The sequence below is a fragment of the Spirulina subsalsa CS-330 genome (assembly GCF_028330765.1).
GTDB lineage: Bacteria > Cyanobacteriota > Cyanobacteriia > Cyanobacteriales > Spirulinaceae > Spirulina > Spirulina subsalsa_A.
The window spans coordinates 1-48,425 of sequence record NZ_JAQMTY010000027.1 but is presented as its reverse complement, the minus strand read 5'-3'; the positions used below and the strand labels follow the sequence as shown (position 1 = coordinate 48,425).

At 53.5% G+C, this 48,425-nt stretch carries 43 protein-coding genes, 1 tRNA gene, 1 pseudogene and 1 riboswitch; of the genes and pseudogenes, 23 read left to right on the top strand and 22 right to left on the bottom strand.

Features of this window, described 5'->3' with window-relative positions; all coding sequences use genetic code 11:
- Positions 1–458 precede the first annotated feature (458 nt).
- The 5 genes from PN477_RS02145 to PN477_RS02125 all read right to left on the bottom strand — a co-directional run bounded on the left by PN477_RS02145 (position 459) and on the right by PN477_RS02125 (position 2,852).
- Positions 459–530, bottom strand: a tRNA-Gly gene (locus PN477_RS02145).
- A 106-nt stretch (positions 531–636) separates the two neighbouring features.
- Positions 637–1,176 carry a 6,7-dimethyl-8-ribityllumazine synthase gene (gene ribH, locus PN477_RS02140; RefSeq protein WP_272119788.1) on the bottom strand — a complete coding sequence of 180 codons (540 nt, stop codon included), beginning with the start codon at positions 1,174–1,176 and terminating at the stop codon, positions 637–639.
- Between the two features lie 104 nt (positions 1,177–1,280).
- Complete coding sequence (gene psbZ / locus PN477_RS02135) at positions 1,281–1,469, bottom strand: photosystem II reaction center protein PsbZ (protein WP_272119789.1); 189 nt, start codon at positions 1,467–1,469, stop codon at positions 1,281–1,283.
- A 517-nt stretch (positions 1,470–1,986) separates the two neighbouring features.
- Entirely contained in the window at positions 1,987–2,670 is a 684-nt protein-coding gene (gene ispD / locus PN477_RS02130; protein ID WP_272119791.1) for a 2-C-methyl-D-erythritol 4-phosphate cytidylyltransferase, read from the bottom strand.
- 38 nt (positions 2,671–2,708) lie between these two features.
- The gene (locus PN477_RS02125; RefSeq protein ID WP_272119793.1) at positions 2,709–2,852 is read right to left on the bottom strand and encodes a hypothetical protein; all 144 of its coding nucleotides are present in this window, start codon (positions 2,850–2,852) and stop codon (positions 2,709–2,711) included.
- 18 nt (positions 2,853–2,870) lie between these two features.
- Here PN477_RS02125 and PN477_RS02120 point away from each other — a divergent pair, with 18 nt between their 5' ends.
- The 7 genes from PN477_RS02120 to thiC all read left to right on the top strand — a co-directional run bounded on the left by PN477_RS02120 (position 2,871) and on the right by thiC (position 11,440).
- Positions 2,871–3,830 carry a glycosyltransferase family 9 protein gene (locus PN477_RS02120; protein ID WP_272119795.1) on the top strand — a complete coding sequence of 320 codons (960 nt, stop codon included), beginning with the start codon at positions 2,871–2,873 and terminating at the stop codon, positions 3,828–3,830.
- Positions 3,823–4,434: a D-glycero-alpha-D-manno-heptose-1,7-bisphosphate 7-phosphatase gene (locus PN477_RS02115; RefSeq protein WP_272119797.1), complete on the top strand. Its 612-nt coding sequence runs from the start codon at positions 3,823–3,825 to the stop codon at positions 4,432–4,434. The genes PN477_RS02120 and PN477_RS02115 overlap by 8 nt, the downstream gene beginning before the upstream one ends.
- Before the next feature lie 110 nt (positions 4,435–4,544).
- Positions 4,545–6,557 (top strand): PAS domain-containing hybrid sensor histidine kinase/response regulator, encoded by a 2,013-nt coding sequence (locus PN477_RS02110; RefSeq protein ID WP_272119799.1) that lies wholly within the window; start codon positions 4,545–4,547, stop codon positions 6,555–6,557.
- 115 nt (positions 6,558–6,672) lie between these two features.
- The gene (locus tag PN477_RS02105) at positions 6,673–7,737 is read left to right on the top strand and encodes a hybrid sensor histidine kinase/response regulator (RefSeq protein ID WP_272119801.1); all 1,065 of its coding nucleotides are present in this window, start codon (positions 6,673–6,675) and stop codon (positions 7,735–7,737) included.
- 9 nt (positions 7,738–7,746) lie between these two features.
- Positions 7,747–9,711 carry a pectinesterase gene (locus PN477_RS02100; RefSeq protein ID WP_272119803.1) on the top strand — a complete coding sequence of 655 codons (1,965 nt, stop codon included), beginning with the start codon at positions 7,747–7,749 and terminating at the stop codon, positions 9,709–9,711.
- 107 nt (positions 9,712–9,818) lie between these two features.
- Entirely contained in the window at positions 9,819–9,941 is a 123-nt protein-coding gene (locus PN477_RS02095; protein WP_272146936.1) for a hypothetical protein, read from the top strand.
- Positions 9,942–9,950: 9 nt separating this feature from the next.
- Positions 9,951–10,047: riboswitch (TPP riboswitch) on the top strand.
- Between the two features lie 7 nt (positions 10,048–10,054).
- Positions 10,055–11,440: a phosphomethylpyrimidine synthase gene (gene thiC / locus PN477_RS02090; RefSeq protein WP_272119808.1), complete on the top strand. Its 1,386-nt coding sequence runs from the start codon at positions 10,055–10,057 to the stop codon at positions 11,438–11,440.
- 133 nt (positions 11,441–11,573) lie between these two features.
- Here the strand turns inward: thiC and PN477_RS02085 are convergent, their stop codons facing one another.
- Positions 11,574–12,281: an MBL fold metallo-hydrolase gene (locus PN477_RS02085; protein WP_272119810.1), complete on the bottom strand. Its 708-nt coding sequence runs from the start codon at positions 12,279–12,281 to the stop codon at positions 11,574–11,576.
- 30 nt (positions 12,282–12,311) lie between these two features.
- Here PN477_RS02085 and PN477_RS02080 point away from each other — a divergent pair, with 30 nt between their 5' ends.
- The 3 genes from PN477_RS02080 (at position 12,312) to PN477_RS02070 (ending at position 15,801) form a co-directional block, all read left to right on the top strand.
- Positions 12,312–13,799 carry a site-2 protease family protein gene (locus PN477_RS02080; RefSeq protein ID WP_272119811.1) on the top strand — a complete coding sequence of 496 codons (1,488 nt, stop codon included), beginning with the start codon at positions 12,312–12,314 and terminating at the stop codon, positions 13,797–13,799.
- Positions 13,800–13,983: 184 nt separating this feature from the next.
- Positions 13,984–14,244: a glutaredoxin family protein gene (locus tag PN477_RS02075; protein ID WP_417158732.1), complete on the top strand. Its 261-nt coding sequence runs from the start codon at positions 13,984–13,986 to the stop codon at positions 14,242–14,244.
- 75 nt (positions 14,245–14,319) lie between these two features.
- Positions 14,320–15,801, top strand: coding sequence for a UDP-N-acetylmuramoyl-L-alanyl-D-glutamate--2,6-diaminopimelate ligase (locus PN477_RS02070; RefSeq protein ID WP_272119815.1), 1,482 nt, complete (start codon positions 14,320–14,322; stop codon positions 15,799–15,801).
- Positions 15,802–15,860: 59 nt separating this feature from the next.
- Here PN477_RS02070 and PN477_RS02065 read toward each other — a convergent pair whose 3' ends face one another.
- The 4 genes from PN477_RS02065 to pruA all read right to left on the bottom strand — a co-directional run bounded on the left by PN477_RS02065 (position 15,861) and on the right by pruA (position 20,574).
- Positions 15,861–16,256 carry a type II toxin-antitoxin system VapC family toxin gene (locus PN477_RS02065; protein ID WP_272119817.1) on the bottom strand — a complete coding sequence of 132 codons (396 nt, stop codon included), beginning with the start codon at positions 16,254–16,256 and terminating at the stop codon, positions 15,861–15,863.
- 10 nt (positions 16,257–16,266) lie between these two features.
- A complete protein-coding gene (locus PN477_RS02060) occupies positions 16,267–16,560 on the bottom strand; it encodes a hypothetical protein (RefSeq protein WP_272119819.1) in 294 nt (97 codons plus the stop codon).
- 124 nt (positions 16,561–16,684) lie between these two features.
- Complete coding sequence (locus tag PN477_RS02055; protein ID WP_272119820.1) at positions 16,685–17,419, bottom strand: hypothetical protein; 735 nt, start codon at positions 17,417–17,419, stop codon at positions 16,685–16,687.
- Between the two features lie 185 nt (positions 17,420–17,604).
- The gene (gene pruA, locus PN477_RS02050; RefSeq protein ID WP_272119822.1) at positions 17,605–20,574 is read right to left on the bottom strand and encodes an L-glutamate gamma-semialdehyde dehydrogenase; all 2,970 of its coding nucleotides are present in this window, start codon (positions 20,572–20,574) and stop codon (positions 17,605–17,607) included.
- Positions 20,575–21,399: 825 nt separating this feature from the next.
- On the opposite strand from pruA, the gene PN477_RS02045 reads away from it, so the two are divergent.
- Positions 21,400–22,350 carry a diguanylate cyclase gene (locus PN477_RS02045; protein WP_272119824.1) on the top strand — a complete coding sequence of 317 codons (951 nt, stop codon included), beginning with the start codon at positions 21,400–21,402 and terminating at the stop codon, positions 22,348–22,350.
- 193 nt (positions 22,351–22,543) lie between these two features.
- Here the strand turns inward: PN477_RS02045 and PN477_RS02040 are convergent.
- The 3 genes and pseudogenes from PN477_RS02040 to codB form a co-directional block, all read right to left on the bottom strand.
- Positions 22,544–23,031, bottom strand: a pseudogene (locus PN477_RS02040) (helix-turn-helix domain-containing protein); the annotation flags it as partial.
- Positions 23,032–23,083: 52 nt separating this feature from the next.
- Positions 23,084–24,070, bottom strand: a complete 987-nt coding sequence (locus PN477_RS02035) for a diguanylate cyclase (protein WP_272119825.1) — start codon at positions 24,068–24,070, stop codon at positions 23,084–23,086.
- Between the two features lie 166 nt (positions 24,071–24,236).
- Positions 24,237–25,496 carry a cytosine permease gene (gene codB, locus PN477_RS02030; protein ID WP_272119827.1) on the bottom strand — a complete coding sequence of 420 codons (1,260 nt, stop codon included), beginning with the start codon at positions 25,494–25,496 and terminating at the stop codon, positions 24,237–24,239.
- A gap of 324 nt (positions 25,497–25,820) precedes the next feature.
- Between codB and PN477_RS02025 the strand changes: the two genes are divergently transcribed.
- From PN477_RS02025 to PN477_RS02015, 3 genes are all read left to right on the top strand, one after another.
- Complete coding sequence (locus PN477_RS02025) at positions 25,821–28,400, top strand: GumC family protein (RefSeq protein WP_272119829.1); 2,580 nt, start codon at positions 25,821–25,823, stop codon at positions 28,398–28,400.
- On the top strand, positions 28,400–28,822 hold the full coding sequence (locus tag PN477_RS02020; protein ID WP_272146933.1) for a hypothetical protein: 423 nt from the start codon (positions 28,400–28,402) through the stop codon (positions 28,820–28,822). The genes PN477_RS02025 and PN477_RS02020 overlap by 1 nt, the downstream gene beginning before the upstream one ends.
- Positions 28,823–28,888: 66 nt before the next feature.
- A complete protein-coding gene (locus tag PN477_RS02015; RefSeq protein ID WP_272119833.1) occupies positions 28,889–29,818 on the top strand; it encodes a Ycf66 family protein in 930 nt (309 codons plus the stop codon).
- A gap of 66 nt (positions 29,819–29,884) precedes the next feature.
- On the opposite strand, the gene PN477_RS02010 is transcribed toward PN477_RS02015, so the two are convergent.
- Together PN477_RS02010 and PN477_RS02005 are read right to left on the bottom strand one after the other, a co-directional pair.
- Positions 29,885–31,207, bottom strand: coding sequence for an MFS transporter (locus PN477_RS02010; protein ID WP_272119835.1), 1,323 nt, complete (start codon positions 31,205–31,207; stop codon positions 29,885–29,887).
- A 193-nt stretch (positions 31,208–31,400) separates the two neighbouring features.
- Positions 31,401–32,303 carry an SPFH domain-containing protein gene (locus PN477_RS02005; RefSeq protein WP_272119837.1) on the bottom strand — a complete coding sequence of 301 codons (903 nt, stop codon included), beginning with the start codon at positions 32,301–32,303 and terminating at the stop codon, positions 31,401–31,403.
- 164 nt (positions 32,304–32,467) lie between these two features.
- Between PN477_RS02005 and PN477_RS02000 the strand changes: the two genes are divergently transcribed.
- The 3 genes from PN477_RS02000 to PN477_RS01990 all read left to right on the top strand — a co-directional run bounded on the left by PN477_RS02000 (position 32,468) and on the right by PN477_RS01990 (position 35,822).
- Positions 32,468–33,826 carry an aminopeptidase P family protein gene (locus PN477_RS02000; protein WP_272119839.1) on the top strand — a complete coding sequence of 453 codons (1,359 nt, stop codon included), beginning with the start codon at positions 32,468–32,470 and terminating at the stop codon, positions 33,824–33,826.
- Between the two features lie 170 nt (positions 33,827–33,996).
- Positions 33,997–35,268 (top strand): RNA-guided endonuclease InsQ/TnpB family protein, encoded by a 1,272-nt coding sequence (locus PN477_RS01995; RefSeq protein ID WP_417158731.1) that lies wholly within the window; start codon positions 33,997–33,999, stop codon positions 35,266–35,268.
- Between the two features lie 101 nt (positions 35,269–35,369).
- Positions 35,370–35,822: a tellurite resistance TerB family protein gene (locus PN477_RS01990; protein WP_272119843.1), complete on the top strand. Its 453-nt coding sequence runs from the start codon at positions 35,370–35,372 to the stop codon at positions 35,820–35,822.
- A 109-nt stretch (positions 35,823–35,931) separates the two neighbouring features.
- On the opposite strand, the gene PN477_RS01985 is transcribed toward PN477_RS01990, so the two are convergent.
- The 3 genes from PN477_RS01985 to PN477_RS01975 form a co-directional block, all read right to left on the bottom strand.
- Entirely contained in the window at positions 35,932–36,402 is a 471-nt protein-coding gene (locus tag PN477_RS01985; protein WP_272119845.1) for a hypothetical protein, read from the bottom strand.
- 390 nt (positions 36,403–36,792) lie between these two features.
- Positions 36,793–37,167: a hypothetical protein gene (locus PN477_RS01980; RefSeq protein ID WP_272119847.1), complete on the bottom strand. Its 375-nt coding sequence runs from the start codon at positions 37,165–37,167 to the stop codon at positions 36,793–36,795.
- Between the two features lie 153 nt (positions 37,168–37,320).
- Positions 37,321–37,854 carry a hypothetical protein gene (locus tag PN477_RS01975; protein WP_272119849.1) on the bottom strand — a complete coding sequence of 178 codons (534 nt, stop codon included), beginning with the start codon at positions 37,852–37,854 and terminating at the stop codon, positions 37,321–37,323.
- 25 nt (positions 37,855–37,879) lie between these two features.
- Between PN477_RS01975 and PN477_RS01970 the strand changes: the two genes are divergently transcribed.
- Positions 37,880–39,043: a ferrochelatase gene (locus PN477_RS01970; RefSeq protein ID WP_272119851.1), complete on the top strand. Its 1,164-nt coding sequence runs from the start codon at positions 37,880–37,882 to the stop codon at positions 39,041–39,043.
- A gap of 519 nt (positions 39,044–39,562) precedes the next feature.
- On the opposite strand, the gene PN477_RS01965 is transcribed toward PN477_RS01970, so the two are convergent.
- Positions 39,563–40,087 (bottom strand): outer membrane beta-barrel protein, encoded by a 525-nt coding sequence (locus PN477_RS01965; RefSeq protein WP_272119853.1) that lies wholly within the window; start codon positions 40,085–40,087, stop codon positions 39,563–39,565.
- A 535-nt stretch (positions 40,088–40,622) separates the two neighbouring features.
- Between PN477_RS01965 and mutS the strand changes: the two genes are divergently transcribed.
- Positions 40,623–43,256 (top strand): DNA mismatch repair protein MutS, encoded by a 2,634-nt coding sequence (gene mutS / locus PN477_RS01960; protein ID WP_272119855.1) that lies wholly within the window; start codon positions 40,623–40,625, stop codon positions 43,254–43,256.
- Positions 43,257–43,922: 666 nt separating this feature from the next.
- Positions 43,923–44,306: a plastocyanin gene (gene petE / locus PN477_RS01955; protein WP_272119857.1), complete on the top strand. Its 384-nt coding sequence runs from the start codon at positions 43,923–43,925 to the stop codon at positions 44,304–44,306.
- A 91-nt stretch (positions 44,307–44,397) separates the two neighbouring features.
- Here petE and PN477_RS01950 read toward each other — a convergent pair whose 3' ends face one another.
- Entirely contained in the window at positions 44,398–45,006 is a 609-nt protein-coding gene (locus PN477_RS01950; protein WP_272119858.1) for a PAP/fibrillin family protein, read from the bottom strand.
- Positions 45,007–45,187: 181 nt separating this feature from the next.
- On the opposite strand from PN477_RS01950, the gene PN477_RS01945 reads away from it, so the two are divergent.
- The gene (locus PN477_RS01945) at positions 45,188–45,406 is read left to right on the top strand and encodes a DUF3134 domain-containing protein (RefSeq protein ID WP_272119860.1); all 219 of its coding nucleotides are present in this window, start codon (positions 45,188–45,190) and stop codon (positions 45,404–45,406) included.
- A 73-nt stretch (positions 45,407–45,479) separates the two neighbouring features.
- A complete protein-coding gene (gene mraY, locus PN477_RS01940) occupies positions 45,480–46,577 on the top strand; it encodes a phospho-N-acetylmuramoyl-pentapeptide-transferase (RefSeq protein ID WP_417158730.1) in 1,098 nt (365 codons plus the stop codon).
- A gap of 216 nt (positions 46,578–46,793) precedes the next feature.
- Here mraY and PN477_RS01935 read toward each other — a convergent pair whose 3' ends face one another.
- Positions 46,794–47,093: a hypothetical protein gene (locus PN477_RS01935; protein WP_272119863.1), complete on the bottom strand. Its 300-nt coding sequence runs from the start codon at positions 47,091–47,093 to the stop codon at positions 46,794–46,796.
- Positions 47,094–47,381: 288 nt separating this feature from the next.
- Here PN477_RS01935 and PN477_RS01930 point away from each other — a divergent pair, with 288 nt between their 5' ends.
- Complete coding sequence (locus PN477_RS01930; RefSeq protein WP_272119865.1) at positions 47,382–47,705, top strand: hypothetical protein; 324 nt, start codon at positions 47,382–47,384, stop codon at positions 47,703–47,705.
- 97 nt (positions 47,706–47,802) lie between these two features.
- Here PN477_RS01930 and PN477_RS01925 read toward each other — a convergent pair.
- Positions 47,803–48,425: S-layer homology domain-containing protein (locus tag PN477_RS01925; RefSeq protein WP_272146929.1), on the bottom strand; the 623-nt coding region annotated here is incomplete at its 5' end.

Genomic DNA, 48,425 nt, shown 5'->3' with positions numbered 1-48,425 from the left:
GGTATGCCCTACCCTATTCGCATTACTGCGAGTCCTTTTTTGAACTGAAACAATTTGTTTCAAAAACTGGTTGTCTAGCTCCCATGAATCTTTTACCCACTGCTGGGGAAAACTAGAACTGTGCAGCAGAACCGCATAGATTCAATTGTCAAGGTTCAGTGTTCTGCCGTTAGACAACTAGGTTTTTAGACAGGTTGTTTACCTTTTCCTGTTCCTGAAAACAGTAGCAGATGTAGGTATCAATAGACAACCCACCAAAAGCCGTCCTAGAAAAACGGGGTCTTAGACCCCGTTTTTCGATAACGATCTTGATTCATACGACCTAGCCAATTTCCCCCAGTTCCTTCACTGTACTGTCTTCCGTGGGAAATAACGTCCGCAGTCCCCCTGAACCTGAATGCGACTGCGATCGCATCATACTAAAAAAGAGAGCCTCGTTAGCTCTCCTTTTGATCTTAAGCGGGTAACGCGATTCGAACGCGCGACATTCACCTTGGCAAGGTGACGCTCTACCACTGAGCTATACCCGCAATTTATTTAATTCAGACTTTTACCAGTATGGAAAAAATCGGAGCGAATGTCAAGATAGAAACTCAAAAAAGTTGATAACCCTCAACCCATCAGCCCCCCACAGACCTAAACCACATCCGTCGCCGCCACTGGCAACGCCGTCGGCAACTCAAACCCCGCGCCATTCTGCTGAATTTGACGCATCAAACTTGCCATCTCCAGCGCACTCATCGCGTAGTTCCAGCCTAAATTACTCTTAATCCCAGCCCGTTCCAACGCTTGGGGCATCGTATCCGTCGTGAGAATGCCAAAAATAACCGGCACACCCGTTTGAAAACTAGCCGCCGCGATCCCCTTCGCCGCTTCCCCCGCCACATAGTCAAAATGCGGCGTATCGCCCCGAATCACCGCCCCCAGGCAAATCACCGCATGGTAACGCCGCGACGCTGCCACCTGACGCGCCACCATCGCAATCTCAAAACTCCCCGGCACCCAAAAATAATCCGTTTCTGAGCCGTGGGGATTCGCATCAACGCCGTGACGCTGAAGACAGTCTTGGCAACCGGCCAGCAGTTTACTGGTCACCATATCGTTAAAGCGACCAATCACGATCGCAATGCGGAGCGAACCCGGCTCCGTTGTAAAGTTGCCTTCAAATACAGCCATGAACTTTGAGTAAAGGAACAGTAAATAGAGATGACAGAGCAGGAAGAAATGAACGATCAGGCATCACCTCTTCCTGCTGCGGGGCAATCAATCGGGGGAATCAACTACACCACAAAAAAGTTAAGAACACCCACGACAACCACCAAGATCAGCCACAGACCGGAACTGAGATAGATCAACTGTTTGGATTGATCCCAGTTTTGGGGGGTGGCATAGGCGACGGGAACGCCGACAACCATCAGGAAAGACAGAGCGACTAAGGCGAGTAAGGCAAATTGGAACAGGATAGCCATGAGTTGAGATCTCCCAGTACAGCAATGGATTGAGGTTAAGAATGCCGGTGACGTTTTCCCTGTTGCATAACATGGAATTTTGGGTTTAAGCGGTGATGCCGGACGGGACTCGGCCAGGGTTCACCTCACCCAATGGGCTACGTCTTGCCCATGGATCGCGCTCCCACTTCAAAGATTGGAATCGATCAGGGGGTTAAGCCCCTTGTTGCTCAGGGTTGAGCGTTCCGCAAGGAAATGAGATTGCGATGTCCTGATGATCAAAAAATAATATCAGTCTTTTTTTTGTGACAGGTGCATTAAAAAAGTCCTGTTTAGTACGCTATCAAATCGTGACCATTCTGGGAAGGGGTTAAGGGGCGCAGGGGAGACGCGGGGCGGCCTTGGCTGGGCTTCCTTCTCTAGGCAAGGGGTGGTCGAAATCGTTAGGACAGGCAAGGGGCTTAAGCCCCTTGTTTCGAGACATACCCTTGTCCTAATCTCTTCGACTAGTGCGATCAGCGGCGGGGGAAATGGGGGGTTAGGACTGCCGGTGTTGGAGGATGAATTCGGCGATCGCTAAGTCCATCGGGGTAGTGATTTTGAGGTTACTTTCTTCCCCTGGCACGATTTGCACGGGTAGATCGCATTGTTCAAACAGAGCCGCATCATCGGTGACTTCCCAGCCGAGGGATTTGCCGCGATCGTGGCAGGCTTTGAGGGTGGCGACGGCGAAGCCTTGGGGGGTTTGGGCCGCCCAGAGGGTGCTGCGGTCGGGGGTGTGGGTGACCTGCTGGGTAGCGTTGACGATTTTGATCGTGTCTTTGACGGGGATGGCGGCGATCAGACCGGGGCAGGTGCGCAGGGCGATCGCACAGCGATCGAACAAGGCCGGCGTAGCCAAACACCGCGCCCCATCGTGAATCAAGACCCATTGCGCCGATGCTGGCAAGGCTTGGAGGCCGTTGTAGACCGAGGCTTGGCGGGTGTCGCCGCCTTCGATCAGGTGGACGGGCTTGGTGAGGTAGAGATCCGCGAGGATTTGCTCAAAGGCGGGGAAGTCGTGGGGCTGGCCAATCAAGCCGATCCAGGTGATTTGTTCAGATTGTTCGACGGCTTGGAGAGTCCAGGCGAGAAGGGGTTTTTGGGACAGGGTGAGGAGGAGTTTATTGCGATCGCCCCCCATTCGCTTACCCAAGCCAGCAGCCGGAATCAAAAGATGCATAGGGTGTTTCCACAGGTCTGAATGCGTCTAAGAGTCTATCATTTTGCGTTCAATTCCTGGCGATCGCGCCTCGCCAGGAAGTCAGGACGGCCAATGACACCGATATTAAGACTAATATCAATGAGGATGGGCGGTTCGCGTTGAATGGGGACATTTTTGGTTAAAATTGAACTCGATCCCATACGCGCGGTTTAGTGGAGATGCGAATATTAGCCCTCGTTCCTGGTGGAATTGGCGACCAAATCCTGTTTTTTCCCACCTTGGCGACCCTCAAGCAAGCCTACCCCAACGCGGAGATCGATGTGTTGGTAGAGCCTCGCTCCAAATCAGCCTATCGGGTCTGTCCCTCGGTGCATGATGTCTTGCTGTTTGACTACAAAGACCGGAATGGCCTAGCAGACTACCTCAATTTGCTCGGAATTATCCGCGATCGCGAATACGATGCCGCCCTAGCCCTCGGCCAACGGCTTGCGGTGGGCGTGTTGCTCTGGCTCAACGGCATCCCGAAACGGGTCGGCTACCACAGTGACAAATCGTGGTTTCTCACCGATACCGTTCCCCTCAAACCGGAGCAATACGCGGCCTTGATGTATCACGACCTCGTCCAAGGGTTCGGCCTCCAAAGCCCCTGTCCGCCCCTGAGCGTCGCTGTGCCCAAAACTGATATTGACTGGGCCGAAGCAGAGCAACAGCGCCTCGACCTTAAAGACAGTGGCTACATCATGATCCACGGTGGATCGAGCCAATTAGCCCTCACCAAAGGCATTAACAAAATTTATCCGGTGCAGCAGTGGCTCAACGTCGTCCAAGACATCCAAGCCAAACAGCCCAATGTGCCGATCGTCCTGCTCCAAGGCCCCGATGATGGGCAATGGGTTCAGGACATGATTCAAGGGACGGGGGATCTGCGGGTGACCACACCGCCGGACATCGGGAAACTCGCGGCGATGATTGCTGGGGCGAACCTGATGCTCTGTACCGATAGTGCGCCGATGCACCTTTCGGTGGCGGTGGGAACCTATACGATCGCCCTCTTTGGGCCCACGGACGCGGCGAAACTCCTGCCGCAAAGTGACCAAGCGATCGCGATTCAATCCCCCAGTGATGCGATCGCCGACATCGCCCCCGTCACCATTTTGGAGACCCTGTGGAGTGCCTAAGCCAGCGGTATTTCTCGATCGTGACGGCGTGCTCAACATCGAGCGGGGCTACCTCCATCGCGTCGAGGATCTAGACCTCATCCCCGGCGTGGCCCAAGCCGTGCGCCAACTCAACACCGCCGGGATCTTCTGCTGTCTCGTCTCCAACCAAGCCGGCCCCGCCCGCGACTACTACCCCATCGCCCACATCGAAGCCCTCCACGATCGCCTCGTTACCCTGCTCCAAACCGAAGCCAACGCCCACCTCGACGCGCTCTACTACTGCCCCTACCTCAGCCCCCCCGCCGGGGGAGTCAACCCAGAGTTTGCCTATTGGGGGACGTGGCGCAAACCCAACACCGGGATGCTCGTCGCGGCGGCGTGGGATCATGACCTGGATCTTGCCGGGAGTTTCATGGTGGGCGACAAAGCCACGGATATCGACTTGGCCCGGAATGCCGGCGTTCACGGTATTCTCGTGCAAACGGGTTACGGCACGCAGGTTTTGTCCGGAACCTATCAACACCACGCCCAACCGGACTATCTGGCCCAGGATTTACCCGACGCGGTGCAGTGGTTGCTGCCGCGCTTTAGCCATACCACGGCCGAAAGTATCTCTATCTAGAGAATGAGACGGGCGGAGCCTAACGACTTTCCCCAGAGAGATGTCATGGTTTGCCTAAAACCGCTAGGGTATGGGAACCAGATTTCACCCGAAACGCCTTGTCAACTCTTATGTCTCCGTCTCTCTGTTTGACCTCAGTGGAGCAACTGCTCCGCACTCTGCCTCATTTACTGTGGTTGGCCGATGCACAGGGAATGGTGACGGCCTGCAATCCGCAATGGACAGACTACACGGGCCAACATGAAGCGGATTTGCTCACAGAACCCTGGTGGCAGGGAGTGCATCCCCAAGACTGCGATCGCGCCCGCACCGCTTGGCATCACGCCCTCAACACCCAAACCCCCCACCAGAGCCAACTCCGGCTGCGCCACCACACCAGCCACCAGTACATCACCACCCTCTGGCACGCCGCCCCCCTCTACAACGATCAACAGATCCTCACCGGCTGGCTCAGTACCTTTACCCCTGTGCCTCGGATCACCCAACTGGAAACCCGGCTGCGAGCCGTCGAGGAACGCTACCAACTCCTCACCGATCGCTCCAGCGACCTGATCACCAGCTACACCCCCACAGGTCAATACCTCTACGCCTCCCCCGCCAGCCTCACCCTCCTCGGCTATGAACCCGCTGAACTCGTGGGCCAATCCATTTACGACTTCTTCCACCCCGAAGACCTCGACACCCTCCACACCACCTACAGCGACACCCTCCCCCAAACCTCCACCTACACCTACCGCATCCGCCGCAAAGACAACACCTACATCTGGTTTGAAACCACCAACCAGGTGATTCTGACCCCCGACGGGGCAACAATCCGCGAGGTGATCGCCATTTCGCGAGACATCACCGAACGGAAACAGACCGAACTCGAAATCCTGCGCGTCAACCAGGAACTAGAATCACGGGTCAATGAGCGCAATGTCCAACTCGACACGATTAACCGCCTGTATCATTCGGTGTTGACCAGTATTGAAGAGGTGATTTTCCAAACCGATACAACCGGGCGGTGGATTTTCCTCAGTTCGCCCTGGAAAGCAATCACCGGCTACACCGTCGAGGAAACCCTCAACAGTTCATTTCTCGACTATGTTTTTACCCAAGAGGATCGCGATCGCCTCACGGATTTATTTCAATCCCTCCTCGTGCGAGAGCGCGAATCCTTTGCATACGAGTTTCGTTTTCCGACGAAAAACCGAAATTTTCGCTGGCTGGAATTATATGCTCAACTGCACCAAGACAGTGCCGGGCATATCCTCGGAACCTGTGGCGCGATTAACGATGTCACGCCCCGAAAACAGGCCGAAGCGGTGCTCAAATCGAGGGCCGATCAGCTCAACCAGCAGCGGGAGCAGATCGAGCAACAAAACCAAGCACTCATGCAAGCCTCACAGTTAAAATCCCAATTTCTAGCCACGATGTCCCATGAATTGCGGACTCCGATGAACGCGATTATGGGCTTCTCTCAAATGCTGATGTTGCAGCAATACGGCCCTCTATCGCCGCGTCAGGTGGATATGGTGGAACGGATTTTCAACAATAGCCAAAACCTGTTAACCCTCCTCAATGAGGTGTTAGATTTCTCGAAAATTGAAGCGGGGTACTGGGATGTAAATTTCCAGGCCTTTGATAGTGAGCGATTACTCAAAGGGACGGTGGACGAGTTGCGATCGCTCGCCCAGAAAAAAAACCTCCCCCTTCACGTCAACATCACCACCCAAACCCCCCAGATCGTCAGCGATCAAAATTGTCTGCGGCGACTGGTGATTAACCTCGTCTCCAACGCGATTAAATTCACCGATCACGGCCAGGTTACCGTTACACTGCGGGATAAAACCCCCAGTATTCTCCAAATCGAAGTCCAAGATACCGGCATCGGCATCGCAGCGGCGGATCATGAGGTGATTTTTGAAGCCTTCCGCCAAGTGGATCAAACCTTAACCCGCAAGCATCCCGGCACTGGCTTAGGGTTAGCAATTGTGAAGTCGCTGGTGCAAATGATGCACGGCACGATTACAATTGCCAGTCAACCGGGAGAAGGGTCTACCTTTACGGTGGATTTACCCCGCGATCGCCCTGATCCCCCGGTTGAATCTCTCACCGCTTGGAGTGAATCCGAACTCTAGTCTTGTCATCATTGCCGATCCCTTGATGTTGACCATTCACACAAATCTTGCAATGAGCGTTTGTCGTTTTCACCCTCTGTCATCTATCCCCATCACTCCCAACCCTTGAAAATCAATGACTGAAAAACATTACATCCTAGCGGTGGACGACGCACCGGATAACTTATTTCTGGTGCAGCTAGCCCTTGAAAAAGAGGGTCATGATGTGATGTTAGTAGACAATGGCCCCACCGCTTTAGCTCAGATTGAAAAAGACCCCCCGGATCTGATTTTGCTTGATGTAATGATGCCGGAAATGGACGGCTACGAGGTAACGCGGCGGATTCGTACCCATCCCCAATTGCCCTATATTCCCATCTTGCTGATCACGGCCCACGAACACCCCAGCCTCGTCCAGGGCCTCGATGTGGGAGCCGATGAATTCATCCGCAAACCGGTGAAGATCGAAGAACTTCAGGCGCGGGTGCGATCGCTCCTCCGACTCAAACAAAGCATTGAACAGCGCGAAAGTTTTGTCCATTGTTTAACCCATGATCTGCGCACCCCCCTCGTGGCTGCTGATCGAATGTTAGACCTGCTGCGCAAGGAAACCTTTGGCCCCGTCACCCCCAAAATGGATGAGGCCATGACAACGATTATGAGTAGCAATCAACATCTACTCCGCCTCCTGAATAATCTCCTTGAAGCTTACAGCTATGAAGTCGGCCGAAAAATTATCAGTTTTATTCAGTTTAATCTGCGTGAATTGATTGAAGAAGTGGTGCGCGAATTGCGACCCCTCGCCGAAGAAAAGGTGCTGAATTTAAGCGTGAATTGGCAGGCGGATAGTGAAGAGATTATCGGCGATCGCCTCGAACTGAAGCGGGTATTTACCAACCTGATCGGCAACGGGATTAAATTTACGGATCATGGTGGCGTGACCGTGTGGGTGCATTCGAGTAGCAGCGTCCCGAATCATGTGGTGGTGGAGATCGCCGATACAGGCATCGGGATTCCGCCAGCGGATCAACAGCGCATTTTTGACCCCTTCCGCCAAGGCAAGCATAAGCGTTCCGGCCATGGCTTGGGGCTGTACCTCTGTCGCCAAATCGTCGCCACCCATAACGGCGCGATCGCCATTCAATCCACCATCGGCCAGGGAACCACCTTCCAAATTGAACTCCCCATCCGTCCCCGCTAGTCAAAATCCATGGGACAGACCACCGAAGCAAGGGCGAGGCTCGCCCGGATTAAACAATGGGTGCTGGGGCTGTGTTGGGGGCTGCTGCTCTGGTGGGCAATGAGCGGCCCGGCGGCGGCGGAACGTCTCCCGGTTACGCCGGAACGATTGGCCGATCGCCTCGCCCATAGCCAAGTCATCGATGGCCAAGAATGGATTGATCTGACGCAATTGGTGATTGATCTGACGACGGAAGAGGAGCGATCGCAATTTTTCACCCCCCTCGCCCCCAAACTCACCCGCCGCCCGCATCCCGTCGTCCTCGATCTTAGCCATTCCGTCGTCTATGGTGATTGGTCAGCCGCCCCGTTAGGCACAAGGGTCAAACTCGCGCCCGAAGCCCTCCGCGGTCAATTGACCCCCCCGGAGCAGGAACGGCTATTTCCCGCCCTCGACTCTGACACGACGATTACCGAATCCTTTGCCGCCCTGCCCTACCGCACCCTGATCCGGGTGGGTTTGCACCTCACCGCTACGGAGTTTCGCGGCAGGGTGGACTTTGCCGATGCGATTTTTTTGCGGCCCTTCAACGCCCACGGCACGATTTTTAAACAGGGGGGCGATTGGTCGCGCACGGTGTGGGGCGATCGCGCTGACTTTGAAGCGGCTCAGTTTCAAGAAATGGCGACCTTTGAGGCCGCCTGGTTCCTCGCACCAGTCCTGATCCAAAATGCGGCGATCGCAGCGGGAAACTTCAACGCAGTGCAGTTTGAAAATACCGCCCAATTTAGCAAAACCACCTTCAACGGCCTAACCAATTGGCTCGGCTCGCGCTGGCAGCAGGGGGGCGATCTCAGTCAAACCCGTTGGCGCGATCGCGCTTTACTTAATAAAAGTCTCTTTGCCGATACCTTGGACTGTTCCGATGCCACCTTTGAGAAAATTGTCACGTTTCGCGGCAGTCAATTCGACGGCGGCTTAAACGCCAAAGATGTGAAATTACTCGACATCATGAATCTGAGCAATACCCAATTTACCCACGATACTAATATCCAATTAGATGGTCTGGTGTTAGATAGTGAAAACGCCAAAATTCTCGGTGATAAAGGTGAAATTGGCTCCATGATTCGGGTCTCCAGCTTACCCGGTAATGAAGCCCTGTTACTCGGCTTAATTCGCAGTTTTCGCCGCCTCGAACAGATCCCCGATGCCAATCAATTAGATGTGATGCGATCGCGCCTTCACATCCAGCAAATCCTCACTGAACTCAACGCCAAACCCTGGTATCAACTGCCCCGCCACTGGTTCAAACTGATGACCGCCGCCGGTCTCAGTGTGTTGCTGCTATTGAGTAATTACGGCACGGATGTGGGGTTAATTTTTGCCCTCGGTTTGCTCACCTGCGCCTACTTTGCGATCGCAATGTGGATCGTCGATCGCGTCCGGCGACAGAGTCCCACCCCCCTCTTACCCAACCGTTGGGAAGCCCTCTGGATGGGGAGTAGCTTCACGATCATTACAGCCCTCAGCTTCCTGATTCTTTGGCATCGAGCCGCGCAACCCCTCTTCACCCTCCTGTGCCTCAGTGTCTTCTTAATTCCTATTCCCATTGCGTTGATTATCCCCCTTTATCAACGCGGTCGGTATCACAACGCCCTCGACCAAACCTATCTCGTCGAAGATGGAAGTTTGCGCCAATTGCAACTTTTAATTATCCGTTTACCCATCATCCCCCGGTTTCCATTTTTTCGCGATCGCTACCAGCCCATTTTGTGCGATCGTCGCTGGGGTTGGCTCAATTATTATGATTTTAGTTTGAATAATATTCTTAAATTTGGCTTCAATGATATTCGATTGCGCGATCATGATTTACCCGGCTTAGTCTCCGCCTTAGTGTGGTATCAATGGAGTCTCGGATTAGTGTATGTTGTCCTGCTGTTATGGACATTATCCCGCACCATTCCCGGTCTCAATGTTTTCCTCTATTTGGGATAGTTAGTCCGTTCATTCTAGGGATTGCCCTTTCATATAATTCAACGTTTCTTCATCTTCGCGTTACAAACTGTTGGGAAATGTTAAACACAACAGTCCCTCCCGCTCTCATGGGCGGTGGAGCGAGCGATCGCCCGCCCCATCTCTCCCCCAACCTCACCAACCCCCCTCAAAATTCCCCGATTCATTCCCTCGCACCAGGGGCGATCGCGCCATCACCCGAACCCCCGTGATAAGATCATTCATCAAGCTAGGGGTGCTTCCCAACATGAAGCTGAGAGAGACCCTTAGAACCTGAGACTGGTTAGCACCAGCGGAGGGAAGCTGTAATTTTGAGGAACCAAATATGCGTACAGAATGGGTTGCCAAACGCCTAGGCCAAGCCAACGTTTCCCAGATGCACTATGCCCGCCAAGGCATGATCACGGAAGAGATGGCCTTTGTGGCTAAGCGCGAAAACCTACCAGCGGAACTGATCCGGGATGAAGTCGCACGGGGTCGTCTGATCATCCCCGCGAATATCAATCACCCGAATCTCGAACCGATGGGAATTGGGATCGCCACCAAATGCAAAGTTAATGCCAATATCGGCGCATCCCCCAACACCTCCAACCTGGATGATGAAGTGGCGAAGCTTCATCTTGCGGTGAAATACGGCGCGGATACGGTGATGGATTTATCGACCGGCGGCGGCGATCTAGATACGATTCGCACGGCGATCATTAATGCATCCCCTGTCCCCATCGGGACAGTGCCGATCTATCAAGCCCTCGAAAGCGTCCACGGCAATATTGAAAACCTCACCCCGGAAGACTTTCTCCACATCATCGAGAAGCACGCCCAGCAAGGCGTAGACTACATGACGATCCACGCGGGGATCTTGATTGAGCATCTGCCGTTGGTGCGCAATCGGGTGACGGGGATTGTGTCGCGGGGCGGTGGGATTATCGCCCGTTGGATGCTCCACCACCATAAGCAAAATCCGCTCTATACCCACTTTGACGACATCATTGAAATTTTCAAACGTTATGATGTGTCGTTTAGTTTGGGGGATTCTTTGCGTCCTGGCTGTACCCATGATGCGTCCGATGAGGCGCAGTTGGCCGAACTGAAAACCCTGGGGCAATTGACCCGCCGGGCGTGGGAGCATGATGTGCAGGTGATGGTGGAAGGCCCGGGCCATGTGCCGATGGATCAAATCGAGTTCAACGTGAAGAAGCAGATGGAGGAGTGCAGCGAAGCACCGTTCTATGTGCTGGGGCCGTTGGTGACGGATATTGCGCCGGGGTATGACCATATTACGAGTGCGATCGGGGCAGCGATGGCGGGCTGGTATGGGACGGCGATGCTTTGTTATGTCACGCCCAAAGAGCATTTGGGTTTACCGGATGCGGAGGATGTGCGTAATGGGCTGATTGCCTATAAGATTGCGGCCCATGCGGCGGATATTGCGCGGCATCGTCCGGGGGCGCGCGATCGCGATGATGAACTCTCGGCGGCGCGGTATAACTTCGATTGGAATAAACAATTTGAGCTATCCCTCGACCCGGAACGCGCCCGCGAATACCACGATGAAACTCTCCCCGCTGACATCTACAAAACGGCTGAATTCTGCTCGATGTGTGGGCCGAAGTTCTGCCCGATGCAAACGAAGGTGGATGCCGATGCCTTGACGGAATTGGAAAAATTCCTCGCGGCGGAAGAGGCGAACAAAGAACTGGCGGTGAAGTAGGGGCGATCGCTCAAGGCCTAACCCTAGGCCTTGAAACCCCAGACCCCTTACAGGACTTGAGGATAGGGCGACCCCCTATCCTTTTTTGTGCCCGGTGTGTTTTGAGGGGTTGTGTGGCTCAATGGCGTGGCGGCTATGGCGCGATCGCCACCTGTCGCCGTAGATCATCCAAATCCAGGGCGGCCAAATGGGGGTAGGCATTGGCAACGATGCCCGCCTCGCCGAGATAGCGGGTATTTGCGCCGGGACAGAGATAGTGCAGGGTTTCCGGGGTGAAGCGATCGCGCAACTTCGCCACGCTGGCCAACTGACGGAACCAGTGAAAGGTTTTCGGACGGCGCAGGGGTGCGATCGCATCCGTTGCCACCGGCAGGAGATGCCGCCCCGTGAACAACACCCCGCCGTACTGCTCAAAATAAAGACAACTGGAACCGGGGGAATAGCCCGGTGTCCAGATGGCGAGCAGATCCGGAGAGAGGCGATAATTATCCTGAAACGGTGTCACCGATCGCTCCGGAATCAGATAGGCCTCCTGTTCTTGGATGACCACAGAACAGTGAAACCGTTGCTGGATATGACCGAGGGAGGGCGCGATCGCATCTCGATGGGTCACGAACAGCGCCGCCACCCCACCCCGCGCCGTTAAAAACTGTTCGAGTTCCTCCGTCCACAGGGGGCAGTCTACAATAATATTCTGGCCGCTATTTTCTACAATGAAATAGGCCGCACTCCCCACAGTCTTGGGATCAACCGGTAGGGTAAAGATATCCGGTAACACCGCGTTCGGTGTCAGCGATTTCACCGGGGGATCAGGATTGTGGTGTCCCGACAACGGTTGCATAGACTCTCCTAGTAATGATTTAGATACTGTATGGAAATTGTGGAAGTACTTCTGCTCCTTGTGTTGGGCATTATTAGTTACCTTATCGTGAAGCGCACCGTCGTGCAGCTTACGAATACCCCCGTTTGGCTGCTGTGGGCGACCTTGATGGCTCCGCCCGTCTGTCTCTCCCTGTGGATGGTGATTATGGGAGACGATGAGCCGTTGCCCTTAGCGGTGGCACTGCTGCCCTTTGTGGTCTGTACGATTCTCTATTGGTGGTTGATTCAGCGGGGTCGGAAAGTTCTCCCCAACCCGGCCAATCAGGACGGCAATAACCCTGACACCGCCTCACCCTTGGCGAAGCTCGCCGAGATCAAAGACCCCAACCCCTTAACCGCCGAAGAAGAAAAGAATTTGCGCACCTGTTTCCCCTGGGGAGTGTACTATCTCCAAGCGGTGGACTATCGCCCCCAAGCGATTCTCTGTCGGGGCCGATTGACGACAAATCCAGAAAAAGCCTATCGGACGGTGCGGGATAATGTGGAATCGACCTTTGGCGATCGCTTTCTCCTCGTCTTCCAAGAAGGCCAACCCAATAAACCCTTCTTCGCCCTCGTCCCCAACCCCTGGAACAAAACCCAAACCCAACGCCACACCGAACCCCTAAAACGGCCGTTCCTGGCCGCTGCGCTGCTGTTGATTACCCTGTTCACCACCACCGTTGTGGGTATGGACTTCGCCAACATCAGCCCCGAACAATTCCAAGCCGATCCCAGCCTGCTGCTCCAAGGCCTCGCCTACAGTGTGCCGTTACTGTTGATCCTGTCGGTGCATGAGTTCAGCCACTACGCCGCCTCGATGTATTATCACGTCCGGACGACGCTGCCCTATTTCATCCCGATGCCCTTTTTCCTGGGCACATTTGGGGCCTTTATTCAGACGCGATCGCCCATGCCCCACCGTCGCGCCCTCTTTGATATCGCCTTTGCGGGGCCCATCGGCGGCTTCATCATCGCCCTACCCCTGCTGATCTGGGGGCTGCATCTCTCCACCCCCGTCCCCCTCGAAGACACCTCCAGCCTGCTCAACTTCAAATCCCTCGATCCGCGCTTCTCGTTCTTCCTCGGTGTCTTGAGCCGATTGACCCTCGGCAGCCAATTCACCCCAGAGATGGCGATCCAACTCCATCCCATCGCCGTCGCCGGTTATCTTGGCGTGATCATTACCGCCTTGAATCTGATGCCCGTGGGCCAACTCGACGGCGGCCACATTGTTCATGCCATGTTCGGCCAACGAATGGCCATGGGCATCGGCCAAGTGGCGCGGTTGATCATGTTGGTGTTGGGATTTGTGCGCTCGGAATTCATCATCTGGGCCGTGTTCTTGCTGTTCATGCCCAACATGGACGAGCCAGCCCTCAACGATGTCACAGAGTTAAACCAAGTCCGCGATGGTTTGGGGCTAGCCTCGCTGACGTTGTTGGTGTTAATCCTGCTGCCGTTGCCCGCGATCGTGGCCCAATGGTTACAGATTTAGCCGATCACCGAGCGCGATCGCACCACAACACACCTCAATCTTCCAAGGTTTCCGGGGTGGGTATTGCCTACCCTCTGAGACGAGACACACAAAACCTCACCCTAACACCATCATGTTTTCACGCTGGGCAGACCGTGGGCAAAACGATCGCACCCCAAAGGATTCTCATTCTCTCTCCGTTCCTCTGCACCTGATTCTCTATGGCAAGCCGGGCTGTCATCTCTGCGAGGGTCTTCAGGAAAAGCTCGAACAGATCGACGCTTTTACGGTGGAATTGGAGGTGCGGGACATCACCACGAACCCCGATTGGTTTGCTCAGTATGAATACACCATTCCCGTCTTGACCTATCGCCAGGGTGACCAGGAAATCGAAATTCCGCGCCTTTCGCCCCGTGCATCGGTGCAACAGGTGGCGCAAACCCTCCAAAAGTCGGTAAAACTATAAAAAAATCTTTAAAAACTGGGATGGCTCGGTTTTAGAGACGTTGCGATCGCTAATTACCCGTGAGGAATGCCGCCAATGAAATTACGTGAATTGCTCAGTCAAGTGCCGGGGTTGGATCTGCCCAACCATGCCGCCCTCGCTCAAGAGGTGAAAGGACTTTCCACCAATTCCCACGCTTGCCAGGCGGGGGATTTATTTATTGGGATGCCGGGGACGCGAGTGGATGGGGGCGAGTTTTGGAGTGGCGCGATCGCATCAGGCGCGATCGCTGCGATCGTCACGCCCGAAGCGGCGGCCAAATGTCCCCCCCAAGCCGGGGAATGCGTGATTCCCGTTGCGAATCTGGTGCATCAATGCGCCACGGTGGCGGCGGTCTTTTATGACAAACCGGCGACTCAAATGGCGATCGTCGGCGTGACCGGAACCAACGGCAAAACCACCACCACCCACCTGATCGAATATTTCCTCAACCCTGCCCCCACGGCGTTAATCGGCACGCTCTACGTCCGTTGGCCCGGCTACGAACAAACCGCCCTCAACACCACCCCCTTCGCCGTCGGTCTCCAAGCCCAACTCGCCCAAGCACGGGACGCGGGCAGCCAATACGGCGTGATGGAAGTCAGTTCCCACGGTCTCCATCAGGGCCGGGTGAAGGGCTGTCCCTTTCGGGTGGCGGTGTTTACGAACCTGACCCAGGATCATTTGGACTATCACGGCACGATGGAAGACTATTTCCAGGCCAAGGCGTTGCTGTTTAATGAGGAATATTTGCAGGGGCGGGCGATCGTCAATGCGGATGATCCCTACGGGCAGCGATTGCTAGAACAGTTGGGCGAGAAAGCCTGGAGCTACAGCGTCAGCGATGCCACGGCGGATCTGTGGTTGAGTGATTTGGACTATGGCGCGACGGGGGTAACGGGGACGATCCACACGCCCCAGGGTGCGGCGCAATTCCAATCGCCGCTGGTGGGTCAGTTTAATCTGGCGAACCTGTTGGCAGCGACGGGGGCGGCGTTGGAGTTAGGTATATCGTTGGAGCAAATTATGGCACGGTTGCCGGAGTTTATGGGGGTTCCGGGTCGGATGGAGCGGGTGCAGATCAGCCCCAATCAGGATATTACGGTGATTGTGGACTATGCCCACACCCCCGATAGTTTGGAGAATTTGTTAAAAGCGGCGCGGCCCTTTATTCCGGGGCGGTCGATTTGTGTGTTCGGTTGTGGGGGCGATCGCGATCGCACCAAACGGCCCCTGATGGGTAAAATCGCCGCCGACCTCTCGGATCTCGCCGTCGTCACCTCGGACAATCCCCGCACCGAAGACCCGGAGCAGATCTTAAAAGATGTGGTGGCTGGGATTCCCGCCGAGGTGAAGCCGATTGTGGAGGGCGATCGCGCTGCTGCCATTCGTCAAGCGATCCTCACCGCTCAACCCGGTGATGGGGTCTTAATCGCCGGAAAAGGTCACGAAGACTATCAAATCCTCGGCACGGAAAAAATCCATTTCGACGATCGCGAACAGGCCCGCGCCGCCCTCAGCGATCGCGCCAAAATATAGGATCATGGGGGCGATCGTATCACTTGAAAAACGATCACCCCCCTCAACCCTCCTCAGGGTCAGGGTTGAATCAATCGTAAACGCGGAATATCCAGAAAATCCTTTGTGTTATGCGTAATGAGCGGTAAGTCATGGCGCAACGCCGTTGCTGCAATCCAAGCATCTTGAGGAGAAATCGGCCGTCCTACATTCTGGCGATCGCTACGAACCTGCGCCCATTCCCGGCATAACAACTGATCAACAGGAATAACAAGGTAATTCGATAAATATTGCTCTAGCTGTCTCGTACGGCGATCGCCCCATTGACGAAACATAGCCCATTGAAAAAGTTCAGCAACTGTCATAAAGGATAGTGACAATTCCTGACCCATTAAAAGCGGTAGATAGGGATCGGCGTAGTCACTGCCTTTAAAAAGAAAGGAAGCGATATCCGTATCAATGAGGAGAAGAGCCATGAGGATTGATTTAATTTATGTCTTGGCGTTGTTGCTGTAAAAACGTCAGAAAATCCTCAATGGTGTCTTCTGGCGGCCAAAAATCAGCAGTAAAGTCTTGGACATGATTGAACGTTTTGCAAGGCTGAGTTTTACGAAGCTCATCTAGAGAACTTCCTTGCCAAAATTGAACACTGAGAGCATTCAAGTCTGTGGCAAGTTCTGGGCTTGAAATATTCTGCGTCAAAATCTGGAGTAACTGTAACCGTTCTGTGGCTGAAAGGGGTTGTATGGCTGCAAGAGCAGCTTCAAGTTGTGGGGTCATTATCTCTCTCCATTTGTGAATTTTGTACTCCGGTAAGGTGGGCAATGCCCACCTTACTACTCTTGTTGTAGTAATAAAAAACAAGATTTTTAATTGATTGAATTCAGGAAAGTCGAACTAAAAATCAACTTATCCATTGATCTATGAACTTTCCAACAAGATATTTAAGATAGTCTGTACTGGGTTCCCCAGGAACAAGAAAGAAAATTGTTTCAATTTGATTCCATATGCCAAGAACATCTTCAATAGATGGTTGTAGTGCTTTTGGACTACTGATACGATAGTGAACCGAATTATTTCGCATGGAAACCAATTGTTTAATGCGATCAATTTTAATTTTTTCTTCTAAAATTTCTTCTTTAAAACAAAAAAGAAGTTTAGGCATAATTTCAGAGCGATCTATGTAGTTGTAATGAGCATCAGAAAGCTTATTCGTTTCTTTAAGAAAAAAAAGATAGCGGTTCAAGACAGACTCTAAACAAACAGTTAGATTTATGGCATAACGAACAATGTCTACTGTGGATGTCAATCGTGCTTTTTTTGATAACTTTTGACCTGACTCGATAGCGAGTTCTAGTGACGAGTCCCATGCTCTTACTAATTCCTCTGTCGTCACCGAATCTAGTACGTTTTCTATGATTTCGTCTTTATTTTTTAGCCAAAGTAACAGGTCTTCTGGTGCTTCTGGAGAATTCCATAGAGGATCAGGTTCTATTGATGAGAGCTTTTTACTGAACAGATCACCAGCGACTTCATACTGTGCAGCTTCATGAATATATAAGAATGAATCATAAAGAAGATGATTGGCAACCATTTCTGCAACACCAAAATCTTCGACCGTATTTTTTTTGCGAGACATTTCAAAAGTATTTCAAGAATTGAGCGTCGGGTGGGATATACCCACCCTTCCATTATCACGTACACAAAACCCAGTTTGTAAATCTTTAAAATAGCGGAGACTGAGCGGAGTCGAAGTCAGAGCGGCCGGGTTTCGACTCCGCTCAACCCTCCACTGTGGGAGGGGTAGCGCGGATCTGGTGTTGCCTATTCTGCGCCTTCGATGGGGGCGAAGCCTTGGCGTTGGATGTTTTCGGTGATCGTGCGGGGTTCGAGGAACTGGAGGAGGTAATCCGGGCCGCCTGCCTTCGAGCCGACCCCCGACAGCTTGAAGCCGCCGAAGGGTTGCCGCGCCACGATCGCACCCGTGATATTGCGGTTAATGTACAGATTCCCCACCTCGAACGACTGACGCGCCGCCTCAATGTGGGACGGCGTGCGGGAATAGATCCCACCCGTGAGGGCGAAATTCGTGTTGTTCGCCACCGTCAGCGCCTCGTCAAAACTGTTCACCGGAATCACCGCCAACACAGGGCCGAAAATTTCCTCCTGGGCAATGACCGCATCCGGAGCCACCCCCTTGAAAATCGTCGGCGGGACGAAATAGCCCGGCTCCGGTTTTGGCCCTTGGAAGGCAATTTCCGCGCCCTGTTTGCCCGTTTCGATGTAGCCCAAAATCCGCGCTTGGGCCTTGTCATCCACCACCGGGCCGACGGTGGTACTGGGGTCGATCGCTGGGCCCACATTGAGAGACTTCGCCGCCTCCACCAGCCGCTCTAAAAAGGCTTCATACACTGGAGCCAGCACGATCGCACGCGAACAAGCCGAACATTTTTGCCCCGTATAGCCAAAGGCTGACGAGACCACCCCCGCCACAGCTTGATCGAGGTCGGCACTTTCATCAATGATGATCGCGTTTTTGCCGCCCATCTCTGCAATCACCCGCTTCAGGTGTTTTTGACCGGGTTGCAGTTTCGCGGCTTCGGCGTAGATGTGACAGCCCACCTCTTGGGAGCCGGTGAAGGCGATCAGGTGGACATCGGGGTGCGCCACCATGTGATTGCCGACGCTGGAACCGGGGCCGGGCACGTATTGGAAGACCCCCGCCGGAACGCCCGCTTCGATCAGCACTTCGCTAATTTTGGCGGCGATCACGGAAGAAGGAGCGGCGGGTTTAAGCAGGGTGCAGTTACCAGCAACCAGGGCGGCGACGGTCATGCCAGTGGCGATCGCCATCGGGAAATTCCAGGGCGAAATCACCAAGGCAATCCCACGGGGTTGGTAGTGATAGCGGTTCGTTTCCCCCGCCAAATCGTAGCTAAAGCCCTGATCGAGCCGCTCCATCTCATCGGCGTAGAAGCGGCAAAAATCGATCGCTTCGGACACTTCCGCATCGGCTTGGGGCAGGATTTTACCCACTTCCAGGCAGATCCACCCGGAAAGCTCATGGCGACGACGCTCCATAATCTCGGCAGCTTTACGCAGCACGCCCGCCCGTTCCCGCACCGGCGTATCGCGCCATTGGGGAAAGGCCGCTTTGGCGGCGGCCAGGGCTGCATCGGCTTGCGCCATGGAAATTTGCCCCACTTTCCCCACCAATTCGCTGGGGTTGGAGGGGTTCACCGAATTGAGATAGGTGTCGGTTTGCACATAGTTGCCGTTGATGTAGGGCTGAATGCGCTGGCCGAGTTGCTCGCGGACTTGGGCGAGGGCGGTTTTCGCGGCGGTGCGTAAGTCTGCGTTGGCGTAGTCGGTGTCGGGGGCGTTGGGATAGGCGGCTTTGGCGATCATGGGGCGATCGCTCTCTACTTTCGGCGGCGCGATCAACGCCTCCACGGGGTAATCTTCCGAATTCAGCCGCAGGAAGGAGGTATTCGCCGTATTTTCGAGCAGACGGCGGATTAAATAGGACATTCCCGGCAGCAGTTCCCCATAGGGCGCATAGACCCGCACCCGATGCCCCCGCTTCACCAAGGCTTTGGCCAGTTGGTCGCCCATGCCGTAGAGTACCTGCATTTCAAAGCGGCGGCGGGGAATCTTTAGGGTTTCCGCGATCGCCATTGCCCGCGCTTGGGTGCGCACATTATGGGAACCGATCGCGGCGTAGAGATAGTCGTGATTTTCCAGCAAGATTTGCATCAAGCTTTCATAGTTGCGATCAGTTTCGGCTTTTTGATTAAACACGGGTTGCGGCCAATCATTTTGCACCGCGATGATCGTTTCTTGATCCCAATAGGCTCCTTTCACGAGGCGAATCGTGATCGGGTTGCCCCGTGTTTTCGCCCAGTCTACTAAACCTTTTAAATCCCGTTCGGAATCCCGGAGATACCCCTGAATCGTCATACCGAGATCAGTGCGATCGCGGAATTCATCCTCCATCAACAACGCTTTTAAAATCGCCAAAGTCATGTCCTTATAGCGATATTGTTCCATATCAAAGTGAATCGCCGCGCCCACCTCTTTCGCCTTGCGCAACAGGGTACGAATGCGATCGCACACCTTCGCCTGACTCCCTTCCGGATCAAGGGGGTCAAACTGCGAATAAAACGCCGTGAGTTTAACGGAAACCTGCACTTTCGGCAGCGTTTCCCCATCAGCTTCGTCAATTTGGGGAATGGTTGACCATTTTTGCGCGGCTTTGCTCAGTTCCGTAATTAGCTCTAAATACCGATTTAAATAGAGTTCCGCTTCCGCTTCGGTGATCACGGCTTCACCGAGTAAATCCAGGGTAAAGGCGAGTTTATCTTTACGAAGTTTTTCGATCGTTTTAATCGTTTTCGGAATCGTTTCCCCGGCGATATATTTGTAGGCCAGGGTTTTCACCGATTGCTCGACGGTGGTTGCTGCTAATTGAGCGGGGGGCGAATCGGCTTCAGCAAAGTTAATCAACTTCTTGAGCATGTCGGGGAGTTCGACATCCTCATGGCTCATGTATTCCTGAAAATGGCGGGCAATTTCCGGCTTACTTTTCAGCGCGGGCAAGCAATCAATAAAGCTGAACAATTGATAGCGCAAACTCGGATTTGACATCGTCCAATCGAGCATTTTATCGTCCAAGCGCATTTGATCGCGCATTTGGGCAAAGAGCGATCGCTTCTCACGAGTAGCCGCAATTAATTCGCGGGCAATCTCTAGGGTTTTGGGTTCATATTGGGTTTGCGGAACATCTAAAACCATCGCAATGAATGACTCCTAATTGTGTACAGAATAAAAAGGGCTATGGGTAACGGGTCTAAAACAGAGGAAGAGATCTGAGGATTCACAGACAGATCGAAGCGGCACTGGCTTCGCTCGTCAGAGCATGGGGTGCGCAATCTGGAGATAGCGACGGCCACTGAAGATCAATCGTGTCCCATATTCGGCGGACAGGCATCCCCGTTGAGACCGTTGACCAGTGTCAAACTGGCGGGTTCATCCTACAATCGTTCTCCCTCACTGATCATTCTATCGGGTGTATTATCCTGTCATGGTGATCTGTGAACAAGATTTCAGGGTTCTTACTGAGGCGATCGCTCCGTATTTTCGTCAATCTAGGGGGAATCCCTCAATTTTTCTCTTGGGGTAAACTAAAGAATACCTTAGGCCCATTGCCTAAACCATAGCGGGGTTCGCCTTCTGTCTCTACGCTCTATTTTCTGCATCTACGCTTGATGTATTGTTGCCCTGCGATCGTAGATCACGAGATCTTGAATTCAGCCATAATACTCTCAATTTACTACCCTTTGGACGTTGTGTTCTCAGTGAAATGATAGTGAAATAATGATGGGAGTTGGGTCGCTTGAGACAGAATAAGGATTAATCCCTACACTCCTACCATAATCACGCAGTTACGTTTTTTGAGGTTTGAAGCCCGTCTGATCCTGATGTCTTTTGGTGCTGTGATTAACCCTGACCAACATTTCCGTTAAATCTTGATATGTGATTCAAACTCTCAAGACATAATCGATTTTTATGACTTTTTTTATCACAAAATAAATTGTGTGGAATTGACTAAAACTCCCCATGCGTAACCAGATTTTGAATCCAGATCGTTTTTTGGTTTTGATTGTGGACGATGTTGCTCGCAATCTTCAAATCCTTGAAGCCATTCTGCGGCCCGAAGGCTATGCACTCACCTTTTCCAACAGCGGAAAACAAGCCTTAGAACGGGCGAAACAGGCTAAACCCGACTTAATTTTGCTGGACTTAATGATGCCAGATATCGATGGCCTTGATGTTTGTGAAGCCCTGCAATCAGACTCTCATTGCTGTAATATTCCAATTATTTTTTTAACGGCAAGCCCCAATCAAGATCATGTGGTGAAGGCGTTTAATGTGGGAGCAGTGGACTATGTGACTAAACCGTTTCAATCGCAGGAACTCTTAGCACGAATCAAGACCCATTTACTATTGCGGCAAACGCTACAGGAATTACAAGCGGCACTCGCTCAAGTGGAAGCCCTGTCCCGCACGGATTCGTTAACAGGAATGTTGAATCGCTATCGGTTTATGGAGATTGTGCAACAGGAGTTTGATCGGGCGGTGTGCTCCGGTACACCATTTTCACTTCTGTTGTTGGATCTCGATCACTTTAAGCGGGTGAATGATACCTATGGGCATTTGGTGGGAGATTTGGTGTTAAAAGAAATTTCGCATCAGTTACAGGCTGAGGTGCGCAGTGTTGATGCGGTGGGGCGATTTGGGGGGGAGGAGTTTGTGGTGGTGTTGCCGTCGATGGAGCTTGCCGATGCGGAGGCGATCGCTCAACATATTTGTCAACACATTGCATCATTGGTGATCACAATTCCCATGGGGACGCTACAGATAACCGTGAGCATCGGCATTGCCGGTTATACCCCAGATGATCAGACGGTGGAACAGGTGATCAATCGTGCGGATCAGGGCCTGTATGCGGCGAAAGCCCAGGGCCGCAATACCTATTGTTTTGGACAAAATATCATGAAAATTTCCTAAGGCAGAGTCAAGACTTAATATTCAGATCGTCTTGAATGTCCAAAGCTCAAGGTGACGATGCGTGACGCTTCGCGAACAGCACCCTACCGCCTCGCCACAGTTAAAATAGTGGTTTAGGCGGCTTGAACTCCCGCGATCACTGCAATCCAGCAATCCGCTTCAACCCACTTTTTAAAACGTGCCATGCCATTAGGATACAAAATCTTTCCTTTTTCCAGGGACGCAATTTGTTTTTTTAAGCGTTCGTCTGACTGTTTCTCTCGAAATTTTGGTCACGATTGTGCGCCGTTTGAGTTCTTGGGTTAATACCCTCACACTCCAATGCGCTCTCCCTGCTGGTGGCTCTGAACAATACAGGGCGATGATTTTCGCTTCTGTCTCTCCATCTACGATCGGATCTACGGGGGGCTTGCTTCTCGCCTTTCGTTCTAACGCAGACGCTTCTCCTTGCTCTAGAAATTGTTTCCGGATGCGACCGACTGTGTTGACGTGCAGATTCAACGCTTCACTGATTTCCACATCTGTCCATTTTCTCGCGGCTCGTTCTCCTTCATCACTCATTAGCAATATCTGGGCGTGAAGGATTTTCTTGGTCGGAGCCTGTCCATTGCGGCTGATCTTTTCGAGCCGTTCTCTCTGCTCTTGGCTGAGAAATACCTTATCTCGTCTTCCTCTTCCCATTTCGCTTTTTGAATACACAACTCTATCTTATTATTTTAGCTGTGTCGTGACCCTAGCGGCAATCTTGGGCGAGTTGGGTGCAGTTGAGATGGTGGCTGGTGGGGTGAGTGATGTTGGCGTAGCAGCAGTTCCGTCCCGCTTGTTTGGCATAGTAGAGGGCTTGATCGGCACGGCTGAAGAGATCATCAATGCTGTGGTCTGTGGCGGTGTAGGTGGCGACTCCAAAACTGGCGGTGATTTGTGGGGCGGGGTCGAGATCCGGGAGTTTGAGGGTGCTGAGACTTGCACAGAGGCGATTGCCGAGGGTGGCGGCGGCGGTGAGGTTACTTTCGGGCAAAACAATGACGAATTCTTCGCCACCGTAACGCCCAAAGCCGTCTAAGGAGCGGAGTTGGCCTTGGACTTTGGCGGCGATGACTTTGAGGACAACATCTCCGATGAGATGGCCGTAGCGATCGTTCACGGTTTTGAAGTGATCAACATCGAAGATGATTACCGAAAAGACCACATCATAGCGATGGGCGCGTTGAAATTCGGCGGCGGCGAATTCAAAGAGGGAACGACGATTGAGAATGCCGGTGAGGGAGTCGGTGCGGGCGAGGATTTCAACTTCGGTGAGGGATTTTTGGAGGCGATCGCTGAGATCTTTGAGGCGGAGATGAGTGCGCACCCGTGCTAAGAGTTCCGAGCGGTTAAAGGGTTTGGTGATGTAGTCTACCGCACCGCTGTTAAAGGCTTGGACGCAGGATTCACGATCTTGGCGAGCGGTGAGGAAGATAATCGGAATGTGGGAATAGTCCGGATGGCGTTGTAGTTTTTGGCAGACTTCGAGGCCATCCATTTCGGGCATCATCCAATCTAAAAGGATGAGATCGGGTTTGAGGGTGGCGAGGCGATCGAGGACTTGCTGGCCACTGATGGCAAAGGTGGTTTTGTACCCAACACTTTCTAAAATACTGCCCATGACCTTGAGATTAGGTGGTGTGTCATCCACCACCATAATCAGAAAATGAGACGGATCAAAGGAGGTTAAGGTCATGAATAGTTAGCCAGAAAAAGAAGCGATCAACGAAAATCGCTGTGACGATGAACTAGCCTACCCAACTCGCTAGACAATGACAGCAACCGAGAAGCGGATCGCGTGCATAGTCTACCAAACTTACGAGGCTGGGGGGAGGAGGCAGACCGTGACTCTCCTGCTTCGATTATGGCTGAAAAAATCGGCTGGATACGGTATACAGTGCAAAGGCAGCGATAATGCCGTTGAGGGGGGTAATGCCGGGGGCGAAATAGGCGATCGCCGCTGCCACAACATAAGACCCAATCCCAACCCAGTTCATCGCCGGTTGAGGAATCCTCAAGTCCGGCAACACTCCCCGCCGATAGAGCCAAAAATCCGCCATGATCACGCCGCCAATGGGGGGGATAAACGTGCCGAGCAACACCAAAAAGTTAACAAACTGTTCGCTGGCGTAAATGCCGCCAAAGGTGAGGGCGAGGGCAATGGTGGCCCCGGTGAGGACGACAAGGTGACGCTTGGGGGTGCGGAAGGCGTGAGCGCCGGCCACTGAGAAGGCGTAGATTGTGTTGTCTTGGGTGGTCCACATGTTCAAGAAGAACAGGATTAACCCCCACACCAACAGCCCTTGCTGCACCATGACTTGGACAATGTCGGAATTGTCGTAGACCAGGGCACTGTAAGCCCCGCTGAAAATCAGAAAGCCGTTGCCGAGAAAGAAGGCGATGAGGGTGGCGATCGCCGCCGTCCGCCCCGATGTGGCAAAGCGGCTCCAGTTCGTCGCCTGTGTTCCGCCAGAAACAAACGTGCCGACGATAATCGTAATCGCCACCGTCAAGGGTAACGGCTCACTGGGGGTCATCGCCGTTAAGCCACTCCAGCCCCCAGCATCTCCCGTCGCCACTGTTAAACTCCACAGCATCAAAATCACCATGGCCGGCACGGCAATCCGGCTCAGCCAATCCAGCGCCTGATAGCCAATATATGCCGTCACACAAAAGCCGTAGGTCACGCCAATGATTAACAACCAGTTCAGGGAGGTGGGGAAGCCCACCACCGTATTGAGCAAATCAGCAATCAACCCAGACCCCCAGGCATACCAGCCAATTTGGGTAAAGCCCAGAATAAAATCCACCCATCGTGATCCCACCGCCCCAAAACTAAACCGGGCCAGCAGCACCGTATTTAAACCCGTTTGCCCGGCAATATAGCCCAGAGCCGCAGCATACAGCCCCAAAATGAGATTGCCGACGAGGATAACCAAAATTAAGTCCGGAAAAAAAGTAAAGGAGGGCCCCACAATTCCCCCGGCGAACAATGTTCCGGAGTAGAGTGTAAAGCCGATGAGAAGAGGAGCGAGAGATACCATGGATTTGCGGGCATGGGCCGGAACGGGACTGAGGGGATAGTCTTCACTCGCTTCGTAATTAGAGCTTGGGGTGTCCATAGGCTTGGTGTTTTTATGGCTAACATCATCAAAGAACCCAGACGCTCAAACTCGTAAGGTTTTGAGCATCTGAGTTTGGGATTAACCCTAAGATAGATTTTTTCCCAGCGTCTGTTGCCGATGTAACGTAATGGCGCTGGGAGTGCGATCGCATCCCTCCACCGCCACCGGAACAAACCCCCCAAGTAATCCGACTACAGACCGATCAATCCGTTATTTCAGCCATAATTCCCACTGCCGCTCCCTAGTCATCTGCACTATCCTTAGACAATAGGGAATGCTTTCATAACGTCCATCCATTCTGAACTTAACTGCCCCTTGCCTATGCGAACTCGTGAACAGTTCGATATTGAAGTTAACATTCGGCAATTGTGGCTCATCGTCAAACGACGCTGGCCCATCATCTTCGTGGGCGGTATCTTAGGAGGAGCCTTAGGCGGAATTCCACCCCTCTTCAACACCCCCATCTATCGTTCGGGGGGAACCCTCCAACTCGTGCCACAACAGTCCATTTCCTTCGTGGGCCTCAGTGACGAAGGCGGCTTAATCAACCCCACCAGTGCCCTGAGCAATCCCCTCGCCACCGAAATGCTCGTCATTCAATCACGCCCGATTCTCGAAAAAGTGGCCGAAAAAGTCAACATTACCGATGCCACCGGCCAGCCCCTCACCGCCGGTGCGATCGGGCAAAGGCTCGCCGTCGAAATGCTGCCCCAAACCGACGTAATCAAGCTGGTATTTGAATCAGAACGTCCGGCGGATACGGCCGAAGTCGTTAATGCGCTGATCGAGGTCTACATTGAAAACAACATCAACACCAACCGTCAGCAAGCCAAAGCCACCCGCGAATTCATCGGGGAACAACTCCCCAAAGTAGAAGCAGATCTCCAGGAAGTTGAGTTTGCCCTGCGGCGTTTCAAAGAAGCGAACAATATCACCTCCATTGATCAAGAAGCGATCGTCATTTCACAAACCATTTCGACTCTAGAAGGTCAAGTCATTGCGCGGGAACAGGAACTCGCCTCCGCCAATGTCCGTTTGGATTTTCTCAATCGAGAATTGGGGTTAACCCCCGATCAAGCGATCACCGCCAACGCCGTCAGTCAATCTGCGGGAGTCCAGGAAGCCTATCGCGCCCTTCAACAACTTGAGCAAGAAATCGAAACCCAACGGGCCCGCTTCACGGATCAAAGTCCCGTCATTTTGAATTTGAAAGACCGCCAACAACGCCTAGAAGAACTCCTCGCCGAACGGGTTCAAGTCGTGACCAATCAAACCCTCAGTAATTACGACTGGATCGAAGCCGGAACTCAGGAGCAAACCCTGCGGGCCAGTATCGTTGATAATTCCCTCGCTAGCATCGCCGCCCAACGGGCCCTCGACACCATTAACACCAGCCTCACCAGCTACCGCCGTCGCGCCGAAGAACTCCCTCGCCTCGAACAACAACAGCGGGAACTCGAACGCAAACACCAAGCAGCACGCACCACCTACGAAACCCTCTTAGCAGGCTTGCAAGAAGCCCAAGTGCGTGAAAACCAAGAAGTCGGCAACGTCCGGGTTATTTCAAGTGCTGAAGTGCCTGTGATGCCGTCCAATTCGGCTAGCCTCATTTCTCTGGAGCTGATTGCCGGGGGCATTCTGGGGGGGTTCCTTGGCCTATCGATTTCGATTTTGTTAGAATTGCTCGATCGCTCCCTCCGCACCGAATACGAAGCCCGCCGCTTTTTCAATCAATTTCCGGTCATTGGCACAATTCCCGCCTGGTATCCCCAAGATTGGCCCGTTGCCGAGGAGGGCGACTATCAAGATATCAATTACAATCTCCCCCTGTTAGGCAGTATTCCGTCAACGGACAGCCCCCTCTATGCTGTGACGGTTGCCTACCGTCGGTTGCAAACCAATCTTAAACTGATCAACCGTGAGCAAAAAGCTCGCATTTTAGCCGTCACCAGTTCAATTCCAGGGGAAGGTAAATCGGTCACGGCGGCTAATTTGGCGATTTCCCTTTCGATGTTGTCCCATCGGGTGCTATTGCTCGAAGCGGATTTAGCCGCACCGCAACAACATGAAATCTGGCGGCTCACCAATGTCTGGGGGCTGGGCAATGTCCTCCAAGAGCAGATTATTTCCGAGCAGGCGATCCAATCCATTACGCCCAACCTCGACATCATGAGTGCGGGAATTGTCACACCGGGGCTGGTGGCGCTGTTGGATAGTGAACGGATGGAAATGCTGGTGCGGCGGATGTCTGAGGTGTATGACTATGTGATTGTGGATTCACCGGCCTTGCTGGTGGCCCCGGAAATGCTGTCGTTGAGTAAGCTCACGGATGGGGTGTTGTTGGTGCTCCGGCCGGGGGTGTTGAATAAGGCGGATGCGGCTTCGGCTCAGGAAACGGTGCGTCAAACGGATCTCAATATTTTGGGACTGATTGTCAATGGTGTGAGTAGTATTCCGTTGAAGTTACCGCAGCCGGATGTGCCGATGGTTCAGGAGCCAACGGTGACCGTAGAGAATGAGATCACTGAGACTGGGGTGGAGGACTTCGACACAGACCAGCAGACTGTGATTAATCAAGATCAAAGCACGATCGCTGAGGGTCGCTTAAAGCCCCATCTCTCGCAGTCTTCTCGGATTCATCAAGCGGATACGGCGGCGGATCTGATTGATGAGGATGAGGCGACTCGTATTGAGGATGAGGATGACCGGGCGACGGCTCTAGAGGCGGCGGATGAATATGATCATTTATTCACCAGTCGTGACTATGAGCAGGAGGCGACGACGGTGGACATGGACAATGATGGGCATGACACTCAGGTTGAGGGTGGGGAGAATGGGAAGCAGAAAACGGAACGGAAGCAAAGTTGGCTGTCTACGGTGACCCAAACCTGGAGGGAGTGATGGGGCGATCGCACCTCATGCTTTATCTCAGCCTTGGCCTTGCCCTGGGGATGCTGTCCCCTCCGGATGTTCTGGCGGGGTCTTGTAATGCGGGGCAAAGTTGTCCGCCGCCGCCGCTACGGGTGGCCGTGGGTCAACGGATTCAGATTGAGGTACAAAATCGCACGCCGTTAACGGTCTACATTGAACCCTTTGGCGGGGAAGCGATCGCCCTCGCCCCCGGTGAACTCAGCCCCCTCTATTTCGGCACAACGATTCGGAATTTTTCCCTCACCTTTTGGCATCGCACCGGAGCCACTCTCCTCGCCACCCTCAGCCAAAACAACCCCCAACATCTGCGCGTTGATATCATTGCCGGGGGTCGGGTGGCGGGGATGAGCGCGGTTTATCTGCGAGATGATGGCACAGTTGAGCGATTTTAACCCGGTAGCGTATCGTGGTTAGTAGTGGTGTTCCTTGATACCGTCCTTGTTTACCCCCTTTTCGCTATGCTGGCTCATTTTTTAGCGATCGCCGTTGCCCTCGGTAGCTCTCTTTTTTACCTCGCCGCCTTCTTCTTTCCCGAAATTCACCGCCAACGGGATTTTTTCTGGTGCGGGGTCGGTTGGTTCTATGCTTTGGTGTTGTGGATTTGTGCCGGGCGCATTACCGGCGGCGTTTTACTAGGCCAAACCGCTAGCGTCGCGCTCTTAGGATGGCTCACCTGGCAAACCCTCAGCCTCCGCCGCGCCAAAACCCCCGTCCTGGAACAAACCCCCATCAGCGATGCCACCATCGCCAAAGCCAAAAACGGGTTTGGCCTCGGCCAACTCGTCGATCGCTTCCGCCCCGGTTCCGCCAAGCGTCCCGCCCCGGTTCCAGCCCCCTCAGACGCTTCAGAACCTGAACCAGACAACACCCCAGAGGCAGCAGCACCGCCCCCGTCCGACCCGTCAACCCCGACAGAATCCACCCCGCCAGCATCACAAGAATCCGCCGATCTGGTCGATGCGCCACCTGAAACCACCGCGACGGAATCCGACCCGCCAGCATCACCCGAATCCGACCCCGTAGCATCCGACCCGCCAGCATCACAAGAATTAGCCGATCCTGTCGCTGCGCCACCTGAACCCACCGCGACGGAACCCACACGGCGAGAGGATCTGATCGTCACAGAACCCGCCCTACTCCATGAAGATTTCAGTCAAGTTCCTGAACCCGATGTGGTGAAAGATCTTGAGGCCTTGGGGTTGATCGAAGAGCCAGACAGTGATCCATTCCAGGTCAAGGAGGAGGTTGATTCAGACGAAGGGGATGATCAAGGAGCGATCGCCACATCAGACCCAGAAGCCGCCGCCGAGTTAGATGTAGCCGAGTCAGATGTGATCGTGGTCAAGGGTGAAGTCGTCAAAGACACTGATCCCGATGCGTGGATTTAGGGTTTCTGAGCGCAGCCCTTACCAGCGATCGCTATCGATGTCCTCAGCGCGTCCCATGGCGATCCATTAACTGAGTTCCGCTTCAGATTCGGGCAGTTCCGTGTTGGCGGGGTCATTCACACCCACCACACAAACCGAGGCAATCACAAAGGAAAATCCACCGAGAACAACCACTAAAAGATGTTCTTGGTGTAAAAAAGTCTCCATGACCCAACCTAAGCCCAACGCCGCGATGATTTGGGGAATGACAATGCAGGCGTTGAAGAGTCCCATGTAGATCCCCATTTTGCGGGGGGGTAGGGAATCGCCCAGGATGGAGTAGGGCATGGAGAGAACGCCCGCCCAAGCAATGCCGAAGGTGAGCATGGGCAGAATGATGAGATAGGGATCGCGCACCCAGTAGAGGGAGATCAGACTACTGCCGCCACAGAAGAGACAAAATCCATAGGTGAATTTGCGGCTGGTGAGTTGGGCGAGGCGGGGGAGAACGAGGGAGGTGAGGAAGCAGGAAAAGTTATAGATCCCGATACAGATGCCGCCCCATTCGATGCCTTTGGTGTAGAGGGGGGATTGTTCGCTGGTGGCTCCGAAGACTTGGTGAGCGATCGCCGGCGGGAGATACAAAAAGATGCAAAACATCCCCAACCAGGTGAAAAACTGCACCACCGCTAACTCGCGCATCGTGGCGGGAATCTCGCGAATGGTGATGAAAATTTCCTCCACCATGGGGGGGGATTCATCCGCATTGGGTCGCGGTCGGGGGGGGCGTTCTTGGGTGTTGAGCAGGGTGAAGAGTACCGCTGAGAGAAAGACCGCCGCCCCGATGTAGTAGGAAAAGGTCACCGATGGCGGCACAGTTCCCGCCCCAGCGGTATCATCGAGCAGATGACTGAGAATCCAAGGACAGAGGGAGGCCAGCACCGCACCACAGCCAATGAAAAAGGACTGCATCGTAAACCCACGGGTGAGATCTTGCTCATTGTCGAGATTGTCGGCGACAAAGGCGCGAAAGGGTTCTGTGGTGAGGTTGATCGAGGTGTCGAGAATCCAAAGGGTTCCGGCGGCCATCCAGAGGCTGGAGGCATTGGGCATGAGAATCAAGGCGATGGAACTGAGCAGAGCGCCGGCCAGGATATAGGGGTGACGGCGACCGAATTTTGTCCAGGTGCGATCGCTGCAATACCCAATAATCGGCTGGGCGATCAAACCGCTGATCGGAGCCGCCAGCCAGAGGATGGGAATTTCTTCGGGGTTCGCCCCTAAATATTCATAAATGGCGCTGGTATTGGCCATCTGGAGTGTCCACCCAAATTGAACCCCCAAAAAACCAAAACTCATCGTCCAAAGCTGCCAAAAAGAGGCAGAGGTTTGACCGTTGGATGAAGTCATAAATAAAGATGTCTTTGCCTCTCCTGGCCGGGTTTTCACGCCCAATTCACACCGGCATAAATACGACAAGAGCCGCAGACCTGATTTAGGGTGTCAAATCTGGCCACCAGAGGCGCAAGGCTAAGCAACAATTATGTCTACCCTATCGCAGAATTTTAATCGGGGAAAAGCGATCGCCCCAAATCCCCCCCGATCAAGCCTCATGGGTTGGGGTGTTCGGAGCCGTCGATCCATTCTCCGGCTGCGGCTGCGGCGGATTGGCGGGAGCCACTGGAGGAGATTCAGGGGTGACATCGTGAAACTCTGACGTATTGGCATAGCGATTTTGCCCCATCAAACCATGCATCGCCTCATTCAATGCTCTTGGGTCCATAAACAGCACTTTTGAATTCGGACTACTGCCCAGCTTTTCATTCGCTTCTACATACCGTTGCGCCACCAAAAATTCCAAAACACGCTTGGCATCGGGTTTCGTTTTCAACACCGCAGAGAGGAGTTCAATGGATTGCACAATCCCTTCCGTTTCAGCAATTTCGGCGCGTTTTTTACTTTCCGCCGCCCGTTCTAACTCCAGGGAATCCATCACATTTTTCGCCGGGGAAATTTCCCGCACCTCAATCCGGGTTACCTTCACTCCCCAATTCGCCGTCGCCTCGTCCAATTGTTCAAGGAGAGATTGATTGATTTTGTCGCGGGATGAATAGGTTTCTTCCAGTTTGAGGCGACCGATCGCCGATCGCAATGTCGTTAACACCAAGTTTTCAATGGCCTTCTTAATATCCTCCACCACATAAAAGGTGCGTTCAAGGTCAATGATTTGCCAATACACCACCGCGTCCACTTTCAGCGAGACGTTATCTTTGGTGATCGCATATTGCGGTTCAATCCCCAAGACTTTTTCGCGGGTGGTTTCTTCGACGACAATAGTTTCTAGAACCGGTAAGACAATGTTTAAGCCGGGGTTGAGCTTGCGGCTGTACTGACCAAAGCGTTCAACGAGGGCTTCGTTACCTTCGTTGATGATCTTGATCGAGTTCATCAGCGTGAATGCTGTGCCGAGCACCATCGGGACAAAGAGATAAATTAATGATTCCATGGCCGGACAGCCTCAACGGATTTGCCTTAGCTTAAGGTATAGCAGAAAAGCGATCGCCCCTTCGGCGATTAGGAAAGGCCGTCATGGGGATCACCTCCGGGAGACTTCCACGGCACAATGCCCGAATTCTGCGGGTTTTGGATGATATCAGCAGCCATAGAACGATGGATTACCCCAGTATTTTGCACGAACGTCGCCGTGACTTAGCGACTCAATTGAGCGATCCTGTCTTGCTCTGGGCGGGGGAAGCCCCGATGCGAAATTTTGCGGCCAATCGGTATCCGTTTCGGGCCAGTAGTTCGTTTTTGTACTTTGCCGGCCAAGCCATTGAGGGGGCGGTGATTGGTCTGATTGAAGGAGATTTAGAACTGTTTTATGATGAACCGCCAGCCAGTGCGGCGCTGTGGCTCGGCGAACTCCCCAGCCGGGCGGTTTTGGCGGCACAGATCGGCGCGGCGGCACATTTTCCCCTCGCTCAACTGCCGGAACGCTTTCCCCACGGGGCAACGGTGGCGGCCCTCGATCCGGCAACGCGCCAAAAACAAGGGGCCTGTTTGGGGCGGCCAATTTTACCCCTGCCGGACTGCCCGGATTGCGATCGCGCCCTCGCCCAAGCGATTATTGCCCTGCGCCTCTGTCACGATGAATGGGCGATCGCCGAACTCCAACAGGCCGCCCAAATCGCCATGGAAGCCCACCTGATCGGCCTGCAAACAATCCCCTACGCCGCAAAAGAAGCCGAAGTGCGCGGCGCAATGGAAGCCGTCGTCACCGCTGCCGGGATGGCCACCCCCTACCCCAGCATCGTCACCACCCACGGCGAAATTCTCCACGCCGACACCTCCCCCCACCCCCTCAACCCCGGCGATCTGCTGCTGATCGACCTCGGCGCAGAAACCCCCCAAGGCTGGGCCGCTGACATCACCCGCACCCTCCCCGTCACGGGCCGCTTTTCCGAACGTCAACGGGCGATCTATGAGATTGTCCTTGCTGCCCATGATGCCTGTATTGATGCGATCGCTCCAGGGGTCGAATTCAGCGACATTCACCGCCTCGCCCTCGACACGATGACGGCGGGATTGTTGGATCTGGGGATTTTGCAGGGGACGGGGGAAACCGTGGCAAAACTGGATGTGATGGCGTTGTTTTTTCCCCATGGGGTGGGGCATTTGGTGGGGTTGGATGTTCATGATCTGGAGGAATTTGGCGATTGGGCGGGCTACGGGTCGGGCCGAACACGGCGCGATCGCCCCAGTTGGCGCTATCTCCGTCTCGATCGCCCCCTCCAAGCGGGCATGGTCGTGACGATTGAACCCGGTTTCTACCAAATCCCCGCCCTCCTCAACGCCGCCACCGCCCAACAAAAGGCCCTGATTAACTGGGAGCGATTGGCGGAATTTGAGGATGTGCGCGGCATCCGCATCGAGGATGAAGTGTGGGTCACGGATACGGGATCAACTGTTTTGACCGCCGGTTTGCCCACGCGGATCGATGCCATTGAAGCGCGAATGGCAGCGGTTTAACTTTTAAGAGCGCGAGAACATAAGTCCCGCGCTGTATGCGAAGCATCAGCGTCGGGATACAGGTCGTCTCGCCGCTTACTGAGCGGGGTTTCTCCTGCGGAGACGCGACGCGAACAATCCCCCCGAAGCAAGCATTTACCACCGAATTCTAGCTGTTGTAAGCTATGTCTATGCTGACAATGAACTACACCTACCGAATCTATCCAGATGCCGTGCAGCAAACTGAACTGCGGTCGTGGCTTGAGACGTGCAGAGGCCTGTATAACTACGCTTTGCGTGAACTCAAAGACTGGATTGCTTCGCGTCAGTGCTGGGTAGACCGATGCTCCTTGGAAAAGGAATACATCATTCCCGCTTCGGAGCCGTTTCCGTCTTACCACCGTCAGCAAAACAACCTGCCCAAAGCTAAGAAGCAATTCCCGCATTTGGGTAATGTCCATTCCCAGGTGTTGCAGACTACGATTCGCAGACTGCACGATACCTGGAAAGCATTTCAGAAACGGGGATATGGGTTCCCTCGTTTCAAAAAGTTTGGTCAGTTCAAGTCCTTTGTGTTTCCCCAGTTCAAGTCCTCTCCTATCAATGGCAACGCTATCAAGTTGCCATTGATAGGAGAACTGTCCATTAACCTGCATCGCCCCATCCCTGACGGGTTCAAGGTGAAGCAGGTGCGGGTATTGTCGAGAGTGCGGGGAACGCAGTGGTATGTGGTTGTCACCATCGAATCGGACATATCGGTTCCCGATGCTCCGGTTCATGGTCGGGCGATTGGGATTGACCTGGGATTGGAGCGATTTTTGACCGCTTCGGATGGTTCTTTCCAGGAGCGCCCTAAGTTTTTCAAGTCGAGGCAACGCAAGCTGAAATTGCTGCAACGCAGAGCGGCACGAAAACAGAAGGGTTCTCAAAACTGGGAGAAAGCACAAATCGAAGTGGCCAGAATGCACCATCGGATTGCCAACCGTCGTCAAGACTTCCATCTGAAGACGGCTCACAAACTTTGTGACCAGGCGCAAACCATCTTTGCAGAAGATCTCAATGTCACAGGGTTGACGAGGGGGATGCTGCGGAAAGATTGTGTTGATGCCGCATTCGGACAATTTCTGTCTCTGACGGAATGGGTTTGCTGGAAACGGGGCGTATATTTTGCCAAAGTCAACCCCAACGGAACCAGTCAAACCTGCCCTAATTGCCTTGCTACGGTGAGCAAAGGGTTGGAGGTCAGAGAGCATCATTGTCCTGAGTGTGGGTATCGAACCCATCGTGACCATGCCGCAGCAGAGATGGTTTTGCATCGTGGACTAGAGAACGTAGTAGCCCAGGGACTCTGGGGAACGGAAACAGCCTGTCAAGTCGGTCTGTCGGGGGTCTATGACCTAGATAAGTGGCGTGGGGCAGGAATACTCAAGAGCGATCTTGGGAAACCCGCGCTGTACCCATAGGGTCAGCGTCGGGAGGATGTCACAGAACTTAATATTTTGACCATTTTGCCAAAATATCGGCCAGGATAGATGCAATTTTAGATGTTGGAGAGCAGTCACCCATGGGTCTCTTTGATGCGTTTCGCAAAAATGACAGCTTGCAGAAAAGTCAATTAAGCCTTGGCCCGGCGGAAGGGTTTGCCGCCATTATGTTGTTGGTGGTCGCAGCAGATGGATATTTAGCGGATGATGAGGTGCGGCTGCTCAATATTACGCTGTTACGGATGCGCCTATTTCGGAGTTATTCCGAAGATGTGATGCGTCGGATGTTTGATAATCTCTGTGGCATTTTGCGGCGGGAGGGATCGGGGGTCTTGTTTGAGGCGGCGATCGCGACCTTACCCCATGATTTGTACGAAACAGCTTTTGCGATCGCCACCGATCTCGTCCTTGCGGACGGGGAAGTGAGCCAAGAAGAGGAAGACCTCCTCAGCAGCTTGGCCCGCTCCTTCGAGCTTGACCCAACCGTTGTCAATCAAGTCATTCAGGTCATGCTGATTAAAAATCGCGGCTAATCGTTGGATTGAGTCCATCCTAGAGTTGAGCACCTGATCCACCATTCCTATCCATGCCTGATGCTGAAAAACCCTTCAACGGCTAACGTTGAGGGGTTTCAAGATCACACTACCCTTTAATCACAATTTCAATTTGCTCCGGGTCTACCCCAAATTGTTTCGCTAGACCTTCTTTAGCTTGGGTAATGGAGAGGGGGGGAATCGTGTCTAGGGATGCGATCGCAGGTGTTCGGAGCGATTCAAACGTGAGGGACTCTAACTCAATGCCCAAATCCGCCAACGCCACATAACGCACCGGAAAACGGCCACCATCCCACGTATCCGGCCGATCAATCGGGGCGTAATCCGTGATGTGAATGGCGTAGCGGGTTTTTTCATGTTCGGGGGTTGGCACTTCCGCTAAATGGCTAATCAAGCCCACACAAAACGCCGTCCCTTTCTTCGCCCCTTGGGAATAACAACACACCAAGTATTTACAATTGCTGGCCCGTTTTTCGTTGAGCGTCCAAGCGTCATCATAATGATTCGTCTTGATGTACTGCTCATCGTGGCTGGTGAAAGTGAGGAGGGTGTCTTCCATAGAATGTTTATCACTAATAAAGGTAACTATGACTCCTGAGTACAGGACAAAAATCAGGTTTAGGCTGAAACCCTAATCATTTCGTCGGTTGGGTCGAGTCATCGCGAACCCCAACCGACTCCATCAAACTCCATCCTCTGTAGTGCGGGCATCTTGCCCGCTGGGATTTAGACAAAATAGGGAGCAGGATGCTCCCACCCCCTTCAAACTTCAGATTTTGTCGTACATTTCCCATTTCCACTTTTGTCCTGTACTAAGCTATGACTCATTCGGTAATTCTGTGGAGTGGTTCGGCTATCCGCTGAATCATCGGGTCGGACAGCAGAGAAGCCGATCTCACACGATTACCGAAGGATGTTCTGAGGTTTTTAAAACCATCCTTGCTCGTGCCTAGAGGGTTTCAAACGTCAGGGATGCAGGATCAATGCCTAAGTCCTGCAAGCTCACATAGCGCACAGGGTTTTGACCGCCATCCCAAACATCAGGCAAATCAATAGGGGCATATGCACTGATGCAGATGGCGTAACGTGTTTTTCCGTCGCCGGGATTTTTCGCTTGGATCTGGCTCACCAAGCCCACACAGAACGCTGTCCCTTTTTGCGGCTCTTGGGAATGACAACACACCAAATATTTGCAATTGCTAGCCCGTTCTGCACTCAGCACCCACGCATCATCATACTGATTCGCCTTAATGTACTGCTCGTCGTGAATTGTAAAGGTGAGTAGAGTATCTTCCGTTTGCTTTTGATAGTTTGCGAATGCCATGGGTTAACCTCTTGTTTAGTATGAATATAGAATAGCGTAATTATTTTTAGTTTGTCAATAGATTAACTATAGTTTTTGGATAGATCCTGGATTAACCGCATTAAAGATGGCGTTAGTTGGGGCTAGAGACTGTGCCCCGCCCCTCACCCCTGCTCATGGATGCAGGGCGAGGAGTTGGGCGATAAAGGCGATCGCACTCAGCCGCTCCCGTTGACCCCAGCCCGATTCCGCCCAGCCCTGCCCCTGGGTAGGATTCGCCCAGAGTTCCAAATGATCCACCGGCGGATCGGCGTAGAAATTGCGCGACCCCATGCCGAGGGGGAACGATTGCCAATGGGTTGTCCAGTCGTGGCTGAGGCGATAGATCGGGAAATTTCCCCACAGCGGCACACCCCAGCCATCGAGGGCGATCAGTTGGGTGATGGTTCCCCCCTGTTGTTGCCAGCGGTGAGCAGCGGCGATCGCACCCACCACCCCCGCGCTAAATCCGATCAGGGTGAGGGCGTTGGTCACGCGATGAGCCTGGACAAACTCGATGATTTTGCCGCCATCGTAGGGCGCGATCGCCCCCGTCGGAACCGTCAGCAGATCCAAGTCAGCAAATCTAGATAAATCCTGAAGATTGGCTCGAAATTGGGCAGTCCCCCCTGGGGGGTTAAAGCCGGGACAGAGTAGAATCAAGGACAATGGAACCCTACCTACAAAAATTACTGTGGTTGCAACTCCGGAAAAATCTCAACAAACTCCTCTTGGCGAATCTGACAGCGATCGCGTCGCCGTCCTCCTCATGGGCTACGGTGAAGTCGAAAGCTACGAAGACTTTGCCAACTATAACGAACAAGCCCTCAACCTGCTGACGGCCAAATTTGCCCCCGTCCCCACCTGGCTCTATCCCCCCCTCGCCAAACTCCTGGCCATCTTCGACCTCCACGAATGGAGCCATCAGCACGGCCAATTCGTCTCGCCCCATAACCACATCTTTGAACACCAACGGGCGGGCATTGAGCAGGAACTAAAACAGACCTGGGGCGATCGCATCAAAGTCTTCAAAGCCTTTAACTTCTGCGCCCCCTATCTCCCAGAGCAAGTCATCGCCCAAATTAAAGAGGAAGGCTTCACCAAACTCCTGATCTATCCCCTGCTCGTGGTGGATTCGATCTTCACCAGCGGCATCGCCGTCGAACAGGTTAACGATGCCCTCACCAAACTCGACACCCAGCGCCAAGGCTGGCTCGACGGCACACGCTACATTCCCTCGTTTTACAACGAACCCGACTACATCGACCTCTTGGCCCGGATGGTGGAATCCAAAATTCGCCAAGACCTCGAAGTCGCTCACCTCCCCTCGCAAACCGGGATCATCCTCCTCAATCATGGCTGTCCCCACAAGGCCAAAGGCTTCACCTCCGGGATCATGGAAAGCGAAGCCCTCTACGAAGCGGTACGGGCGAAATTAATCAACAAATACCCGCTCATTTCCGTCGGCTGGCTCAACCATGACACCCCCTTAATTGACTGGACGCAGCCCAACGCCGAACTCGCCGCCAAGAACTTAATTGATCTCGGTGCAACTGCGATCGTGATGATGCCCATCGGCTTCGCCACGGAAAACCACGAAACCATCCTCGACGTTGACCACATCACCAGCGGTCTCAAGCGCACCGCCCCCCACGTCACCTACGTGCGGATGCCCTGCGTCAACGACCACCCCGAATTCATGGCCATGGCCGCACGTTGGGCCAACCCCCAAATCGAAGCCCTGCTCAACGAAACCGCAGCCGCTCAAAACGCCCCCCTGACCTTCATTCCCAAACTCTACGAAGATCACGGGCACAGCCACGGGCACAGCCACGACCACGACCATCACCACCACTAAACGATTTTTCGACTCCCTGACTATCCCCCACACGGGGGATTTTTTTTGGAGTTGGGGTGCGATCGCCCTCCAGACCAAACAGGCTGGTTGACTGACTTGATAGCCCTCACCCCCAACCCCTCTCCCAGAGGGCGAGGGGAGCCGATCCATTTTTCCAGTTCCCTCTCTCAGAGGGCGAGGGGAGCCGATCCATTTTTCCAGTTCCCTCTCCCTAGGGGAGAGGGCTAGGGAGAGGGCTTTCCGGGATCTGGCTAATTTTGTCAGTCAACCAGCCAAACAGCTTAGGGAACTTCAGCAATCCATCCGGTAATTCTGTCGTGCGAGCATCTTGCTCGCTACAGGTTGAGAGCATTTGCAATGACCGGATTCAATGGTTAACCCCTTGTGATGAGAAATTGCGCTCATCGTTGAACAATTCAGCGGCTAAAAAAGAAAAAACCGAGCATTGCTCGGTTTCTAGATTTGGGAGAGTTCTGATGTTCAATGCCAGCGGAGAAACCCGCAGGGGAATGAGGTCAATCAAAAGCGGTAGCCTACACCGGCTTGGAAACTGAGGGCATCGGCTGAACTGTTTTCGTAGGCATTAATGCCCCATTTGCCATCACCATAGACCACAATATTTTCAGCCACTTGGGATTCACCGCCCACCGTAAACATGAGCGAATCACGATTCCCTAAGGGGCTGGGTTGACCGTCTGCTTCAACGAATGAATACCCCGCACCTACATAGACATTGGTATTTTGAGCCACAGGCAGATCGTAGGACACCATCGGCATAATTGCGCTGGTTTCTTCACCGAATAAAATCGCGCCCCGGACGGAAACCGGTGTGTCTTCAATTTGGTAACGTCCTTGAATATTTCCACCTAGATTCGCTGCATCTCCGTTTTGACCACCGTTGGTCACGCCGGCAGATAAACCACCACCAATGTAGGCGGCATCGGTTCCTTTTTCGACAGATTGAGCGTGGGCAAATTGACCGGAAAAGAGAAGGGTGGAGAGGGTGGCGAGCATGACGGTGGAATGGAAGAGTACGCTTTTCATGATTGAGGCTCCTGGTCTTTACTGTTGATTGTGTTGTGTTCTCGTTTTTGTTCGAGATGTGTGTATTGACCAGTTAAGCGAATCTAGGTTCCAAAGAATTCCCTTTTACCGGCCACTTTTAGAAGTGGTACAGATTCGCCCCCCAAGGCGATATTTCTGCATACATTAGACTAGAGAACATCTCGAAATTAGCGGTAATAATTAGCCCATCTTCGCTTCATTTTGATTGCTAATTATTCGCAATTTTCAAGATATTGCTATCATTTTGATTCCCGATCGCTTCCGATCAAAATGATAGTTTTCGGGGTTGGCTGTTCCTGAATTCAGGGATGCTCACGCCCTATAGCGATCCTAAATCAATCGGAGATCTGATCTCCTCATCAACAAGGGGCTTAAGCCCCTTGCCTGTTCATAACAAGGGGCTTAAGCCCCTTGCCTGTTCATGAATCAAATAGGATTGCGATCGCTCCCTATCCGGCTAAGCGTAGGGAGAAATGGCACAATGGATAGACGTTTGCATCCTGCCGATTGACCTATGAGTGCTGTCCCGTCCCCTCCGTCCACGTCCAACGAACCCCATGGCGACTATCGGGGGCTAGACCGGGAGAAGCTGTCGCCGATGATGCAGCATTATATTGATGTGAAAGAGCAGTACCCGCAGGCGTTGTTGCTGTATCGGGTGGGGGATTTTTTTGAATGTTTCTTTCAGGATGCGGTGACGATCGCGCAAGAATTAGAACTCGTCCTCACCAGTAAGGAAGGGGGTAAGGAGATCGGACGGGTGCGGATGACGGGTGTGCCGCACCACGCCCTCGAACGCTACAGCGCGATGTTGGTGGAAAAGGGCTATGCGATCGCAATTTGTGACCAAGTGGAAGATGCGGCCCAGGCTGCGGCGGAAAAGCGGATGGTACGGCGAGAGGTGCAGCAATTGCTCACGCCGGGGACGCTGACCGAGGAGGGGATGCTGACGGCGCGGCGCAATAATTTCCTGGCGGCGGTGGTGATTGTCAAACACCATTGGGGGCTGGCCTACGCAGACATTACCACGGGGGAATTTTTCACCACCCAAAGCCAGGGAATCGAGGCGCTGGGGATGGAGTTGGAGCGCTTGCACCCATCGGAGGTGTTGTTACCGACGGATGCCCTGGATGTGGGGCGGTTGCTGCGACCGGGACAACAAAATGAGCTTGTGCCGCCGGAACTGCCGACGGACTTGTGTTATACGACGCGATCGCAACGGTATTTCAACGCCACCGAAGCCCGCAACCGTATTTTAGAAACCTTTCACCTCAGTTCCTTAGAGGGGATTGGCTGTGAGGGGAAAACCCTGGCGGTACGGGTGGCGGGGGGATTGCTCGAATATATCGAAGACACCCAAAAGGAACGTAAAATTCCCCTCCAACCGTTGAAAACCTACGCCCTGACGGACTATTTAATTCTGGACTCTCAGACGCGGCGGAATTTGGAGTTAATGGAGACGGTGCGCGATCGCACCTTTACCGGCTCGCTGCTTTGGGCCTTGGATCACACCAATACCGCCATGGGGGGGCGGGCGTTGCGGCGGTGGTTCCTGGAACCGTTGCTCGATCAGCGCGGCATCATCGCCCGCCAAGACACGATCGCGGAAATTCTCACGAACAACACCCTGCGCACCACCCTCAAAGAAGAATTGCGGCAGTTTTATGACCTCGAACGCCTCAGCGGTCGCGCCGCCGCCGAGCGGGCCAATGCGCGGGAACTGGTGAATCTGGCGGATTCCCTCGTGCGTCTCTCGCAACTGTCAGAACTGGCGAACCAAGGTCAATCCCCCTACCTGAAAGCCCTCCACCACATCCCGCCAGCATTGGAGCAGGTGGGGCGGCATATTTTAGATCGGATTGTGGACGCGCCGCCGTTACATATTAAGGACGGGGGCGTGATTCGGGAGGGGATTGATCCGCGCTTGGATGAACGCCGCCAGCAGTTGAACGCCGATCAGCAATGGTTGGCGGATTTGGAGGTGAGCGAACGGGAACGCACTGGGGTGAACAAGCTCAAGGTGGGCTATAACAAAACCTTTGGCTACTACCTGAGTCTGCCGCGATCGCAAGCTGCCGCCGCCCCCGATAACTACACCCGCAAACAGACCCTCACCAACGAGGAACGCTACATCACCCCAGAATTGAAGGAGCGCGAAACCCGCATCCTCACGGCTCAGGATGACCTCAACGAGATTGAATATGAAATTTTCCAGGAGTTGCGATCGCTGATCGGAACCCACGCCCAAAGCATCCGCGACATCGCCAAAGCCGTGGCCGCCCTAGATGTTCTCGTTGGCTTAGCGGATGTGGCCCTAGAACAGGGCTATTGTCGCCCCGAAATCACCACGGGCCGAGAGATTGAGATCATCGCCGGACGGCATCCGGTGGTGGAAAAACGGTTAAAACAGCAATTTTTCGTCCCCAACTCCACCCACCTCGGCCACACCAAAACGCACCCCGACACCCCCGATCTAATCATCCTCACCGGCCCCAACGCCAGCGGCAAAAGCTGCTATCTCCGTCAAGTGGGGTTGATCCAAATCATGGCCCAAACCGGGAGTTTTGTCCCGGCAACAGGGGCAAGGCTGGGGATTTGCGATCGCGTCTTCACCCGCGTCGGAGCCGTCGATGACCTCGCCACCGGCCAATCTACCTTCATGGTGGAAATGAACGAAACCGCCAACATCCTCAACCACGCCACCGAAACCTCTCTCGTTCTCCTCGATGAAATCGGTCGCGGCACAGCCACCTTTGACGGCCTCTCCATCGCCTGGTCAGTGGCGGAATACCTCGCCCAAACCCTCCGCGCCCGCACCATCTTCGCCACCCACTACCACGAACTCAACGAACTCGAAACCCTCCTCAACAATGTCAAAAACTATCAAGTCACCGTCAAAGAACTCCCCGACAAAATCATCTTTCTCCACCAAGTCCAACCCGGCGGCGCAGACCGTTCCTACGGCATCGAAGCGGGCCGTCTCGCTGGCCTCCCCGATGTCGTCATCCAACGGGCCGAGCAAGTCATGGCCCAAATCGAAAAACACAGCAAAATCGCCGTCGGCCTCCGCAAAGGCAACCCCAAACGCAAACCCGAACCTACCCCCAAAGCCAACCCCACCCCCGAACAACTCGACATTTTCGGTTAATCCACCCACCTCAAGGGGCCATTTCCTAGCGCCGCACCACAGCCAAAATAATACTTTATTGTAGGGTGGGTTAGGCGGATTAAACTCCTGTTATCACTGCAATCCAGCAATCCGCCGTAACCCACCAATTAGCATGTGCCGCGACACTAGGGCCGCACCACAGCCAAAAATAATGCTTTACCATCGCGTTATCGTGGTTATCGTAGGGTGGGTTAGGCGGCTAAAACTCCCGCCATCACTACAATTCAGCAATCCGCCGTAACCCACCGATTCAGTAACACACCGCATAACATCATCACTAAACAGCTAGGGAACATCACTAAACAGCTAGGGAGCGAGACGCTCCCACTCCAGTTAAATCACAGGATTTAAGGAGTGCGGACATCTTGCCCGCTAGTGCCACGACACAGCTAAAAAAATGATTTATCGTAGAGTGGGTTCGGCGGCTAAAACTCCCGCTATCACTACAATCCAGCAATCCGTCGTAACCCACCGATTCAAGTGCGTCGTCACAATAGCCAGGGTTGAGATCTAGCGTGCCAAGACCGGTAAAATTGCCGCGATTTTCCTTGAAAACTCAAGTTTTTCTGAGCGTAAGGCTGGTGTCCATGTCCCATGAGGTTATAGAATCAAAACAGATTTAACTTTGACACCCCGTAGAAATTCATGCTCAAGAAACTTGGTTTAATCCTTTCTACTGTTTTGCTCGTCATCGCTAGCTTTGCGCTGACTGCTCAACCGGCGGCAGCAGCAGAATACACGGTGAAAATGGGTGCAGACAGCGGCCTATTGAAATTTGAACCTGAGACCCTCACCATTGAGTCAGGCGATACCGTTAAGTTTGTCATGAACAAGCTTGGGCCCCACAACGCAGTGTTCGGAAAAGGCCCTGATGGTGCTGCCCTGTCGAAACTGTCCAAAGATCAGTTACTGTTTTCCCCTGGTGAAGCCTACACGTCTGATTTTAGTGGCGCTCCTTCTGGTGAATATGAATACTATTGCCAGCCCCACAGAGGCGCAGGTATGGTAGCCAAGATTATCGTTAAATAATCCATCATCTGAGTTAACTCATCGCTGGACTACACCAAAAAACTCCCTCCTCTGTGGGGGAGTTTTTTGCGGTGGGGATTAAGGGGGCGGTTCAGCCGTCACGGAGGCTGGCTGTTTGTTCTTTGGCCAAAACAAAGACGCTCCCCTCGTTGCCGCGATTAATCCGGAGGGTGTCGTCAAGATAGGTGATGTCGATCCAGCCTTGGCGATCGCGGTTGCTGATGTCGAAGTCAAGGGGGGGGAATTTTTGGCCGTTTTCGAGTTGTTGGATGATTTCGTTGGGGGATTCGTAGCGGAGCAGGCGCTGGAGTCCGATGATGGAGCGTTCAAACTGAACCGTGACCCGACGTTCTGAGACGGGTTCAAATTGCGCCAGGACACAGACAAGACCTTCGAGCCAGGGCACGCCGACGAGTTCGGCAATGTTGTAGACTCGCTGGGTTTCGGTGCGGAGACATTGATAGATTTGCCCCAGTTGAAAGAGGGGAAAGCGGTCAATGCCGAGGAGTTCTCGGCTGGTGGTGTAGAGCAATCGCCAGTTGCCGTCGAGGTATTGTGCGGCTTCGGTGGGCCGGGGGGTGGGGTTTTCGTCTTCGAGTTTGGCGATCGCTTCTAGAATGGCGACCCGATCGAGTTCCTGAGTCAGCAAGCCGCGATTTTTGCCGGCGATCGCACCGAGTAACCTTGCCTTATGATCCATAAAAATTGCCACCCTCTCCAATGATTCCGCAACTGTGGTAAAACAACAAACCAAACCCATGTTCTAGATCATGCCAGATCCCGCCGTTATGGCTTTTAATCCCTGGCGTTTTCCCGTACACTGGTGGGTATTTAGCCCCAGTATTTGGATTCGTTACAGTTTCTATTCTCTCAGTATAGCGATGCAAAACCCTGCTCTCCGTCAAGAACCCCGTTACGAACCCGCTTCCGTTATTCCCCTCAAGCAAGGTGAATCGCTTCTCTATTGGCTAGAGTCCAACGGCCGTCTGCTGCCCCGTGAAGGCGTGCTGGAGGATGATACCCTCGAAGATTCAGAAGAAGAAATTGCAGAATTGATGGACGTAGAAGATGACGATGATGATGATGATTTAGACGATTAAGGGCAATCCCTATGGGTCATCAGGAACGCCGGGTGACCCCGATTCTATTTATTGATTGTGGTGTGTTGAAGTTGTGGACGCAAAATTAGAGTCAAGAACCAGTCTGAGAAACCCATCGGGAAAAGTGCTGCTCCTGTTGCTGGCCGTGCTTGTGGGCGGTATGGGTCTGAGCTACGACGCGATCGCAGGCAATTTAGGGCAATGGCAGCAATCGTTACTGTTGCCGATGTTGGTCTGTGCGGTGGGAAGTGCGGTATTAGGCCAGGGCTTAATCCCCATTTTGCGCCGCCTCAAAGCCAGCCAAATTATCCAAGAAGACGGCCCCAAAACCCACCTTAAGAAAGTGGGAACCCCCACCATGGGCGGTCTATCGTTTGTGCCGTTGGTGGTGGCGGTGGCTTGGCTTTGGTCGGGGTTCGATGGTAATGCGATCGCCGTTGGTACGATTACCCTGTTTTACGCGCTGCTCGGTTGGGTTGACGATTGGGAAATTCTCCGCCGCAAATCGAATAAAGGGCTAACCCCCCGCATGAAATTAGTCTGGCAGATCAGCGGCGCGATCGCCTTTTGCCTGTGGATGGGTCAGACTCAACCCGCTGACATCACCACGATTTCCCTCAGCGCAGGCTGGGTGTTACCCCTCGGCATCGTGTTTTGGCCCATCGCTGTATTTGTGTTCGCCGCCGAAAGTAACGCCACCAACATCACCGATGGGGTCGATGGTTTAGCCAGCGGTACGGCTGCGATCGCCCTGCTGGGACTCGCCATCCTCATCGCCCCCACCTATCCCACCCTCGCCCTGTTCTGTGCCTGTTTCAGTGGCGGCTGTCTCGGCTTTGTCGTCCACAACCACAACCCCGCCCGCGTCTTCATGGGTGACACCGGCTCCCTCGCCCTCGGCGGAACCTTAGCCGCCGTCGGTCTGCTCAGTCACAGTCTCTGGGGTCTCTTTATCCTCAGCGGTTTATTTTTTGTCGAATCCATTTCAGTCATCGCCCAAGTCGGGTACTACAAAGCCACCAAAGGCCCCGATGGCAAAGGTAAACGCCTCTTAAAAATGGCTCCCATTCACCACCATCTCGAACTCAGCGGCTGGAGTGAAACCCAAATCGTTGGCGTGTTTTATCTCAGTTGCTTTGCGATGACGTTATTAGCCTTCTTGATTACCTAGATCAACCTTGCATCGTCCACAGCATAATGCAAAGAAGTCAAAAAAAAAGGGGGACTGAATCCCCTTTTTTTTGACTCTTTCGCCGTTCAATGAACTATAAAAACGCCAGTCATGATCGTATAGCACTAGCTAGAGCAGTTAGGACATTCAGAAACTCTGGAACAAGGGGCTTAAGCCCCTTGCCTGTCCTAATGCCCTTGTTGATTGCTATAGTTTTCAAGCTAATTGCTTATCAGAGCCAATCGTGAATGAAGTAATTGGATTGCGCAGGATAAAAATTTTAATCCGTTGCACAACCCGCAATTTCGCTAACGGAACTTCTAGCAACGCCCGATTCGCCAACACTGCATTAACAATGGTTTGATCCGGGCAGCGGATATGCAAGACACCCCAACGCCGCACAACCTGACAGTGTGATAAACAGCGAAGTTGATCGAGTTCCTGTTGATTTTCTCGATAAAAATCCCAAATGAGTTGGGTGAGTTGTGACGGCTTTTGGCTCCTGAGCTTTCCCATGACTTGGTGACAAACAATGGCAACGTCACTTTTATTGAAACCCAAGATTTCCAGGATTTTCAGAATTGCAAGAAGACTTTACTTTACATTTCTTGACAGTTCAAGACTTGCATTATGGGCTGCTTTAGTGGCTGTGTTGCCTCAACAGAATGGGGGCTTTTTCCGGAAAAGACGGCTAGGCCAATGGTCACGTTTTTGATTGAGCCGTCCGACTCAGGCGATCGCGCCCCCAGTTGCCGATACTGAAAAGGTATCAAAACAACCTCTCTCCCGAATCCACAGAGCACCATGAAACGCACCTTTTTCGCCCTCGTCACGCTGGCAACCGTGGTTATCCCGACCGCCGCTTTCGCTGTCCCTCAAGCCGATTTCCCACTGGCCCAACGCCCCAATCAAGAACGCCCCCAACGCCCCGAACGTCCCGATGGAGAACGCCCCCAACGGCCTGATCCTGACCGCCCTGATCCCGACTGCGATCGCCCCGATGGAGAACGCCCCCAACGTCCCGACCGCGATCGCCCTGATCCGGATGGCGATCGCGAACGTCCTGACCGTGAACGTCCCCAACGCGATCGCCCCCAACGTCCTGATCCTAATGCACCGACCCAATAGGCGCGAAAGATAAACTCCCCACAGCAAAGGCTCTGAATGATTGCATTCAGAGCCTTTTTTATAAATCAACTCTCAAGGGTGCGAGAGCCAGGCTGGGTTATTGGCCGTTGCGGACGCAGTTGTACATGCGCAAGGTGGCAGCGGCTGCATAGTTGCGGAGGGCGGGGGAGTTGGGTTGGAATTGTGTGCCCTGTTCATTGACGGGACTGGCCACACCGCAATAGCCGGACATTTCCGAGATCAGCGATCGCGCCCAGTGGGTACTCGTATCCGAGAAGGCAAACGGGTTTTGGGTTTGTCCCAAGGTCATCGCCATTCCCTTTTGAGTCTTGGCATACTCCGCCGCTTTCTTCATGATCACCATCAGTTCAGCACGAGTCACCGCTTGGGACGGTCGGAAATTGCCATCCGGATAGCCCGTCACAATCCCGCTGGCTTTCGCCCATTGAATCTTCGCCGCACTCCAACGATTCACGGCCACATCCGGGAACGGAGCCGCGTTCACTTGAGCGGGAGCATTGGGGTTCACATCCGGTAATGCACCCATGGCATCGAGTACCATTGACACCACCTGCTCACGGGTTAAGGCGCTTTGGGGTCGGAAGGTGTTGTCTTCTAAGAACCCAGAAATGAAGCCGACCCGCACGGCGGCTTCGATTTCGCTGCGATAAATATCGCCACTGATATCGCGAAAGGTGGGTGTAGGAGTGGGGGTTGGGG

What these genes read in the sequence shown, in the direction of transcription:
- ribH (WP_272119788.1), bottom strand. Translation starts at nt 1,176, where the DNA reads ATGGCTGTATTTGAAGGCAACTTTACAACGGAGCCGGGTTCGCTCCGC.
- psbZ (WP_272119789.1), bottom strand. Translation starts at nt 1,469, where the DNA reads ATGGCTATCCTGTTCCAATTTGCCTTACTCGCCTTAGTCGCTCTGTCT.
- ispD (WP_272119791.1), bottom strand. Translation starts at nt 2,670, where the DNA reads ATGCATCTTTTGATTCCGGCTGCTGGCTTGGGTAAGCGAATGGGGGGC.
- PN477_RS02125 (WP_272119793.1), bottom strand. Translation starts at nt 2,852, where the DNA reads ATGGGATCGAGTTCAATTTTAACCAAAAATGTCCCCATTCAACGCGAA.
- PN477_RS02120 (WP_272119795.1), top strand. Translation starts at nt 2,871, where the DNA reads ATGCGAATATTAGCCCTCGTTCCTGGTGGAATTGGCGACCAAATCCTG.
- PN477_RS02110 (WP_272119799.1), top strand. Translation starts at nt 4,545, where the DNA reads ATGTCTCCGTCTCTCTGTTTGACCTCAGTGGAGCAACTGCTCCGCACT.
- PN477_RS02105 (WP_272119801.1), top strand. Translation starts at nt 6,673, where the DNA reads ATGACTGAAAAACATTACATCCTAGCGGTGGACGACGCACCGGATAAC.
- PN477_RS02100 (WP_272119803.1), top strand. Translation starts at nt 7,747, where the DNA reads ATGGGACAGACCACCGAAGCAAGGGCGAGGCTCGCCCGGATTAAACAA.
- PN477_RS02095 (WP_272146936.1), top strand. Translation starts at nt 9,819, where the DNA reads ATGGGCGGTGGAGCGAGCGATCGCCCGCCCCATCTCTCCCCCAACCTC.
- thiC (WP_272119808.1), top strand. Translation starts at nt 10,055, where the DNA reads ATGCGTACAGAATGGGTTGCCAAACGCCTAGGCCAAGCCAACGTTTCC.
- PN477_RS02085 (WP_272119810.1), bottom strand. Translation starts at nt 12,281, where the DNA reads ATGCAACCGTTGTCGGGACACCACAATCCTGATCCCCCGGTGAAATCG.
- PN477_RS02080 (WP_272119811.1), top strand. Translation starts at nt 12,312, where the DNA reads ATGGAAATTGTGGAAGTACTTCTGCTCCTTGTGTTGGGCATTATTAGT.
- PN477_RS02070 (WP_272119815.1), top strand. Translation starts at nt 14,320, where the DNA reads ATGAAATTACGTGAATTGCTCAGTCAAGTGCCGGGGTTGGATCTGCCC.
- PN477_RS02065 (WP_272119817.1), bottom strand. Translation starts at nt 16,256, where the DNA reads ATGGCTCTTCTCCTCATTGATACGGATATCGCTTCCTTTCTTTTTAAA.
- PN477_RS02060 (WP_272119819.1), bottom strand. Translation starts at nt 16,560, where the DNA reads ATGACCCCACAACTTGAAGCTGCTCTTGCAGCCATACAACCCCTTTCA.
- PN477_RS02055 (WP_272119820.1), bottom strand. Translation starts at nt 17,419, where the DNA reads ATGTCTCGCAAAAAAAATACGGTCGAAGATTTTGGTGTTGCAGAAATG.
- pruA (WP_272119822.1), bottom strand. Translation starts at nt 20,574, where the DNA reads ATGGTTTTAGATGTTCCGCAAACCCAATATGAACCCAAAACCCTAGAG.
- PN477_RS02045 (WP_272119824.1), top strand. Translation starts at nt 21,400, where the DNA reads ATGCGTAACCAGATTTTGAATCCAGATCGTTTTTTGGTTTTGATTGTG.
- PN477_RS02035 (WP_272119825.1), bottom strand. Translation starts at nt 24,070, where the DNA reads ATGACCTTAACCTCCTTTGATCCGTCTCATTTTCTGATTATGGTGGTG.
- codB (WP_272119827.1), bottom strand. Translation starts at nt 25,496, where the DNA reads ATGGACACCCCAAGCTCTAATTACGAAGCGAGTGAAGACTATCCCCTC.
- PN477_RS02025 (WP_272119829.1), top strand. Translation starts at nt 25,821, where the DNA reads ATGCGAACTCGTGAACAGTTCGATATTGAAGTTAACATTCGGCAATTG.
- PN477_RS02020 (WP_272146933.1), top strand. Translation starts at nt 28,400, where the DNA reads ATGGGGCGATCGCACCTCATGCTTTATCTCAGCCTTGGCCTTGCCCTG.
- PN477_RS02015 (WP_272119833.1), top strand. Translation starts at nt 28,889, where the DNA reads ATGCTGGCTCATTTTTTAGCGATCGCCGTTGCCCTCGGTAGCTCTCTT.
- PN477_RS02010 (WP_272119835.1), bottom strand. Translation starts at nt 31,207, where the DNA reads ATGACTTCATCCAACGGTCAAACCTCTGCCTCTTTTTGGCAGCTTTGG.
- PN477_RS02005 (WP_272119837.1), bottom strand. Translation starts at nt 32,303, where the DNA reads ATGGAATCATTAATTTATCTCTTTGTCCCGATGGTGCTCGGCACAGCA.
- PN477_RS02000 (WP_272119839.1), top strand. Translation starts at nt 32,468, where the DNA reads ATGGATTACCCCAGTATTTTGCACGAACGTCGCCGTGACTTAGCGACT.
- PN477_RS01995 (WP_417158731.1), top strand. Translation starts at nt 33,997, where the DNA reads ATGCTGACAATGAACTACACCTACCGAATCTATCCAGATGCCGTGCAG.
- PN477_RS01990 (WP_272119843.1), top strand. Translation starts at nt 35,370, where the DNA reads ATGGGTCTCTTTGATGCGTTTCGCAAAAATGACAGCTTGCAGAAAAGT.
- PN477_RS01985 (WP_272119845.1), bottom strand. Translation starts at nt 36,402, where the DNA reads ATGGAAGACACCCTCCTCACTTTCACCAGCCACGATGAGCAGTACATC.
- PN477_RS01980 (WP_272119847.1), bottom strand. Translation starts at nt 37,167, where the DNA reads ATGGCATTCGCAAACTATCAAAAGCAAACGGAAGATACTCTACTCACC.
- PN477_RS01965 (WP_272119853.1), bottom strand. Translation starts at nt 40,087, where the DNA reads ATGAAAAGCGTACTCTTCCATTCCACCGTCATGCTCGCCACCCTCTCC.
- mutS (WP_272119855.1), top strand. Translation starts at nt 40,623, where the DNA reads ATGAGTGCTGTCCCGTCCCCTCCGTCCACGTCCAACGAACCCCATGGC.
- petE (WP_272119857.1), top strand. Translation starts at nt 43,923, where the DNA reads ATGCTCAAGAAACTTGGTTTAATCCTTTCTACTGTTTTGCTCGTCATC.
- PN477_RS01950 (WP_272119858.1), bottom strand. Translation starts at nt 45,006, where the DNA reads ATGGATCATAAGGCAAGGTTACTCGGTGCGATCGCCGGCAAAAATCGC.
- PN477_RS01945 (WP_272119860.1), top strand. Translation starts at nt 45,188, where the DNA reads ATGCAAAACCCTGCTCTCCGTCAAGAACCCCGTTACGAACCCGCTTCC.
- PN477_RS01935 (WP_272119863.1), bottom strand. Translation starts at nt 47,093, where the DNA reads ATGGGAAAGCTCAGGAGCCAAAAGCCGTCACAACTCACCCAACTCATT.
- PN477_RS01930 (WP_272119865.1), top strand. Translation starts at nt 47,382, where the DNA reads ATGAAACGCACCTTTTTCGCCCTCGTCACGCTGGCAACCGTGGTTATC.